At 71.1% G+C, this 57,671-nt stretch carries 41 protein-coding genes and 3 pseudogenes (1 of these 44 only partly in view); 17 read left to right on the top strand and 27 right to left on the bottom strand.

What is annotated here, in order from left to right:
• Positions 1-683: the final stretch of a GAF domain-containing sensor histidine kinase gene (locus ABZV94_RS01810; protein WP_356336111.1), read on the top strand. 1,012 nt of this gene lie to the left of the window's left edge; the window shows 683 of its 1,695 coding nt (coding positions 1,013-1,695); its start codon lies off the left edge, out of view; its stop codon occupies positions 681-683.
• Positions 684-807: 124 nt separating this feature from the next.
• Here the strand turns inward: ABZV94_RS01810 and ABZV94_RS01805 are convergent, their stop codons facing one another.
• The 6 genes and pseudogenes from ABZV94_RS01805 to ABZV94_RS01780 all read right to left on the bottom strand — a co-directional run bounded on the left by ABZV94_RS01805 (position 808) and on the right by ABZV94_RS01780 (position 11,801).
• Positions 808-3,192 (bottom strand): phosphoketolase family protein, encoded by a 2,385-nt coding sequence (locus tag ABZV94_RS01805; protein WP_356336109.1) that lies wholly within the window; start codon positions 3,190-3,192, stop codon positions 808-810.
• Positions 3,193-3,622: 430 nt separating this feature from the next.
• Positions 3,623-4,603 (bottom strand): nitroreductase family protein, encoded by a 981-nt coding sequence (locus tag ABZV94_RS01800; RefSeq protein WP_356336107.1) that lies wholly within the window; start codon positions 4,601-4,603, stop codon positions 3,623-3,625.
• 432 nt (positions 4,604-5,035) lie between these two features.
• A complete protein-coding gene (locus ABZV94_RS01795) occupies positions 5,036-6,241 on the bottom strand; it encodes a globin domain-containing protein (protein WP_356336106.1) in 1,206 nt (401 codons plus the stop codon).
• Between the two features lie 294 nt (positions 6,242-6,535).
• A pseudogene (locus ABZV94_RS01790) lies at positions 6,536-7,531 on the bottom strand (nitroreductase).
• A 672-nt stretch (positions 7,532-8,203) separates the two neighbouring features.
• Positions 8,204-10,888, bottom strand: coding sequence for a pyruvate, phosphate dikinase (ppdK, locus tag ABZV94_RS01785; RefSeq protein WP_356336105.1), 2,685 nt, complete (start codon positions 10,886-10,888; stop codon positions 8,204-8,206).
• Positions 10,889-10,904: 16 nt separating this feature from the next.
• Entirely contained in the window at positions 10,905-11,801 is an 897-nt protein-coding gene (locus tag ABZV94_RS01780; RefSeq protein ID WP_356336103.1) for a universal stress protein, read from the bottom strand.
• A gap of 574 nt (positions 11,802-12,375) precedes the next feature.
• On the opposite strand from ABZV94_RS01780, the gene ABZV94_RS01775 reads away from it, so the two are divergent.
• Together ABZV94_RS01775 and ABZV94_RS01770 are read left to right on the top strand one after the other, a co-directional pair.
• Positions 12,376-12,831 (top strand): cyclic nucleotide-binding domain-containing protein, encoded by a 456-nt coding sequence (locus tag ABZV94_RS01775; RefSeq protein ID WP_356336101.1) that lies wholly within the window; start codon positions 12,376-12,378, stop codon positions 12,829-12,831.
• 32 nt (positions 12,832-12,863) lie between these two features.
• Positions 12,864-13,529, top strand: a complete 666-nt coding sequence (locus ABZV94_RS01770; RefSeq protein ID WP_356336099.1) for a CBS domain-containing protein — start codon at positions 12,864-12,866, stop codon at positions 13,527-13,529.
• Here the strand turns inward: ABZV94_RS01770 and ABZV94_RS01765 are convergent.
• On the bottom strand, positions 13,523-14,215 hold the full coding sequence (locus ABZV94_RS01765) for a response regulator transcription factor (protein WP_356336097.1): 693 nt from the start codon (positions 14,213-14,215) through the stop codon (positions 13,523-13,525). The genes ABZV94_RS01770 and ABZV94_RS01765 overlap by 7 nt on opposite strands.
• 285 nt (positions 14,216-14,500) lie before the next feature.
• Here ABZV94_RS01765 and ABZV94_RS01760 point away from each other — a divergent pair, with 285 nt between their 5' ends.
• The 3 genes from ABZV94_RS01760 to ABZV94_RS01750 all read left to right on the top strand — a co-directional run bounded on the left by ABZV94_RS01760 (position 14,501) and on the right by ABZV94_RS01750 (position 18,341).
• Positions 14,501-14,896: a hypothetical protein gene (locus tag ABZV94_RS01760; protein WP_356336095.1), complete on the top strand. Its 396-nt coding sequence runs from the start codon at positions 14,501-14,503 to the stop codon at positions 14,894-14,896.
• 156 nt (positions 14,897-15,052) lie between these two features.
• The gene (adhE, locus tag ABZV94_RS01755; RefSeq protein ID WP_356336093.1) at positions 15,053-17,740 is read left to right on the top strand and encodes a bifunctional acetaldehyde-CoA/alcohol dehydrogenase; all 2,688 of its coding nucleotides are present in this window, start codon (positions 15,053-15,055) and stop codon (positions 17,738-17,740) included.
• Positions 17,741-17,837: 97 nt separating this feature from the next.
• A complete protein-coding gene (locus ABZV94_RS01750; protein ID WP_356336091.1) occupies positions 17,838-18,341 on the top strand; it encodes a pyridoxamine 5'-phosphate oxidase family protein in 504 nt (167 codons plus the stop codon).
• Positions 18,342-18,388: 47 nt separating this feature from the next.
• Here the strand turns inward: ABZV94_RS01750 and ABZV94_RS01745 are convergent, their stop codons facing one another.
• The 4 genes from ABZV94_RS01745 to ABZV94_RS01730 all read right to left on the bottom strand — a co-directional run bounded on the left by ABZV94_RS01745 (position 18,389) and on the right by ABZV94_RS01730 (position 23,046).
• Complete coding sequence (locus ABZV94_RS01745) at positions 18,389-19,306, bottom strand: universal stress protein (protein WP_356336253.1); 918 nt, start codon at positions 19,304-19,306, stop codon at positions 18,389-18,391.
• Between the two features lie 115 nt (positions 19,307-19,421).
• Complete coding sequence (gene pflA, locus ABZV94_RS01740; protein ID WP_356336090.1) at positions 19,422-20,171, bottom strand: pyruvate formate-lyase-activating protein; 750 nt, start codon at positions 20,169-20,171, stop codon at positions 19,422-19,424.
• The gene (pflB, locus tag ABZV94_RS01735; RefSeq protein WP_356336088.1) at positions 20,168-22,429 is read right to left on the bottom strand and encodes a formate C-acetyltransferase; all 2,262 of its coding nucleotides are present in this window, start codon (positions 22,427-22,429) and stop codon (positions 20,168-20,170) included. The genes pflA and pflB overlap by 4 nt, the downstream gene beginning before the upstream one ends.
• A 176-nt stretch (positions 22,430-22,605) precedes the next feature.
• On the bottom strand, positions 22,606-23,046 hold the full coding sequence (locus tag ABZV94_RS01730) for a pyridoxamine 5'-phosphate oxidase family protein (protein WP_356336086.1): 441 nt from the start codon (positions 23,044-23,046) through the stop codon (positions 22,606-22,608).
• 176 nt (positions 23,047-23,222) lie between these two features.
• Here ABZV94_RS01730 and ABZV94_RS01725 point away from each other — a divergent pair, with 176 nt between their 5' ends.
• On the top strand, positions 23,223-23,636 hold the full coding sequence (locus ABZV94_RS01725; protein WP_356336084.1) for an STAS domain-containing protein: 414 nt from the start codon (positions 23,223-23,225) through the stop codon (positions 23,634-23,636).
• 876 nt (positions 23,637-24,512) lie between these two features.
• Here the strand turns inward: ABZV94_RS01725 and ABZV94_RS01720 are convergent.
• From ABZV94_RS01720 to ABZV94_RS01710, 3 genes are all read right to left on the bottom strand, one after another.
• Positions 24,513-25,043 carry a TerD family protein gene (locus ABZV94_RS01720; protein WP_356336083.1) on the bottom strand — a complete coding sequence of 177 codons (531 nt, stop codon included), beginning with the start codon at positions 25,041-25,043 and terminating at the stop codon, positions 24,513-24,515.
• A 193-nt stretch (positions 25,044-25,236) separates the two neighbouring features.
• On the bottom strand, positions 25,237-25,443 hold the full coding sequence (locus ABZV94_RS01715; protein WP_356336081.1) for a hypothetical protein: 207 nt from the start codon (positions 25,441-25,443) through the stop codon (positions 25,237-25,239).
• A 498-nt stretch (positions 25,444-25,941) separates the two neighbouring features.
• Positions 25,942-26,598, bottom strand: a complete 657-nt coding sequence (locus tag ABZV94_RS01710; RefSeq protein WP_356336079.1) for a hypothetical protein — start codon at positions 26,596-26,598, stop codon at positions 25,942-25,944.
• A gap of 896 nt (positions 26,599-27,494) precedes the next feature.
• Here ABZV94_RS01710 and ABZV94_RS01705 point away from each other — a divergent pair.
• Entirely contained in the window at positions 27,495-28,817 is a 1,323-nt protein-coding gene (locus ABZV94_RS01705) for an amino acid permease (protein ID WP_356336077.1), read from the top strand.
• Between the two features lie 322 nt (positions 28,818-29,139).
• Here ABZV94_RS01705 and ABZV94_RS01700 read toward each other — a convergent pair.
• From ABZV94_RS01700 to ABZV94_RS01675, 6 genes and pseudogenes are all read right to left on the bottom strand, one after another.
• Positions 29,140-29,818 (bottom strand): annotated as a pseudogene (locus ABZV94_RS01700) (potassium-transporting ATPase subunit KdpA); the annotation flags it as partial.
• A 9-nt stretch (positions 29,819-29,827) separates the two neighbouring features.
• On the bottom strand, positions 29,828-29,917 hold the full coding sequence (gene kdpF / locus ABZV94_RS01695; protein ID WP_037802756.1) for a K(+)-transporting ATPase subunit F: 90 nt from the start codon (positions 29,915-29,917) through the stop codon (positions 29,828-29,830).
• Positions 29,918-30,244: 327 nt separating this feature from the next.
• Positions 30,245-30,334, bottom strand: coding sequence for a potassium-transporting ATPase subunit F (locus tag ABZV94_RS01690; protein WP_356336075.1), 90 nt, complete (start codon positions 30,332-30,334; stop codon positions 30,245-30,247).
• Positions 30,335-30,609: 275 nt separating this feature from the next.
• The gene (locus tag ABZV94_RS01685; protein ID WP_356336073.1) at positions 30,610-31,908 is read right to left on the bottom strand and encodes an ArsB/NhaD family transporter; all 1,299 of its coding nucleotides are present in this window, start codon (positions 31,906-31,908) and stop codon (positions 30,610-30,612) included.
• A gap of 18 nt (positions 31,909-31,926) precedes the next feature.
• Complete coding sequence (locus ABZV94_RS01680) at positions 31,927-33,165, bottom strand: cation:proton antiporter (RefSeq protein WP_356336071.1); 1,239 nt, start codon at positions 33,163-33,165, stop codon at positions 31,927-31,929.
• 164 nt (positions 33,166-33,329) lie between these two features.
• Complete coding sequence (locus ABZV94_RS01675) at positions 33,330-33,794, bottom strand: CBS domain-containing protein (protein ID WP_356336069.1); 465 nt, start codon at positions 33,792-33,794, stop codon at positions 33,330-33,332.
• A gap of 413 nt (positions 33,795-34,207) precedes the next feature.
• Here ABZV94_RS01675 and nhaA point away from each other — a divergent pair, with 413 nt between their 5' ends.
• Positions 34,208-35,593, top strand: coding sequence for a Na+/H+ antiporter NhaA (gene nhaA, locus ABZV94_RS01670; RefSeq protein ID WP_356336067.1), 1,386 nt, complete (start codon positions 34,208-34,210; stop codon positions 35,591-35,593).
• Positions 35,594-35,674: 81 nt separating this feature from the next.
• The gene (locus tag ABZV94_RS01665) at positions 35,675-35,971 is read left to right on the top strand and encodes a hypothetical protein (RefSeq protein ID WP_356336065.1); all 297 of its coding nucleotides are present in this window, start codon (positions 35,675-35,677) and stop codon (positions 35,969-35,971) included.
• 217 nt (positions 35,972-36,188) lie between these two features.
• On the opposite strand, the gene ABZV94_RS01660 is transcribed toward ABZV94_RS01665, so the two are convergent.
• A complete protein-coding gene (locus tag ABZV94_RS01660; RefSeq protein ID WP_356336063.1) occupies positions 36,189-41,132 on the bottom strand; it encodes a DNA repair ATPase in 4,944 nt (1,647 codons plus the stop codon).
• Positions 41,133-41,208: 76 nt separating this feature from the next.
• Positions 41,209-43,242: an SPFH domain-containing protein gene (locus ABZV94_RS01655; RefSeq protein WP_356336061.1), complete on the bottom strand. Its 2,034-nt coding sequence runs from the start codon at positions 43,240-43,242 to the stop codon at positions 41,209-41,211.
• A gap of 258 nt (positions 43,243-43,500) precedes the next feature.
• Between ABZV94_RS01655 and ABZV94_RS01650 the strand changes: the two genes are divergently transcribed.
• Positions 43,501-44,559, top strand: coding sequence for a helix-turn-helix domain-containing protein (locus ABZV94_RS01650; RefSeq protein WP_356336059.1), 1,059 nt, complete (start codon positions 43,501-43,503; stop codon positions 44,557-44,559).
• Between the two features lie 211 nt (positions 44,560-44,770).
• Positions 44,771-45,178, top strand: a complete 408-nt coding sequence (locus tag ABZV94_RS01645) for a hypothetical protein (protein WP_356336058.1) — start codon at positions 44,771-44,773, stop codon at positions 45,176-45,178.
• On the opposite strand, the gene ABZV94_RS01640 is transcribed toward ABZV94_RS01645, so the two are convergent.
• The 3 genes from ABZV94_RS01640 to ABZV94_RS01630 form a co-directional block, all read right to left on the bottom strand.
• A complete protein-coding gene (locus ABZV94_RS01640; protein WP_356336056.1) occupies positions 45,150-45,845 on the bottom strand; it encodes an IS5 family transposase in 696 nt (231 codons plus the stop codon). The genes ABZV94_RS01645 and ABZV94_RS01640 overlap by 29 nt on opposite strands.
• A gap of 341 nt (positions 45,846-46,186) precedes the next feature.
• Entirely contained in the window at positions 46,187-47,614 is a 1,428-nt protein-coding gene (locus ABZV94_RS01635; RefSeq protein ID WP_356336054.1) for an RIP homotypic interaction motif-containing protein, read from the bottom strand.
• Entirely contained in the window at positions 47,614-48,003 is a 390-nt protein-coding gene (locus ABZV94_RS01630; protein WP_356336052.1) for a hypothetical protein, read from the bottom strand. The genes ABZV94_RS01635 and ABZV94_RS01630 overlap by 1 nt, the downstream gene beginning before the upstream one ends.
• A gap of 599 nt (positions 48,004-48,602) precedes the next feature.
• Here ABZV94_RS01630 and ABZV94_RS01625 point away from each other — a divergent pair.
• The 4 genes from ABZV94_RS01625 (at position 48,603) to ABZV94_RS01610 (ending at position 54,618) form a co-directional block, all read left to right on the top strand.
• On the top strand, positions 48,603-50,120 hold the full coding sequence (locus tag ABZV94_RS01625; RefSeq protein ID WP_356336050.1) for an ATP-binding protein: 1,518 nt from the start codon (positions 48,603-48,605) through the stop codon (positions 50,118-50,120).
• The gene (locus ABZV94_RS01620; protein ID WP_356336048.1) at positions 50,117-52,414 is read left to right on the top strand and encodes a hypothetical protein; all 2,298 of its coding nucleotides are present in this window, start codon (positions 50,117-50,119) and stop codon (positions 52,412-52,414) included. The genes ABZV94_RS01625 and ABZV94_RS01620 overlap by 4 nt, the downstream gene beginning before the upstream one ends.
• Before the next feature lie 174 nt (positions 52,415-52,588).
• A complete protein-coding gene (locus tag ABZV94_RS01615) occupies positions 52,589-53,473 on the top strand; it encodes a hypothetical protein (RefSeq protein ID WP_356336046.1) in 885 nt (294 codons plus the stop codon).
• A 221-nt stretch (positions 53,474-53,694) separates the two neighbouring features.
• Entirely contained in the window at positions 53,695-54,618 is a 924-nt protein-coding gene (locus ABZV94_RS01610; protein ID WP_356336045.1) for a hypothetical protein, read from the top strand.
• A gap of 14 nt (positions 54,619-54,632) precedes the next feature.
• Here the strand turns inward: ABZV94_RS01610 and ABZV94_RS01605 are convergent.
• A pseudogene (locus ABZV94_RS01605) lies at positions 54,633-54,867 on the bottom strand (hypothetical protein); the annotation flags it as partial.
• Positions 54,868-55,481: 614 nt separating this feature from the next.
• Positions 55,482-55,910, bottom strand: a complete 429-nt coding sequence (locus tag ABZV94_RS01600) for a hypothetical protein (protein ID WP_356336043.1) — start codon at positions 55,908-55,910, stop codon at positions 55,482-55,484.
• A gap of 813 nt (positions 55,911-56,723) precedes the next feature.
• On the opposite strand from ABZV94_RS01600, the gene ABZV94_RS01595 reads away from it, so the two are divergent.
• Positions 56,724-57,524, top strand: a complete 801-nt coding sequence (locus tag ABZV94_RS01595) for a universal stress protein (protein ID WP_356336251.1) — start codon at positions 56,724-56,726, stop codon at positions 57,522-57,524.
• Positions 57,525-57,671 lie beyond the last annotated feature (147 nt).

Here is a 57,671-nt window from a genome sequence, read left to right as displayed (position 1 = left end):
GGTTCGGCAACCAGGCCGCGCTGGCCCTGGACGTCGCCGAGCACCGCCGGGACAGCGAACGCATGGTCGTGCTCAACGACCGTGACCGGATCGCCCGGGACCTGCACGACCTGGTCATCCAGCGCCTGTTCGCCGGCGCTCTGTCGCTGCAGTCCACGCTGGGCCGGGTCTCCGACCGCCCGCAGGTGAGCGAACGGATCCAGCGGGTCGTGGACGACCTGGACGACACCATCAAAATCATCCGTTCGACCATCTACGCCTTGCGTGAGCGTGATCAATCCGGTCGCCGGGGCGGACTGCGCGCACAGTTGGTCACGGCCACCGAACGGGCCACGGAGTCACTGGGATTCGCCCCGGCGCTGCGCATGACCGGGCTGCTGGACACGGCTGTGTCCGCCGAGCAGACGGAGCAATTGCTGGCCGTGCTGGGCGAGGCGCTGTCCAACGCCGCCCGGCACGCGTACGCCAGTTCCGTCGACATCGGCGTCGAGGTCACGGATACCGCCCTGAGGCTGCGCGTGGCCGACAACGGCCGCGGGATCGATCCGGCGGTCACCCGGCGCAGCGGCCTGGCCAACCTGCGCAGGCGTGCGGAAGAGATGGGCGGTGCGTTCAGCCTGTCCTCGAACCAGCCGAGCGGCACCATCGTCGAGTGGGTCGTTCCGCTCTCCTCGAACGCCTGACACTCGGCGTACGGAGCCGGTGGCCGGACTCCCCCGTCGGCTGGAAGATCGCTTCCAGGCCACGGCACGAGTCAGTCCGCACGCCCCGGCGACCTGTCGGGCCGCCGGGGCGGGACACGGCCATTCAGCCGTTCCAGGTCCAGTCGGCGACCTCGGGCAGGTCCGTGCCGTGCTCCCTGATCCAGACGTGATGGCGCTGCCGTGCGTCCTCCATGCGCTGGCGTACGTTCGCCGCGCGAACCGCGAGGCCGGGGACCCGGTCGATGACGTCCATCACCAGGCGATAGCGGTCGAGGTCGTTGCGGACCACCATGTCGAACGGTGTGGTCGTGGTGCCGATCTCCTTGTAGCCCCGCACATGCAGGTTCTGGTGACCCGTGCGGCGGTAGGCGAGGCGGTGGATCAGCCACGGGTAGCCGTGGTAGGCGAAGATGACGGGCTTGTCGGCGGTGAACAGGCCGTCGTACTCGAAGTCGCTCATGCCGTGCGGGTGTTCCTCGCTCGGCAGCATCCGGGCGATGTCGACGACGTTCACCACGCGCACCGCCAGTTCGGGCAGCTCCCGGCGCAGCAACTGGGCTGCTGCCAGGATCTCCTGGGTGGGCACGTCGCCGGCGCAGGCCAGCACCACGTCCGGTTCACGGGTGCCGTCCTCGGTACCGGCCCACTCCCAGACGCCGGCGCCGCGTGCGCAGTGGACCTTCGCCTGCTCCATGGAGAGCCAGTCGAAGCAGGGCTGCTTGCCGGCCACGATCACGTTGACGTAGTCCTTGCTGCGCAGCACGTGGTCGGCCACCGAGAGCAGGGTGTTGGCGTCCGGCGGGAAATAGACCCGCACGGCCTCTGGGCTCTTGTTGAGGATGTGGTCGACGAAGCCCGGGTCCTGGTGCGAGAAACCGTTGTGGTCCTGGCGCCACACGTGGGAGGTGAGAAGGTAGTTGAGCGAGGCGATGGGGGCGCGCCAGGGCAGTCGGCGGGTGGTGCGCAGCCACTTGATGTGCTGGTTGACCATGGAGTCGACGATGTGCACGAACGCCTCGTAGCAGGAGAACAGCCCGTGCCGGCCGGTCAGGAGGTAGCCCTCCAGCCAGCCCTGGCAGGTGTGTTCGGACAGGATCTCCATCACCCGGCCGTGCCGCTCAAGATGCTCGTCCACCTGGAGTACCTGCGCCTGCCAGGCCTTGCCGCTGGCCCCGTACACCGCCTGGAGCCGGTTGGAGGCGGTCTCGTCGGGGCCGACGAGACGGAAGTCGCACCGTCCGCTCGTGGCGTGCATGACGTCCTGGAGCATGTCGCCGAGGACCCGGGTGGGTTCGTGCTGAGTGGCGCCGGGTTTGTCGACCTCGACGGCGTGCTTCTCCAGGGGAGGCAGGGGCAGCTCGCGCAGCAGCAGGCCTCCGTTGGCGTGCGGGTTGGCGCCCGGCCGGCGCGCGCCTTCCGGGACGCAGGCGAGTACGTCGGGGCGCGGGGCGCCGTGCTCGTCGAACAGTTCTTCCGGCCGGTAGGAGCGCATCCACTGCTCCAGCTGCCGCAGATGCTCTGGGTTGTCCCGTACGGCGGCCAGGGGGACCTGGTGGGACCGCCAGGTGCCCTCCACGGGCAGACCGTCGACTTCGGCGGGGCCGGTCCAGCCCTTGGGGGTGCGCAGCACGATCAGCGGCCAGCGGGGCCGCTCCTCCACGCCGTCCTCGCGGGCGCTCCTCTGGATGGCCGCGATGCGCTCCAGCGCGTCGTCCATCGCGGCAGCCATCGCCCGGTGGACAGCGAGCGGGTCGTCGCCGGTGACGTGGAGGGGGGCGTGTCCGTAGCCGCGCAGGAGTTCGTCGAGTTCGTGCTCGGGCAGGCGGGACAGCACGGTCGGGTTGGCGATCTTGTAGCCGTTGAGGTGCAGGATCGGCAGGACGGCGCCGTCGTGGACCGGGTCGAGGAACTTGTTGGAGTGCCAGGACGCTGCCAACGGCCCGGTCTCCGCCTCGCCGTCACCGATCACACAGGCCACCAGCAGGTTCGGATTGTCGAGGGCGGCTCCGTAGGCGTGGGAGAGCGAGTAGCCGAGTTCTCCGCCCTCGTGGAGGGAGCCGGGGGTCTCCGGCGCGACATGGCTCGGCACCCCACCGGGGAACGAGAACTGCTTGAAGAGCCGTGCCATGCCTGCCGCGTCCCGGGTGACGTCCGGGTACGTCTCGGTGTACGAGCCCTCCAGCCAGGAGTTGGCCAGCACGGCCGGGCCGCCGTGACCGGGACCCCAGATGCACACGGCGTCCAGGTTCCGGGCCTTGATGACGCGATTGAGGTGGGTGTGCACCAGGTTCAGGCCGGGCGAGGTGCCCCAGTGGCCCAGCAGCCGGGGCTTGACGTGCTCCGGGCGCAGCGGTTCGGTCAGCAAGGGGTTGGCCATGAGGTAGATCTGGCCGACGGCGAGATAGTTCGCGGCGCGCCAGTGGGCGTCCAGCGACCTGAGCTCGTCCTCCTCCAGCCGGGCGGGCGCCTGCCGCGTGTCGACGGACATCGGGATTCCTTTCCGAGTCGGGGCAGTGGCCGGGTACCGTACGTGCCGGTCTCTGCATGTCTCACCCTCCGGTGCCGCGTGGGGTCCCCGACAGGGCCGTTCGGGCCACACCTGCTGCCGCGGGACCGAACGGGCGTTCGCCGGACGGAGGGATCCGCCGGTGCGCGGACCAGTGGCGCGTGCCCGTTGCCCGTGTCGCGGCAGCCGACGCACACCTGCGTTTCTCGGCGGTCCGCGCACACCCGCTTGTTGCCGGCGGCGGAGTTCCTGGTCCTTCGCGGTGGAGTACTGGATCGCGCGCCGGTGCCCGGCGCATCGTTTCGGCGATGCTTCCTTGTCCGCGGCCCGCCCGTCCGCCCGGACGCCGAGATGATCACCGGGCGCCACCTCGCCGGCGCGCCCGTCACGGACTGACCCGGCTCAGCGCAGGTCAGTCCATACGGTGCCGGACCGTGCGGGCGGAGGCACGCGGTGTGCGGCCACCGTCCGGACCGTAGCCGTACCGGACCAGCAGCTGGGGGCGGCAACGCGGTTGCGGCAGGCGGGCCGCGGCCCGGAGATCCGGCCATTCCATCGCCTGGTGCAGCATAGAGGTGCGCACTCCGTGCGCGGTGGCAGTCAGCAGTACGTGCTCCAGGGCCTGTCCCGCCCGCAGCCAGTCCTCTCGCCGGTCGCGGGTCGTCCACAGCAGGGCCACCTGAGTGTGGCGCTCGAAACGCCGGTCCGGCAGGTGCGGTGCGGGCAGTCGGCCGGTGAAGTCACGCACCGGTGTCCGTCCGTCCGCGTCCTGCGGGCCGAGCGCGGTGAGCGGGATGCCGTAGGGCACGTTCGCACCGGGAGCGGTGATCCAGGCCCGGGATTCGGCGGTCCGTGCCGGGTCGGCCCGGTTGCGGGCTTCGGCCGCCGCGGTCAGGCCCAGCAGCAGCCGTGTGCCCGCGAAGTCCGGCACGTACAGGCGCGCACCCTCGGCCCGCGCGGCCTCGGCCATCTCCGCCACGACTGCCTCGGGCACCGGACGCCCGGTGAACGGCATCCGGCTGGTGTGGCGCAGCTCGACGACCGGGTACAGCCATCGGCAGCCCGGCAACTGTCCGGCCGGCGCGCCCAGTCGTACGGTGGCCAGCAGGTCCGGCTCGCGGGGATCAGGCAGCAGCCGGACCACTGGCTGCCAGCCCAGGTGGGCGACCGCGACCCGCAGGTTGAAAAGCGCAGCGCCCACGGACAGATGCTGGGTCCGCCGGCCGGGGTCGGCCGGCGGCAGTGTTCGCCTGTTGTCGGCGCGGACTTCGATGGACCGGGTGGCCGCCTGCAGTCCGAGGCGCCACGGTTGCGTGGTGTGGATGGACGGTGCCGCCACGGCCGCGGCCACCAGCGTCTCCAGCGCCCTGGCATCGATGTCCCGGGTCTGCATGGGCGGCTCCTCACCTCCTTCGAGGAGCGCGGTGGTGTGTGGGGCTCCCCGTTCGTCCTCCACCTTCGGTCACCGCAGGACGCGCGACGAGGGCCGTCGGTCCCGGCCGGGCGGCCGGGCCGGACGCGGTGTCTCTCGGGTCGGCCGGCCGACCTACGCGGCCGGCGAGTCGCGGTGTACGCCGGTCTCGTGACCGGCACGGCTGCCGCACGGCTCACTACCGGCTGGGCCCGCGTGGCACAGGGTGTTGGCGAGTGGGACGACGTACGAAGATGCTTTCACGGCCGTGCCGACGAGCCATGGCCGTTCGTCCGGGCCGAGGGATCCCGGCCCGTTGGCGCGGCGCGCGTTGCCGCCAAGGCGCCCTCGGGGAGGCAAGGCACGGTCGGGGAGGCCGACCATGCCCACCGCGTCCGACACTGGCGTATGCCCTCAGCCCTCCGCGTGGGCGAGCCACAGGTCGGGGCCGAAGACCTCGTAGCGGATGCTGCGCGCCGGGACGCCGGCCTGGAGGAGCTGGGTGCGGACGGCACGCATGAAGGGGAGCGAGCCGCACAGGTAGACATCGGCGCCGCAGGGCACGTCCAGGCCGTCGAGGTCCATCAGGCCGACGTGGGAGCCGGGTTGCTCGGTCGCGTTCTCTTCGTACCAGAACTCCGCCTTGGCGTCGTGCAGGTGGCCGACCAGACGCAGGATGTCGGCGCGCAGCGCGTGACCGGCTGGAGTGCGGTCGGCGTGCAGGACCCGTACCGGCCGGGTCGAGCCGGTGGCGGCGAGATGTTCCAGCATGCCGACCATCGGAGTGCAGCCGATGCCGGCGGAGACCAGCAGCAGCGGGGTGTCGGCGTCGTCGAGGACCACGTCACCGAACGGAGCGGACAGGGTGAGCTCGTCGCCGGCCCGGACGGTGCGGTGCAACTGGCTGGAGACCTCGCCCTCCGGGGCATCCGCGACGCTCGCCACCCGCTTGACGGTGATGCGCCGCAGGCGGTCGCCGGGAGCGTTGGACAGGCTGTACTGACGGGTCTGGTGGATGCCGTCGGGCATGAGCGCCCGCACGCTGACGTACTGGCCGGCACGCGCCTCGGGCACGACACCGCCGTCGGCCGGGCGCAGCAGGAAGGAGACCACGTCCGGGGTCTCCTCGCGCCGCTCGATCACGGTCCACTGCCGCCACGGCTTGCGCGGGTCCACCCGTGCTTTCTGGTAGAGGCGGGCCTCCCGGGCGATGAGCGCGCCGGCCATCAGCCAGTAGACCTCGTCCCAGGCGGCGGCCACCTCCGGCGTCACCGCCTCCCCGAGTACGTCGCCGATGGCGCGGAAGAGGTACTTGTGGACGATCGTGTACTGGTCCTCCGTGACGCCGAGCGCGGCGTGTTTGTGGGCGATCCGGGCAAGCAGGGCATCGGGGCGGGCGTCCGGGTGGGCCAGCAGGGCCTGGGCGAAGCTCGCGATCGATCCGGCCAGGGCCTGACGCTGCTCGCCTCTGGCCTGGTTCCCGCGGTTGAACAGGCCGTCCATGAGTTCGGGCTGTTCGGAGAACATGGTGCCGTAGAAGCGGGCGGTGATCTCGTCCAGGGCGCCGCCGACGGCGGGCAGGGTGGCACGGACGACAGCGGCCGACTCGGGCGAAAGCATGGAACTCCCCTTGGATGCGAGTGGGTGGAGGGGCGGCGTGCACCGCCACAGCCGGGAGCCGTCGTGCGGTCCGGCCGGCGGATCGATCATCCGGTCCGGCCGTCACCGGCACCAGGGCCGAACCGCCCCGGGTGACCGGGACCGTCGGCCCGGCACCAAGTGAGTGGATGCCCGCATGAAAACGCCCGCCTGCCCTCCCACGAGCCGGGGACATGGCGGTCGCGGGTGAACCGTGCGTGGACGGGGTGCATCGCGGCCCCGGCACTCAGGCGCGCAGCTTTCCCGTCTCGACGCCTAGACCACGTCGAGGACGTCACGAACGGGGCGGCGGGGCGTGGCGGGGCCCTGGGGCCCATAGCCCAGGCGCAACACCATCTGTACATGTCCCCGGCCGGCCACCGGTTCCCGGGCCAGCAGGCGCAGATCCGGGTTCTCCAGAGCGTGGGAGGTCAGGGAGGTGGCGAGCCCGGTCAGCGTCGCCTTCAGCAGGACGCGTTCCAGTGCCTGACCCGCGCGCAGCCAGTCGACAGGGCCGTCTCCGGGTGTGCTGAGCAGCGCCAGGTGCGGGTTCTTCTCGAACGCGGTGGAGCCTCGGTCGGCCACCGGGCGACGACCGGCGAAGTCGCGTAGCGGAGCCTTGCCGTCCCGCATCCGGGGTCCGAACGCGTACTCCGGGACACCGTCGGTGGCGACGTCCGCTTCCGGGCCGAGCCGAGTCCAGTGCTGGAGATCCTCCATGCCCTCGGGGTTCAGTGCGTCGCGACTCTCGGCGTCGTGAACCAGGTCCAGGACGGTTTCCATGTGTCAGGGCCCGGGGAACAGCAGGTCGGCGCCCTCCAGATCGGCTGCTCTGCGCAATGCGGTCCTGACATCCTCTGGAATGTCCTTGTCGGCGAAGGGGTACCGGCTGGTGTGCCGCTCGCGGATCGCCGGGTGCAGACGTGCGACGTCGTCCTGGTCCGGCGTGGGGCGTCGGACCTCGGCCAGTTGCACAGCTGCGAGCAGCAAGGGCTGCGCGGGATCCGGCAGCAGCCGCACCACCGGGGTGAGTCCGGTATGGGCCGCGCCGACACGGAGATTGAACAACGCCGCTCCACAGCCGATGTGCAAAGCCCGGTTCCCTGGGTTGGAGCGGGGCATGGCCCGGTCGGGATCGGCCAGCAGCATCAGGGCACCCTCACTTCTGAGGAAGCGGAAGCGCCATGGCTGCGCATTGTGCATGGAAGGGGCGAACACGGCCTCGGCGACCAGCGCGGCGGCGGTCTTCGCGTCCACGTGCCCAGCGTCCATCGCGTCCTCCTGACACAGCACGCGCCCTCGGTTCAGGTGGCGGGTACCCAGGCGCCACGGGCACACGTCCGACGCCGGCGGAGGAACGCCGTGCGCCGCATCGTCCCGGTGGGCAGGAGGCGGTCGGGGCATGGCCCCACTCCCGCGCCTCGTCACGGTCGTCGACCACTTGAGGCAAGGCTGTGGCGTCGGAGTGCCCGCCCGTACCCTGCCGCGAGGGTGAGAAACAGCCCCAGCACCGCGAAGGGCACGGCGGCAACCGCCCACCAGTCCAGGCCGCGCTCACTCTGCGCAACCGCCCCGAGGACGGTCACGGACGCGGCGGCCACCAGGGCGACACCGATGAGCACAGCGACGACGTACCGGGCACCTCCGCTGTCCGGTGGTTGCCGGACATGGCCGAGCGCCACCCACTCGCGCGCGGTCTGTTGCCTCTCGCGGCGGCACTGTACGGCCGCGCGTGCCCGAAGACACACGGTGAGGGTGGTACCGGCCACCGCCGTGCCGGAAGGTGTCCACCGCTCTTCGCGGGCGAGCAGGAGTACCGCGACGGTCCGGCTCTTCCCGGCCGCCGCCTCATGATCGTCCGGGGGGCCCGGGCCGGATAGGGGTCCAACGGCCCCTCTTCGCACCGGCACCGGGCGGCCCCGGCCACCGCTTCGGAGGTGACCGTCACCGGCTGTCGCTGGTTTCGGTGTCCGTGAGCGCTGCTCGTCCGGCCTCCAGCCGGGCGGCCGGTATGCGGAAGGGTGAGCAGGAGACGTAGTCGAGACCGGCCCGGTGGAAGAAGTGGATGGACTCCGGGTCGCCCCCGTGCTCTCCGCACACCCCGGTCTGCAAGCCGGGACTGGCCAGGCGGCCCTCTTCTGCGGCGAGTTGTACGAGCCTGCCGACGCCGTCCTGGTCGATCGTCTCGAAGGGGGACACCTGGAGGACGCTCTTCTCCAGGTACAGGGGGAGGAAGGACGCTTCGGCGTCGTCGCGGGACAGACCCCAGGTCGTCTGGGTCAGGTCGTTGGTGCCGAAGGAGAAGAAGTCGGCGGCTTCGGCGATGCGGCCGGCGGTGAGGGCCGCACGGGGCAGCTCGATCATCGTGCCGATCGGGAGGTTGAGGAACTCACCCGTCTCCGCCGCGACTTCGGCGAGCACGCGTTCCGCTTCCGTCCGGGCCAGCCGAAGTTCCTCGACCGCTCCGACGAGCGGAATCATGATCTCGGCGCACGGCCGGCCACCCTCGCGCAGCCGGTGGACGACGGCCTCGGCGATCGCGCGGACCTGCATGGCCATGAGTCCGGGAACGGCCAGTCCGAGCCGCACCCCGCGCAGGCCCAGCATGGGGTTCTGCTCGTGCAGGCGCTCGACCGCGTCGAGCAGTTCGCGGTCGTGGTCGTCCGGGTGGGGGGCGCTCGCCAGGCGAACGGTCAGCGCGGTGCGATCGGGCAGGAACTCGTGCAGCGGCGGGTCGATGAGCCGGATGGTCACCGGCAGCCCGTCCATGGCTGCGAGGATGCCGGTGAAGTCCTCGCGTTGCGGCGGGAGCAGAGCGGCGAGAGCCTCCTCGCGGGTCGTGACGTCACGGGCGAGGATCATCGTCTCGACCAGTGTCCTGCGGTCGCCGAGGAACATGTGCTCGGTCCGGCACAGGCCGATGCCCTGGGCTCCCAGCCTGCGAGCGCGTGCCGCGTCCTCGGGCGTGTCGGCGTTGGCCCGGACCTCCAGGCGGCGGACGCCGTCCGCGTGGGCGAGGGCTGCCAGGACCGCCTCGGTCAGCGGGCCGGTGCTCTCACCGTTCTCCAGCGTGCGACCGACGTCGGAGGCGGTGAGCGGCAGGGAGCCGAGGTGCACGGTCCCGGCCGTTCCGTCGACGGAGAGGGTGTCGCCCTCGCGCACGACGACTCCCGTGTCCGTGGTCAGGCGGCGGGCGACCGGGTCGACGGTCAGCGACTCCGTCCCGCACACGCACACCTTGCCCATGCCGCGTGCGACGACGGCGGCGTGGCTGGTCTTGCCGCCCCGGCTGGTGAGGACGGCCTGAGCCGCGATCATTCCGGGCAGGTCGTCGGGGGTCGTCTCACGTCGTACGAGGATCGTCTTCTCTCCGGCAGCAGCGCGCCGCTGGGCCTCGGCGGAGTCGAAGACGGCGACCCCTACCGCCGCGCCCGGTGAGGCCGGCACGCCGCGCGCGAGGGGCACATCGGCGGGGGTGGTGTCGAAACGGGGGAACAGCAGCCGGGTCAGCTCGGCGCCGTCCACGCGGGCCAGCGCCTCGTCGGCCGTGATGCGCGCTTCCTCCCGCAGATCGTGGGCGATACGGAAGGCGGCCTCGGCGGTACGCTTGCCGACCCGTGTCTGCAGGATCCACAACCGGCCCCGCTCCACGGTGAACTCCACGTCGCACAGATCCCGGTAGTGGTTCTCCAGCGTACGCAGGTGGTCCGCGAGCTCGGTGTACGAGCGGGGATCGAGGACCTTCAGCTCGCTCAGGGGCACGGCGTCGCGGACTCCGGAGACGACATCCTCGCCCTGTGCGTCGGGCAGGTAGTCGCCGTACATGCCGCGCGCGCCGGTGGCGGGGTCGCGGGTGAAGGCGACGCCGGTACCGGAGTCGGGGCCGAGGTTGCCGAACACCATGGCCTGGACGTTGACGGCGGTGCCGAGATCGTCGGGGATGTGCTCGCGACGGCGGTAGACACGGGCGCGTTCGCCGTTCCAGGAGTGGAAGACGGCACGGATGGCGCGCCGGAGCTGTTCGGCGGGTTCCTGAGGGAAGTCCGCACCCGTCTCCCGGCGGATGATCGCTTTGAACTCCTCGGTGAGGAGGGCGAGTTCTCCCACGTCGAGGTCACGGTCGTGGCGCGTCCCGCGCTGTGCCTCGTGCGCGGCGATGGCCTGTTCGAACAGATCACCGTCCACACCCATCACCGTGTGGCCGAACATCTGGATGAGGCGCCGGTAGGAGTCCCAGGCGAACCGCTCCTGTCCGGACGCCTTGGCGAGACCGGCCACGGACTCGTCGTTGAGGCCGATGTCGAGGATGGTCTCCATCATGCCGGGCATGGAGAAGCGGGCGCCGGAGCGTACGGAGACCAGGAGCGGGTCGTCGGGCGCCCCGAGCGTGCGGCCCATGGTCCGTTCCAGGTCGGCGAGGGCGCGGGCCTCCTCGATGCCGAGTTCGGGCGGCTCCTGGCCCGTGGCGAGATAGGCCTTGCAGGCTTCGGTGGTGACGGTGAAGCCCGGCGGCACGGGCAGTCCGAGTCGGGTCATCTCGGCCAGGCCGGCTCCCTTGCCGCCGAGCAGGCCGGCCATCTCCCGGCTGCCCTCGGCGAAGGCGTACACGTACGTCGTGGGTGTGCTCATCGCGCTCTCCGGTCTCTCATTCGTGGGGCACGACGGCCAGCGGGCAGCCGACGTGGTGGATGGCGGCGTGGGTGACGGGGCCGATGCGCGGAAGCGTCGGCCGATCGGACAGGCGCCGGCCGACGACGAGGAGGCTCGCCGCGGATGCGGCCCGGACCAGTGCGGTGGAGGCCCTGCCTTCTACGACGGTCTCCAGGACCTCGGTGCCGGGGTACTTGTCCCGCCACACCGCCAGCACCGCGTGCAGGAATCCCTGCCATTCCTCGGCCCGCTGCGGATCGTTGACCAGAGCGATGTCCCCGGGGCCGAGGCTGATCGCGGAGGGCGGCTGCCAGGCATACAGAACGCGCAGCCGAGCCCGCCGCAACTTGGCTTCCTCGAACGCGAACTCGATCACCTCGTCGCAGGCATCGGCGAGGTCGATGCCGAGCACTACGTCGCGGTGACCGGTCCGGATGGACGGGCCGCCGTTGCCGGCGGGAACGTGCTCGTCCTCCTCCCCTGTCCGTACGAGGACCACGGGGCGGGTGGCCTTGGCGACCACCCCTTGGGCGACGAAGCCGGCGAGAACTCCGGTGAAGCCGCTCAGCCCGCGCGAGCCCAGGACCAGCAGTTCGGCCTGCGCGGCGGCCTTCACCAAGGCCGCGGTCGCCGGGCCCTCGACCTGCTCGTCGGTGAGGTGCACGCCGGGTACGGCGCCGCCGACGCGCTCCTCCGCGTGCCGCAGGGCCCGGCGCGCCAGATGCCGCTGCGCGGCGTTCGCCGGCTCGCCCTCCGTCTGGCGGGGATGCCAGTTCCAGGCGTGCACCAGTCGCAGCGGTCGGTCACGGCGCACGGCCTCACGGGCGGCCCACTCGGCGGCGGCGAGGCTCTCGGCTGATCCGTCCACTGCGGCGATGACGGGCGACAGCATGGTGCGCACCTCCTGTGCTTGTTCTGCCGGGTAGTGCCAGCGTCTTCGGAGGTGACCCTGCCGGGTAGGGGCCGCACGGGCTCCGGCAGGTCCGTTCGGCCCCTGCGCCGCTGCTGGGGTGGCCGGCACGGTAGGTGGCGTGGGAACGGGTCACCCGTGTGCCAGGGAGGCGATCGTCGTGAGCCGAGTCATCGTGGCCTGCCCCGACCGAGCAGGCCGTAGTGTCTCCCGCGGACTCGGCCGCTGGACATGGGACGTTCGGTCCACGGCGTGGCCCGACCCGCCTCGCCCCCTCCGTACCGGGTCCGACCAGGGTCCGCCACCGTGTCGCCAGCCCGGCCGTTCGTTCCTGCCCTCGACGGCGCCGAGGACCTCCGCGGGGATCTCGTGTGGGGGAGGCACGATCCTCGCGCCACGGCCGCCGCCCTCGCCGACACGGGGGCGGCGGCCGTTGTCGGTGCCACGGGTTGTTGGGCCGGACGGCCCTGCGCCGGCCCTTGTGGCCCCTCGTCCCGTCCGAGCCGGCGCCGCACGCTGGTGGTGTCAGTCCGCGACCCTTACCGGGAGGCCGGCCATGAACACCCCCAGCATGCTGCGCGCGCTGCCCACCGAGTACCAGCGACGGCTCATGAGTCTCGCCCGGGAGGTGGCCTTCGCGCAGGGGACGCGCATCTTCAACGAAGGCGCACGCGCGGACCGGTTCTGGATCATCCGCACCGGCTCCATCGAGCTCGACACCCACGTACCCGGCCGCCGCCGCGCGGTCGTCGAGGTCCTCGGCCACAACGAACTCGTCGGTGTCTCCTGGCTGTTCGCCCCGAATGTCTGGCACCTGGGCGCAACTGCGTCGACACCGGTACGGGCTTACGAGTTCGACGCCCCGGCCGTCCGCTTCCTCTGCCAGGACGACCCGGCGTTCGGCCAGGCCATCACCCGGTGGGCCGGCGACGTACTGGCCCACCGCCTGCGCACCACCAGGGTCCGGCTCCTGGACCTCTACGCCCCCTACGGTGCCGGGAGCGCCGTGTGAGCGGGCCGGCCGCGGACGAGAAAGGAGTCACCGTGCCCGGCACCCCGTACATCGTCAGTGACGTGATGTCCCACACGGTCGCCGCCGTCGGCCGACGGGCCGCCTTCAAGGAGATCGTGCGGCTCATGCAGGACTGGCAGGTCAGCGCCCTGCCCGTCCTCGAGGGTGAGGGCCGCGTGGTCGGCGTCGTCTCCGAGGCGGACCTTCTGCCCAAGGAGGAGTTCCGCGACAGCGACCTCGACCGGGCCGCACAGCTGCGGCACCTCACCGACCTGGCCAAGGCCGGCGGTCTCACCGCCGAGGACCTCATGACCTGCCCCGCCCTCACCGTCCACGCGAACGCGACACTCTCCCAGGCCGCACGGACCATGGCTCACGCGAGGGTCAAGCGCCTGCCCGTCGTGGACGACACGGGCATGCTGCAGGGCATCGTCAGCCGTGCGGACCTGTTGAAGATCTTCCTCCGGCCGGACGAGGAGATCGCCGTCGAGGTCCGGAAGCAGGTCGTGGCGGACCTCTTCCCGGCGCCGGTGTCAGACGTACGGATCGAGGTGCGCAACGGTGTCGTCAAAGTCATCGGCCACGCCCGGGACACAGCCCTGGTCCCCGTGGCCGCGCGCCTGGTCCGGGGTGTCGAGGGTGTCGTGGACGTGGAGTTCGAGCTGACGGGCTCCGGCAGGCCTGCCGCGCCTCAGTGACCTTCCTGCCGCTGCCGGTCCTGCACCTGCGTGGCGATGACGGCCGCCTGGATACGGCGCTCCACTCCGAGCTTCGCCAGCAGACGGGAGATGTGGTTCTTCACCGTCTTCTCGGCCAGGTACAACCGCTCTCCGATCTGGCGGTTAGTCAGACCCTCGCCGATCAGGGCCAGGATCTCCCGCTCCCGCTCGGTCAGGCCCTGCAGTCCGTCCGGTCGCTCCTCCTCTTGGGGGCCACCGCGCAGCCGGGCCATCAGCTTGGTGGTGGCACTGGCATCGAGCAGGGACTGTCCGCCGGCCACGGTGCGCACGGCGGACACGAGGTCCGAGCCCTGGATCTGCTTCAGGACGTATCCGGAGGCGCCCGCCATGATGGAGTCGAGCAGTGCCTCCTCGTCGTCGAAGGAGGTCAGCATGAGGCAGGCCAGCTCCGGCATGCGAGAGCGCAGTTCGCGGCACACGGTCACCCCGTCCCCGTCGGGCAGGCGCACGTCGAGCACCGCCACCTGCGGGCGCAGGGCGGGGACCCGCACCAGTGCCTGCTCCACCGTGCCGGCCTCACCGATCACCTCGATGTCCGGCTCGTCGTTCAGCAGGTCGCCCACCCCGCGCCGCACGACCTCGTGGTCGTCCAGTAGGAAGACCCGGATCGGCTTCTCGCTGCCGGGCTGCTCGCTGTCCGCCATCAAACTGCTCCCTGGTTCCACGGTGCGTACCGATGTCCGCTCGTGAACGGACCGGTCCTACGTACCGAGATCCTTCCCGTGTCCGGGCCGAACGGACAGGGCCGATCGGCCCTGTCTTCCCCCCATGATGTCCCGCGGTCATCGGATACCGCTGCCGCCCGGAACGAAACGCTCGCCGTCGCGAAGGTCCTTCGGCCCTGCCGCAGGGGCCTGAGAGCCCTGGGCCGGGACCCGTGCTCCCAGAAGTCTGGAGCCGCTGTGAAACGATCAGAAGGAGTGAAGCGCATGACTGCCGAGAACACCGGCGCCCCGGCGGCCGGCACCGTCGTCGAGGTGCGTGTGGAAGGCGATGTGCCGGAGGAAGCCGCCGCATACCTCCGGGAGAAGGTCGAAGCCGTCCTCAGCCGGCCCGGGCTCCCGCCCGTGAGCGGTACGGTGAGGCTCTGCAGGGCGGTGGCGCACCACGCCGGGCGGCCCTGGTCCGCCGGTGCCGAGCTCGTCGTAGGGAACGCCCTCCTGATCCTGCACGCCCAGGAGGCCACGGCACACGAACTGGCGGACCGGCTGCAGGACCGGCTGCGCGGCAAGATGAACGGTGCCCTGCACCGCAGGGAGGAACCCCGCAGGACCGCCACCCCGCCTCCGTGGCGCGGTGGCGGCGCCGACAGCGGCCGAGGGTAGTGCCGGTCAGTCCCGGGGAGGGACCATCGGCACCTGGGAACGGGGATCGGGCGCGACCAGAGTGAAGACGTGAGCGGCACCGATCCCCCGCGGTGCCGCTCACATCCGCACTCCGCCGGCCACCGCCGGCGGCTCTCTCAACGAAGGCGCTCCCCCATGACCCGTCATGAGTCCGCAACGCAGGCGACAGCAGTTGCCGAGGCACCGAGCGACCTCACCCTCGGCGTGGACCGGCTGGTCACGAAGGGCCTCAAGGCGCTCGCCGACTACGACGCCCTCACCCAGGAACAGGTCGACCACATCGTCAAGAAGGCGTCGGTCGCCGCCCTGGACCAGCACACGGAGCTGGCCCGGCTCGCCGTGGAGGAGACCGGACGCGGGGTCCTCGAGGACAAGGCGGCCAAGAACATGTTCGCGTGCGAGCACGTCACGCACAGCATGGGCCCGATGAAGACCGTCGGTGTCGTCGCCCGCGACGACACCGAGGACATGATCGAGGTGGCCGAGCCGGTCGGCGTGGTCTGCGCGATCACACCGGTCACCAACCCGACCTCCACCACCGTCTTCAAGGCACTCATGGCGCTGAAGACGCGCAACCCGATCGTGTTCGCCTTCCACCCCTCGGCCCAGCGGTGCAGCGCGGAGGCGGCCCGGATCGTACGGGACGCGGCCGTCGCCGCCGGCGCGCCGGAGCACTGCGTGCAGTGGATCGAGAGCCCGTCGATGGAGGCGACCGGCCTCCTGATGCGCCACCCCGGCGTCTCGCTGATCCTCGCCACGGGCGGCAACGCCATGGTCAGGGCCGCCTACTCGGCGGGCAAGCCCGCGCTGGGGGTCGGTGCGGGGAACGTGCCGGCTTACGTGCACAAGAGCGCGAAGCTGCGCCGGGCCGTCAACGACCTGGTGCTGTCGAAGTCCTTCGACAACGGCATGATCTGCGCCTCCGAACAGGCCGTCATCCTGGACGACGACGTCTACGACACGGCACTGGCCGAGTTCCGCACCCTGCACGCTCACGTGGCGACCGTCGAGGAGAAGGCGAAGCTGGAGGCCTTCCTGTTCCCGGCCGGCCGGGCCGGCGCGGGCTGCGAGCCCAGGGTCAACGCGGAGGCCGTCGGTCAGAGTCCGGCATGGATCGCCGGCCAGGCGGGCTTCACCGTCCCGGACGACACCTCGCTGATCCTCGTCGAGGCCGACCGGGTGGGCCCGGACGAGCCGCTGACCCGGGAGAAGCTCTGCCCGGTGCTCGCCGTGCTGCGCGCCGGCTCCGCGCAGCACGGGTTCGGCCTCGCCGCCGACATGGTCGCCTTCCATGGCCAGGGCCACACCGCGGTCATCCACACCGAGGACCCGGCGCTCGCGGAGGCATACGGCCGGCGCATGAAGACCGTACGGGTCATCGTCAACGCCCCGTCGTCCCAGGGAGCCATCGGCGGCCTCTACAACAACCTGCTGCCGTCGCTCACCCTGGGCTGCGGCTCCTGGGGGCACACCTCCGTGTCGGACAACGTCTCCGCCGTCCAGTTGCTGAACATCAAGCGGGTCAGCGCCCGCCGCAACAACCTGCAATGGTTCAAGATCCCGCCGAAGATCTACTTCGAGCCGCAGTCCCTGCGCTACCTGTCGTCCATGCCGGACGTCCACCGCGTCACGGTCGTCACCGACGCCACCATGACCCGGCTCGGCTTCGTCGACCGCGTCAGCCACGTCCTGCGGCGGCGCCACGAACCGGTCACCCTCCAGGTCATCGACAACGTCGAGCCGGAGCCGAGCATCGACTCCGTCCAACGCGGCGCCCAGCTCATGCGGGACTTCCGGCCGGACACCATCATCGCGCTCGGGGGCGGCTCACCGATGGACGCCGCCAAGGTGATGTGGCTGCTGTACGAGCACCCGGACATCGACTTCGCCGACATGCGGCAGAAGTTCTCCGACATCCGCAAGCGCGCGTTCCGTTTCCCGGTCCTCGGTACCCGGGCCCGCCTGGTGTGCGTGCCCACCACCTCCGGCACCGGCGCGGAGGTCACCCCCTTCGCGGTGATCTCCGACCCCGCCAGCGGCAAGAAGTACCCGCTCGCCGACTACGCGCTCACCCCGAGCGTGGCCATCGTGGACCCGCTGCTGACCGCGGACCTGCCCGGGGCGCTGGCGGCCGACAGCGGTTTCGACGCCCTCACCCACGCCGTCGAGGCGTATGTGTCCGTCTATGCCAACGACTTCACCGACGGCCTGGCCCTGCACGCGATCCGGCTGATCTTCGCCAACATCGAGGCGGCGGTGAACGACCGCAGGGACCGGCCCGACGCGCGGGAGAAGATGCACAACGCCGGCACGATCGCCGGCATGGCCTTCGGGAACGCGTTCCTCGGCATAGTCCACGCCATGTCGCACACCCTCGGCGCCACCTTCCACGTCGCCCACGGCCGCACCAACGCGGTCCTGCTGCCGCACGTGATCCGCTACAACGGCACCGTCCCCACGAAGCTCACGGGCTGGCCCAAGTACGAGGACTATCGCGCTCCCGAACGCTTCCAGGACATCGCCCGCGCCCTCGGCCTGCCCGCCTCCACCCCGCGGGAGGGCGTGGAGTCGCTGGCCCGTGCGGTGGAGCGGCTGCGCGACGCGGTGGGCATCGAGCCGTCGTTCCAGGCCCTCGGCATCGATGAGCGCATGTTCCTGGACGCCCTGCCGCAGCAGGCGCTGAACGCCTTCGAGGACCAGTGCGCGCCGGCGAACCCGCGCATGCCGATGCTCGCGGACATGCAGGAGATCATGCGCACGGCCTACTACGGGCCTGCGCAGGGCCGACCCGATGCGGACCAGGGCCGAACGGCCCTGGCGTGAAGCGCTCCGGTGCCGTTCCAATGGCCTGACCGGCTGTCCGCGGTTCCGAGCCCGGTGCCGCGGACAGGCACCACCAGGACGTGGAGGGACGACGCAGATGCCGTACCGGCACACCGGCCGTGACCACGGCCACAGGCCGCGCGGTCGCCTCGCTCGGCAGGGCCCGGCCGGGCCGCGCCGGAGCGTCGAGCTGGACAGCGACGAAGCCCTGCGGCTGCTGGGCGGTGTGTCCTTCGGACGGATCGTCTTCACCCGTCACGCGCTGCCGACCGTCCGCCCGGTCAACCACGTCCTGGACAACGGCGACATCGTCATCCGCACCCACGAGGGCGCGGCCCTGACCGCACGCGTCGGGCAGGCCGGCGGTCAGGGCGTCGTGGTCGCCTACGAGGCCGACGCCATCGATCCCGACACGCACCTCGGATGGAGCGTGGTGGTCACCGGTTACGCGCACCTGGTGACCGACGCGGAGGAACTGGCCCGCTACCAGGCACTGCTCAGCCCCTGGGTACACCACACCATGGACTACGCGGTGCGCATCCGTCCGGAGCTGGTGACCGGCGTGCGGCTCACCGCGGAGGGCGGGTCCGACGACGCCTGAGGGCGGTCCGACCGCAACCGAAGCCGGCCCTGCCACCGGGTCGTCTGTCAGTCGTGCGGGACCACCGCGACCGGTGCGGTGGCGTGGTGCAGCACCGCGTGGGTGACCGGGCCGGTCGACGCGCCGATGGGTGTCCGGCGCCGACGGTGACCGATCACGACCAGGGAAGCGTCGCGCGACGCTTCCACCAGGTGGGAGCCTGGCCTGCCGATCACGGCCTGCTCCGTGACCTCGACACCGGGGAACTCCTGCCGCCAGGGCTCCAGTGCCTCCGTCAGCCCACGCCGCATCTCGCCGGTGAGTTCGTCGTGCAGTTCGGCGTTGAGGTCGCCGCCGCTGTCGTAGTAGGGCAGTTCCGGGCTCCGGCCGAGCACGACGCGCAGCCCCGTGGCACGCTGCGAGGCCGCTTCGCAGGCGAACCCGACCACGGTGTCGTCCAAAGCGGCGGAGTTGAGACCCAGGACGACGTCGCGGAACGGTGCGGCCCCGGGTCCGGCCGCGCCCGGCCGGTGTTCGTCCTCCGGGCGCAGGCCGCCCCGCACGAGGACGACAGGACGTCGGCTGCCGGCGACGACCGCCCGGACGACGGATCCGCCCAGGAACCCGCCCACACCGCCCAGGCCGGGGGAACCCAGCACCAGCAGGTCGGATTCCCCCGCCGCCCCGAGCAGGGCGGGCACGGGTTCCTCGGTGACACGGTGGGTGGTGATCCGCAGGCCCGGGTGGCGCCGCGCGATCGTCGCCTCGGCCTCGCGAAGCATGTGGTCCGCCCAGCGCGCCCCCTCGTCCGGGCCGAGGGGCGGCTGGGGCACCCCGCCCGGGTCCGCGTACGTGTACGGTTCCGGGCCGACGGCGTGGACCAGGCGCAGTGGGGCGTCACGGAGCAGGGCTTCCCCGGCCGCCCATTCGGCGGCGCTCAGGCTCTCCGGCGACCCGTTCAGGCCTGCGGTGACGGTGCGGGACATCTCGGCCTCCTTGGAATGCACGACATCAGTGTCGAGGCCGCGCGCGTGGGGCAGGAGTGGCCGCAGGTCCCTGTGCGGGGACCGGGCGGCCCACGTACGACGGAGGCCGGCCCCTTCACCACGCCCGCAGCCCGTGCTCCCGGAACTGCTCGCGCACGCGTTCGGTCAGCTCCCGGCCGGGGACGGGCGTGTCGCGCAGCGGGAAGTCGAGTCCGAGGGCGTCGTACTTGTGGGCGCCGAGTTTGTGGAACGGCAGGACGTCCACCCGGTCGACGTTGCTCAGCCGGCCCAGGAAGGCGCCGAGACCGTCCACCGCGGGCGGGTCGTCGGTCCAGCCGGGGACGAGGACGTAGCGGATGTGGACGGGGACGCCCAGCCGGTCCAGGCGGGTGGCGAAGCTGAGCGTGGGAGCCAGCCGGCCGCCGGTGAGCTTTCGGTAGGTGGTGACGTCGAACGACTTGATGTCCAACAGCACCAGGTCCGTGTCGGCGAGGAGTCGGCCGGAGGCACGCTCGCCCAGGAAGCCGGAGGTGTCCAGCGCCGTGTGCAGTCCGGTCTCCTTGCAGCGGTGCAGCAGGGAGCCGGTGAACGCCGGCTGGAGCAGCGGCTCCCCTCCGGTGACGGTCACCCCTCCCCCCGCGGTGGTCAGGAAATCCCGGTACTTCTCGATCTCTCCCATGACCTCGTCCACCGAGGTCTCCCGCCCGTCACGCAGGTGCCAGGTGTCCGGATTGGCGCAGTACAGGCAGCGCAACGGGCAGCCGCTGACGAACAGGACGAACCGGGTCCCGGGACCGTCCACGCCGGTGGACAGGTCCCAGGAGTGCACCCGGCCGGTGACCGCCGACGCCGCCGTGGAGTTCACAGCGACCCGTGGAAAGTGCGGCTGATCACGTCGAGTTGCTGTTCACGCGTGAGTCGGACGAAGTTGACCGCGTAGCCGGAGACCCGGATGGCCAGTTCGGGGTACTTCTCCGGGTGTTCCATGGCGTCCTCGAGCGTCGCGCGGTTCAGTACGTTGACGTTCATGTGGAAACCACCGGAGGTCATGTACCCGTCGAGGATGCCGACGAGGTTCCCGGCGCGCTCCGCGGGGTCGTGGCCGAGTCCCTCGGGGGTGACGGTCGTGGTCAGGGAGATGCCGTCGCGGGCCTCCTCGTAGGGCAGCTTCGCCACGGAGAGGGCGGACGCGACGACTCCGTGCCGGTCCCGGCCGTTCATCGGGTTGGCCCCGGGGGCGAACGGCTGCCCCGCGCGCCGTCCGTCGGGGGTGTTGCCGGTGTGCTTGCCGTACACCACGTTCGAGGTGATCGTCAGCACCGACTGGGTGTGCTCGGCGTCGCGGTAGGTGGGGTGCCTGCGCACCTTGGCCATGAAGGCCGCCACCAGGTCGGCCGCGAGGCCGTCGACGCGGTCGTCGTTGTTGCCGTACGCCGGGTACTCGCCCTCGACCTGGTAGTCCACGGCGAGCCCGGTCTCGTCCCGGATCACCTTCACCCGGGCGTACCTGACCGCCGACAGGCTGTCCACGGCCACCGACAGACCGGCGATACCGCACGCCATGTAGCGGTGCACGGGATGGTTGTGCAGAGCCATCTCGATGCGCTCGTAGGCGTACTTGTCGTGCATGTAATGGATGACATTGAGCGTGTCGACGTACGTCCTCGCCAGCCAGTCCAGCGTCCGGTCGTACGCGGCCGACAGTTCCTCGTAGTCCAGGTACTCGCCCTGGAGCCGGGGTGTCTCCGGTGCGACCTGCTCACCGGTCATCTCGTCCCGGCCGCCGTTGATCGCGTACAGCAGCGCCTTGGCGAGGTTGACCCGCGCTCCGAAGAACTGCATCTGCCTGCCCACCGCCATCGCCGACACGCAGCAGGCGATCGCGGTGTCGTCACCGGTGCGCGGGCGCATCAGGTCGTCGGACTCGTACTGGATGGAGCTCGTGTCGATCGAGACCTGCGCGCAGAACCGCTTGAAGCCTTCGGGCAGCCGCGACGACCACAGCACCGTGAGGTTCGGCTCGGGTGCGGGTCCCAGGTTGTAGAGCGTCTGCAGGAAGCGGAAGGAGGTGCGGGTGACCAGTGTGCGGTCGTCGGTGCCGATGCCGCCGATCGACTCGGTCACCCACGTCGGGTCGCCGGAGAAGAGCTGGTCGTATTCGGGGGTGCGCAGGAAGCGTACGATCCGCAGCTTGATGACGAAGTCGTCGATCAGCTCCTGTGCCTGGGCCTCGTCGATGCGGCCGCCGTCCAGGTCGCGTTGGAGGTAGACGTCCAGGAAGGTCGAGGTGCGCCCCAGTGACATCGCGGCGCCGTTCTGCTCCTTCACGGCGGCCAGGAAACCGAGGTAGAGCCACTGCACGGCCTCATGGGCGGTGGACGCGGGACGGGTGACGTCACAGCCGTAGGAGGCGGCCATGCGGGCGAGCTCGCCCAACGCCCTTATCTGTTCGGCGAGTTCCTCGCGGTCACGGATGACCTCAGGGGAGGAAGGGCGGCTGTCCAGCAGGACCCGCTCGGCCCGCTTGGCCCCGATCAGCCGGTCGGTTCCGTACAGGGCGACGCGCCGGTAGTCGCCGATGATCCGGCCCCGGCCGTAGGCGTCCGGAAGCCCGGTGATGACGCCGGCCTTGCGGGCGGCCCGCATCTCAGGGGTGTACGCGTCGAAGACGCCGTCGTTGTGGGTCTTGCGGTACGTGCCGAAGACCTTGGTCACGAACGGGTCGGGCTCGTAGCCGTACGCCTTCAGACCGTTCTCGACCATGCGCAGCCCGCCGTTCGGCATGATCGCGCGCTTCAGCGGGGCGTCGGTCTGCAGCCCGACGATCAGCTCACGCTCCCTGTCGATGTAGCCGGGGGCGTGCGAGGTGATCGTCGACGGGATGGCGGTGTCCACGTCGAGGATGCCCTTGCGGCGCTCCTCGGCGAGCAGGGCGCTGACCTTGTGCCAGACGGCGAGCGTGCGCTCGGTCGGACCGGTCAGGAACTCCGGGCCGCCGTCGTACGGCGTGTAGTTGGCCTGGATGAAGTCGCGTACATCCATCCTCTCTCGCCAGCGCCGGCCGGTGAATCCACGCCAGGGCTCGGCGGGCGCGTCCACGTCTGGACGGGTTGCCACGGTCATCACTGCCTCCGCATCGTTCGCGACACCGCACACGGACGGTTCCGTGAGCGGCTCCGCTGACGATGCTCCTCGCGTGCCCCGGCGCTGGGCAGGGCCTGCGAGAACCCGTCACCGCGCCGTCCGGCCCCCACCGTTGGGCCGTTCGGTCCGGGTCGCGGACGCGGGATGCCCGGCGGTCAGACGAGGCGGTGCAGGCCGTACATCGTGCGGCCCCCGACGAGGTGGCGTCCGGTGACCAGTTCCGGCTCGATGCGCACGAAGACCTCGTCGGGCGAGGGAGCCCAGGGGCGGGGGCCGATCCGCTCCAGGCGTGCCGCATCGGCCGGATCCGTCACGACCTCGGCACGGCCGGTCACGACAACGCTCCAGCCGGAGTGCGTGTCCGCGTCGGCCGCGTCCGCCTCGAAGGCGACGACCGCTCCGTCGACCGCCCGGGCCAGCTCGGAGGCCGCCGACGTACGCAGCAGCACCGCTCCGCCGGCGTCCAGGCCGAAGGTGACCGGAACGACCGCGGGCAGCGCCTGGCGCGTGTAGACGACGCGGCCGATGGGAGCCGTCGCCAGCAGGCGCAGGCACTCCTGACGACCGAGTTCACGGAAACCATCGTTCGGATTCATGAGTCAGCCCGTCTTTCACCCGGTGGGGAATCACGCTCCATGCTGAGCCCGCCGACGGCCTCTGATGAGGGCCACGCGTCCCGACCCTGACCGGAAAACGGCCCGGGGAAACGTGGCGGCGAAGGGGGGCCGGACGGCCCTTCCGGCGCGCCCATGAGCCCGGATTTGCTGTGACCATGGCCAAAACGCTCATCACATCCGCGCCCCGCCACACCGAGCGTGCCGTCGGCGGGACAACCGTCGTGGAGCTGCGCGGTGAGATCGACATCCTCACGGCACCGTCTCTCGGGACGCGCCTGGACGATCTGACGGCCGTCGGTCTTCCCGACCTCGTGGTGGACCTGCGCGGCGTGTCCTTCATCGACTGCGCCGGTCTGGGGGTGCTGTGCCGGGCGCGGAACAGGGTCACGGAACGGCACGGTCGACTGCGCCTGGTCACGGAAAGCAACCGAAGTAAGCAGATTCTCCGCATTCTCCGTGGTGCGGGGCTGGATGGCGTGTTCGAGATGCACGACCACCTGCCCGGAGCCCTGGCTGCTGTACCGGACAGGCCCCCACTGCCGCAACGACTGGGAGACGCCCGGCCATGACCGGCCTCCTTCCACCGGCGGGCGGGCAGCGCCACCGCAGAAGCCGGGCGCTTGCCGGAGACCGCTGCGCTGAAGGTGGTGCTCGGCGGGGAGCGGCACGCGCAAGTGGCCGTGCCGATGGCCTGACCGACGAGGAGAGACGGCCATGACGGAACGGACGAGCGCGCGTGCGGCGCCGCCGCTGGACGACCTGGGTCGTCGTCTGGCCACCTCATCCGGTTGCCGAGCAACAGCACCGCGGCGATCGTCGGCTCGACCGAGACGGGCAGGGGGGCGCGACGCGGGTGCCGGCCACCGCACCGGCGCGGTTGATGCCCGTCGGCCGCGCCCCGGCCGACCTGCTCGAGTGGGTGAGGTGAGTACATGGGGGTGACCAGTTGCGCGGTTGGCAGCCGGCCGGCGGCGGCCATCCGCAGCAGGGTGGGGGTGGAGTAGGTGTCCATCAGCCCGGAACGAAGCCATGGGCCAGTCCGGTATCCCCCGTCGGCGGCCGAGACCATGCTCCGACGACGCCCGGGGGTAACGGCCGTGAGCCGCCCCGGCGCAGGCCACGACCTACATCTGTAGCGCCCCGACGTTCCCACGGCGGACTGCGCGCCGCCGGGACCAAGCGCGATGAGGTCCTGTATGCCGTGGCCGCGGCTACGGCGCTTGGCTGGTTCGTGAGGAACTGAGGCTCTCCGGCACCGGGGCTACTGTGACCAGGCTCGGCACGGTGACCGGATGGGGCATGGCGGTCTGGCTGGGCGCCACCTGTGTCCGTCGCTCAGAGCCATGGCCGAGGAGCGTGCACAGGGATGGCCGTTTCCCGGTCAACGGCTGTCCCGGAGAAGCCTTGAGCATCCAGCTCGGCACTCGAGAAGCGCCGCACAGTGTTCAGCGCTGCGGATCGCCCATCTCCGCGGTGAAGAGGACCGGGTCGCTGTCGAAGCCCCGGATCGTCTCGCGTATCCCCCACGCTCCTGTGGAGTCCCGGGTGAACTCGGCCACCGTCGCGGCCGTGGCATCGGCGACGCGGGCGAAGTCGTCGACGATCAACTGTCGGTACCCGTGGACAACGACCACACCCGCGTTTGAGATATCCCTGAAGGTGCGGGTCCGGCCGTTCTGGTGGATGGCCACACCGACCACCACGCGCCCGTACGCCGACGCCAGCCGGTCGAGTTCCAGGACCATCACCTCGACGAAACCGAAGCCCATACCCGTCTGACTGTGCCGGGCCATGTTGATGGTTCCGTCCGGCGAGCGGCTGTCGTAGTGCACGAGGTACACCGGTCGCCCGTAGGGATCGTCCACCGAGTAGGTCCCGGCGATGATGTCGAGATGCCGGGGCGCTTCCCCCAGCGGGCTCGGATCCCATTTGAGGCGCACCTCGACCTTGTCAAGCGCCTCGCTCGCACCGCTCACTCGCCGCTCCCCCTCGGATCCGCAGCAGGACTTCCCCTGCGATCAAGTATGCGCTCCTGACGGCACCTTGACGCACGCCCGGTTCTGGCCCACGGATGCCTGGCACTCACACAGCGGCAGGATCGTCCCCGGCGCGGTCCGTACCGATTCCTCGCTCAGAGCGTCGGGCTCCGGGGTGCCGTTCCACAGCAGGCTACGAACCCAGCTCGCGGCACGCCTCGCGCAGGTCGTCCGCGATCTCAGCCGGCTCCCTCGGTTGCGACTCTTGCGCACAGGAGTGCTCGCGCGAGGCTTCCACGGTGTACGGCAGCGGGATGGCGCCGCGCTCGACCGCTCGTCCGTAGGTGGTCAGTTGATCACTGCACTCCTGGAGTCCTTTGTCCGGTGGCAGCTCTGACACGTCCCCGCTCCTCTTGCGCCGGGCAGCCCTGGGGCCCGCATCCGTCTCCCCCGGCCAGGCGGTGCCTACGGCGTGCCGGAGATGTTCATAGCACCGAACCCGCATGACGAGGCCGGCTTCACGCTCCCGCGCCAGCATGTGTGTTTCCCATCACTCACGGAAACCCTGGGGACTTGGGCAACTCTTTACGGTTGTGGTGGATCAAGTCTGCGACGCATCCGTCATTCCTGCCCTGAGGTTCGCATGAAGCTTCGCCGTTCCCCGGCCCTCGCCGCTGCGACGGCCGCCATAGCGCCCGCCGTCCTGCTGACGGCTCCGTACGCGTACGCGTCGGATGACGAGCCCGGTTCCGGGTGCCGTTCGCGTACACCTCATAGGCGTTGCCCTGCTGCACCAGCACCCGGTTCCCGACTGCCGCCAGTGTCCGGTGGACGGTGCCGCCGGAGTAGGCCAGGACCCGCGACGGCCCGGTCGCCGAGGCCCCGGAGGCACTGACCGTCAGACGGGAGGAGAGCAACACGCCCGTACGGCGGGAGGAGTCGTCGGCCGTGTAGAGCGTGCCGCGGGACAGGGCAAGGGCGTCCAACCGGGCCGGACCGGCGGGGATCGTGACGGCGTCCCCGGCGGTGGCGGACACTCGCCCCCCGGTAGGGTCCGGACCGCCGCGTCGACGTCCGGACGGTACAGCGCGGCACGCATCCGGCCGTCGTCGCCCACCGAGATGTCACCGAACGTGCCGTTCAGGTCGGCGGCCGGGGCGGAGCCGTCGCGGGCCATGGCGTACAGCTCGTTGCCGTCTGCGCTCCACTCACACCAGGCCAGCGTGTCATCGCTGATCCACCGGGCCCGGTCGGTGGGCAGGGTGACGGTCACCGGGCCGTCCGAGGGGTCCGCCCTCCGCCACTCCGTCAGCTTCGCCCCGTCGACCACACCGACGCGGGTGGGCGTGAACTCCAGCCCCTGCGGTAGGGCGTCGCTGTCGGGCTCCGCCACGGTGACGGCCATCTTGTCGGCGAAGTCGACGTAGACGATCCGGTGCTCCCAGGACGGTGCGATCCGGCGGAGCACCAGCGCCCCGTGCGCGTCCGACGCCAGCACCGTGTACTGGGCGTCACCGGACAGCAGGGTGCGGTCGGCGGCGGAGGTGCGCAGCACCTGGCGGACCCGGTACTGGGAGTCGTCGTCGTAGTACGCCTGCTGGACGAGTACTCCGTCTCCCGCCTGGCCGCGGTACCGCTCGTCGCCCGCCGCGCCGGAGCTGTCGTAGGCGATGGCCAGCTCCTCCTGCCACCGCTGCCGAGGTGGCGCAGGGTGACGTGGTCGGCGAGGCCGCCGTTGGGGTTCGCGGAGGTGGCGACGGCCACGACGGAGTCCTGGACGGAGACGGCGTCGACCGGGACGCTTTCGTCGGTGTCGGCCAGCACACCGAGGTCCTGCGGGGTGCCACCGGACTGCGACAGCCAGCCGTGGGCGCGGGTTCCGGCGGCCGGCTGCTGGCTCCAGACGACCGCCTGCCCGGAGCCGGACACCTGGCCGACGGCCAGCACACTCGTGGTGCGGGCGGGCAGCTCGGTGGTCACCCCGGCGGTGGCCGCGGCAACGGGCGACAGGGTCACAGTGCCTACGACGGTCAGCGCCGCGGTCAAGGTCAGACAAGGGAGGAGGAGACGTCAGTACGACGGCATGAATCGGTTCCTCTCACAGATGAGGGCCGCAGTATCACATGATCGTCGAACGCCTGTTCAAGCCGTGTCGGCCCGCACGCGGATGCTCATCACGTCGTTCACATCCATTCGGGGGAGATTCACCCAGCGGCCGTGTTGGCACCGGTTGCCGCGCGGTCGCCGCCCGCTTTGACGTTTCCTTGACGGCCAGCTGATGCGCCCCTGCTGACTTCCTGACGTAGTGTTGACGCCGGTGTGCCGGGAAGTCTGGTCGGCGAGGTCCCTCCTGTTTCTCCGATGAGAGGTCTTCGCGTGCCGGCCATCACTGGATCCGCCGTTACATCGGCGACCGATGTCTCCCCGCACGGACGCACACCGCGCCGTTCCGTGCTCTTCTTCGCGTTCGCCTTCGCCGTGATCGCCGATCCGGTGTCCTCCGTCGCCTACGCGATCGAGGCGGCGCTGCGGGCGCTGCACGGGGACCTGGCGCTGTTGCTGCCGACGATGAGCCTGGTGATCGGGCTGGTCGTCGTGGTCACGGCCAACTACTGGCAGCTCGTGCGCCGCTTCCCCAAGGGCGGCGGTGCCGCCGCGGCGGCGGCACGGGCGTTCGGGCCACGCTGGACGTTCCTGCCGATAGGCGCGCTGGTGGTCGACTTCGTCCTCACGATCGGCATCTCGATCGCGGCGGCGTCGAGTGCGGTGATCGCCCTGTTCCCGGGCCTGGCGGCCTTCCGCGTCCCGCTGGCCCTCGTTCTGCTGCTCGTGGTGGCCGGCCTGACCTGGTTCGGCCACGGTGGGCGACTGCTGTTCGCCGTCATGACGGTGGCTTTCGTAGCCGTTTCCGTGGCGGTCCTCGTGCTCGGTTTCGCCGCGCCCCACACCACGGGCCACGCGGTTGCCTCGCACGATCCTGGTCGTCCGGCGATGCTCGCCGTGGTGCTGGCCTTCCCGGTCGCCATGGCCCTGGCCACCGGTGTCGAGGCGCCGTCCACCGCGATCGCCCAGCTCGGCCAGCTCGACGACACGCACCGCCGACGCTTCGGCCGCGGCACGCTGGCCCTGCTCGTGGTGATCGTCGGCGGCCTCACGTTCGCGCTGACCGCGCTCGCCGTCCAGCTGCACATCGGCATCCCGGGCGCCGACTCCACGCAGATCGCCGACATCGCCCACGCCGCAGCCGGACCGGGCTGGCTCTACGGCGCCTTCCAGCTCACCAGCTCGCTGCTGCTGCTCGCCGCCGCCAGCTCCTCATTCCAGGCCGACCCCGGACTGCTGAAGGCCCTGGCCGGCAGTCCCGAGCAGCCGGGCGTGCTGCCGCCGGTGCTCGGCCGGACCAACCGCCACCACACCCCGTACTGGTCCGTGGTGGTCTACCTGGCGGCCGCCGCGGTCATCATCGTCGCGGCAGCAGGACAGGAGCAGGAGCTCGTCCTCTTCTACGCGGTCGCCGTCTTCGTCAGCTTCCTGGTGGGCCTGCTCGCCATGACCCGCTTCGCCCGCGGCGAGGGCAAGACCTCGCTGGCCTGGGTCAACGGCATCGCCGCTGCGGCTGTGGCGTTCACCCTCGTGGTGAACCTGCTGCGCGGCTGGCCGGTGCTGTCGATGGTGGCCACGCTCCTCATCGCCGCCGGCCTGTACGTCCGCTGGAACCGGGCCGCACGGCCCACGGGCATCGAGGACGTCGAGGCGCAGGCAGAAGCGGGCTGATCAGGAGACGGTCTCCGAGGAAGTGGCGGGTGGGGCCGCCGCGCCACCGCACGGGGCGTCCATGCGCTCCCGCGCATATGTCACCCCCCCCCCGCAGGCGTACCGGGGCCGGGTTTCGGCACCAGGCGGAGCGTCGGCGTCGGCCCTGCCGGTGCGCCTACGGAACCACGGCCCTGGAGAGATCGCGGGCCTGCGGCGAACGGCCCGCCACGGGGACCGCGAGAACCATGGTGAGGCCCCCGCCTGGAGTGTCTTCAGCGGCGAGGGTGCCGTCCATGGCCTCGGCGAAGCCTCGTGCGACGGCGAGGCCGAGCCCCACTGGGCTGATGGCCTGCTTGTCGCCAGTCAGCGTGGTGATGGTGTGGATGTCGCCGCAGTTCTGGATCGCGCCGCACGCGATCAGGACGACGGCCGCGACAACGGAGAGGGGTACCAGGATCCGGACGGTGCCGCGCACCAGGTCGGCCCAGAAGTTCCCCAGGTCGCCGGGGCGCGTGGGGGTCCTCCGCGCGAGCGAAGCCGAGCGTGGGGGGAGGGCGAAACCACGCACCAGCGCCACCGCGACCGCGATACCGACGGCCGCGGAGACGAAGTTCTGCACCGCCAGGCCCATCGTCTGGGCGACATGGCTCATCGCCGTCTCGCCCGAGTACGACTGCCAGTTCATGTTGGACACGAAGGAGGCGGCCGTGTTGAACGCCTGGTCGGCGCTGATCGGCTTGAAGCCGAGCGAGAGCGGCAGCTTGTCCTGCACCCGCTGGAGCAAGTAGAGGAACAGCACGCTCACCGCGGAGAAGAACAGCACTCCGCGCAGGTAGGCGGGCCAGCGCATCTCGGCGTCCGGGCTCGCGCCCACGCACCGGTATATCCACTTCTCGACGCGCAGGTGCTTCTTCGACTGGAAGACGCCGGCCATGTAATCGACGAGCGGGCGGCGCACCAGGTCGAGCGCGCCGATCAGGGCGAACCACCAGGAGCACGTCAGCAGTTGCTGAACTCATGTCGGCGGCTCAGAACCTCTCCGGGAAGACGAGGGCGAGGACGAGATAGCCCAGCAGGGCGACGGCCACGACAAGTCCCACGACGTTTTCAGCGGTCACAGCCTGCCCACCCCCCTGGCGACGAGAGCAGCTCCTGGATGAGGTTCGAAGACAATCGGCCCCCTCCAGCGAACACGCCGCTCGGCTGGTTCTCGCTGCTCTTAACGCCCCCCGTACGCCGGCACCGGCGGCTTTGACGGATCTCTTACGACCGCTGCGGGCTCTGGACCGGCCGGCCGTACGGGCACCCGGCGGGACCCGACGGGTGCGGGTCGCCTGCCCGCTTCATGGCTCGGCATGGGACGCGCGCTCGCGGAGCGCGCCGAGCGTGACACGGTCCGGGCGGTCGTTCCGGGCTCGGACTCGGAGACGGTCCGTCCGAGGCCGTCAGAACTTTCCGGGGAACTTGATCGCCAGGATGAGGTATCCGACCAGGCAGACCGCGACGATCAACCCCACGATGTGTGCGGCGTTCACCGATACTCAGCTCCTCGCGCTCCCCGGCCACCTTCTGTGATGTGCCGCGCCGGGACCATTCCCTCAGGGAAGCGGTTCGGCGGTCACCGTGCAAACGTTTTGGCAGGACTCTGACGCGCGCGACCGTCCCGGCCGGTGGCCCCGGCCCGGCAGCCGCCCCGCAGCTGCACGACGGTGGGCGCGGCAAACACGAGGCGTAGGGACGGCGGCGGAATGGGCACGCGGTGGCGGGCGTGTTCCGCATGGCGCGGACCCGCCGGAGTACGTCCGGGCCGTCAGGCGAGGGCGAAGTAGCGGAGCCACACGTAGGCCAGGGCGATGGTCACCGTGGCGGCCGTGACGACGAGGCCGTACTTGGTGAACTGCCAGAAGGAGATGGGCTGCCTGTTGCGCTCGGCGATGCCGAGAACGACGACGTTGGCGCTGGCGCCGATGGCGGTGGCGTTGCCGCCGAGGTCGGCCCCCAGGGCGAGCGCCCACCACAGGACGTGGCCGGAGGAGCCGCCCATGTCGCGGACCAGGTCGCTGGTGATGGGTGCCATGGTGGCGACGTAGGGGATGTTGTCGACGATCCCGGACAGCACCGCGGAGCCGCCGAGCAGGGTCATCGAGCCGCCCAGTTGGTTGTTGCCGATGGCCTTGGCGAGCTGCTTCGAGATCTCGCCGACGACGCCCGTGTCGATGAGGCCGCCGATCATGACGAACAGGCCGGCGAAGAAGGCCAGCGTGGGCCACTCCACCTCGGCGAGCACGTCGGGGGTCTCCACCGACGACAGGGCGACCAGGAGCCCGGCGCCCAGGAGGGCCACGATGCTGGGCTCGTAGTGCAGGACCGGGTGCAGGACGAAGCCGGCCACCACCAGGGTCAGCACGATCAAGCCCTGGACCAGCAGGCGGGGATCACTGATGGCTTCGCGCTCCTCCAGCGCCATGATCTCCGTCGCGCGGTCCTCGTCGTAGACGAACGTCTTGCGGAACATCACCCGGCACAGCAGCAGGAGGACGACGACCAGGACGGCAGCCAGCGGGGCGAGGTGCACGAGGAAGTCGTTGAAGGTCAGGCCGGCCCGGCTGGCGATGATGATGTTCGGCGGGTCGCCGACCAGGGTCGCCGTGCCGCCGATGTTCGACGCGAACACCTCGGCGATCAGGAACGGGGCGGCGGGCAGGGCCAGTCGCTCGCACACCAGCAGGGTCACCGGGGCGATCAGCAGTACCGTCGTCACGTTGTCCAGCAGGGCCGAGGCCAGTGCGGTGATGACGACGAGCATGGCCATGACCCGGAAGGGCTTGGCACGGGCGCGCTTGACCGCCCAGATGGCCAGGTACTCGAACATGCCGGTCTTCTTCAGCACCCCGACGATCATCATCATGCCCATGAGCAGGAAGATGACGTTCCAGTCGATGCCGGAGTCCTCGGAGTAGAACGCCGAGACGTCGTCGGTCGCGCCGATCGCCAGCATGAGTCCCGCGCCGCCGAGGGCCACGGCAACGCGGTGGATCTTCTCGCTGATGATGAGGGCGTAGGCGCCGACGAACACGACGATCGCCGCCCAGCTGTGCCAGTCGTTCACGGTCCTCCGGTCGGTCGCTCAGTCGGTCCGGGTGCCCTGCGGGGTGGCCGGGGCACGGTTGTGGTCGTCGTCCGGGATGCCGACGAGGTCCTCCACGTCGAACATGCGGGCGATCGGTACGTCGGTGGAGCTGTGGGCGATAATCGAGAAGGCGATGCACACCGCGATCAGCGTGTACGCCTCGTGCGCCTGCGGGATGCCGGACTGGAGCACCAGCAGGCCGTAGACCACGGACGCGAAGCCCTTCGGGCCGAACCAGGCCGCGGTGAGCTTCTCCCGCCGGGTGAAGCGGGTGCCGACCAGGGAGATCAGCAGCGACGCGGGACGGATCAGCACGATGGCCAGCACCACCGCCGCGTATCCGCCCAGCGACAGGTCGCCGAAGAGGCCGGGCGTGAGCAGCGCGCCGAACACCAGGAGTGCCGCGAACTTCGCCAGCTCCGCCAGCGCCTCGCCGAGCGGTTCGAACGCCTCCTTGGCCTCCGGGGAGACGGCGGCCAGCACCGCTCCGGCGGAGAACGCCGCGAGGTAGGGGTTGGCGTGGGTGAGGTGGCAGGTGGCGTACAGGATGATGCCGGTGGCCAGGGGCAGCAGGGGCTGGAGCTTGGGCTCGGCGCCCAGCAGCCGGAACCGCACCAGCCAGTTGACGAGCAGCGGCAGCACCACGCCGAACACGAGGCCGAGCAGCAGCTCCAGGGCGATCTTCCCGAACGACGCCTCGTCCGCGTGTCCGGCGGCGGGTCCCGCGGCTGCGATCAGCAGCAGCACCACCGGCAGGGCGAGACCGTCGTTGACCCCGCTCTCCACGTTCAGCAGCTCACGCAGCTTGACCGGCACCTCCTTGCGGCCCACGATCGCCGAGGCGAACACCGGGTCCGTCGGCGCCAGCACCGCACCGACCAGGAACGACGTCGTCCAGTCGAGGCCCGCCAGGAAATGGGTGAGCGGCGCCATGAACACGAACGCCAGCGGCATGCCGAGGCCCAGCACGCGGGCCGGGTTGCGCCAGTTCGCCCGCAGTTTGGCGAACGAGACGTGCATGCCGTCGGTGAACAGCACGGCGAAGAGGGCCAGGTCGGCCGTGACGGAGACGATCTCGCTGTCCGGCGTGATGTGGATCAGCCCGAGGAAGCCGTCGCTGACCAGGGCCCCGCCGATGAGGAAGAGAAAGGACGTGGAGAGCACGGTACGGGCCGCCAGGCCCGACAACAGCACCGCCACCAGCAGCGCGACACCGAACACCACCACCAGCACCATGACGGGTCCCCGATCGGAAAGAGAGTTCTCCTCGTTTCGCCGACCAGACTTCCCGGCACACCGCAGGGAACTTTACATGTCCTTGACGCGTCTCTCACAGGCTTCCTGCGGGCACGTCGGAACACCCTTCGCTGCCGGTCTCCGGCAACGAACCCACTCCGGTCTCAGCCGGCGGTCACCGCGAGCAGGCGCTCCAGCAGGTGTGAGGCGGTGATCACGCCGAGCAGGCGGGTACCCGAGGCGTCCTTCTCCACCACGGCCACCAGCGGGCTGCGCAGCTGTGCCATCTGCGCGGCGATCTCCAACGCGGTGTCGTCGGGCGCGGCGACAACCGGGGCCGGAGTCCTCTTCGACAGGCAGTCGCGTACCTTGCGGCCGGCCAGTGCCTCGCAGAGCCGGTCGGCATGGCGCTCGTCGACGACTGCGGCCAGTGCCGGGTCGTCGATGACGTACTCCGGGACCAGGACCTTGACCATCTGGGAGGCGGGCAGGATCGCCTTCGGCGCGGCGCTGCCGTCCACGACCAGCAGCGCGGGCAACCGGTGCTCGACCATCAGCCGCGCGGCGTCCAGGGCATCGCTGTCGAGGCCGACCGTCTCGTACTCCACCGCCAAGTCACGCGCTCGCACAACCGGCTCCTCTTCCCCGTCGTCGCGCCCCTCGGGCGGCCGTCCTCCGAGACACTGCACCCGTACGGGCACGATACCGCCGGGCCGCTCACAGAGCGCCGCCCACCGAGGGTCGTCTGGCCCCCCGCCCGCGAAGAGACGTGTCGCGGTAGGCGCAGGTCTCACGCGCGCCGCGCGTGGCGCAGCCTTGATCAGCAGGCTCGTCGTCCACGCGGTGGCCCGGCACGTCGCCGGGCACGATCCTGCGGCCCGCGGCCGAGACCGAACGGTGCCCCCAGGGGTGCTCCTCTGTCCTGGCATGGCTGGGACCGATAGTGTGCAAAGAGCGCGTCAAGAGATGCGGGGTGTGCCGGGAAGTCTGGTCGGCGAACAAGGGGCCGTACGCCCACACGTCGATGCCCCGGAGGTCTCACATGCCTGCTGCCCCGCGTGAGCGTTCCGTCTTCCTCGCGCTGCTGCCCTGGCCGGAGCGCATGCAGCTGGCCCGGGCTCTGCGCACGGAAACGGTCGGCGGGCTGGTGCTGCTGGTGGCTGCCGTGGTGGCGCTGGCATGGGCGAACACCCCGTTCAGTGGTGCGTACGAGCAGATACGCGACTTCCGCTTCGGCATACCGGCGCTCGGTCTGAACCTGTCGGTGGGGCACTGGACCGCGGACGGACTGTTGACCGTCTTCTTCCTGGTCGCCGGGATCGAGCTGAAGCGTGAACTCGTGGTCGGCGAGCTGCGGACCCCCGCCACCGCCGCGCTGCCCGTGGTCGCCGCCGGGTGCGGTATGGCGGTGCCGGCCGCCCTCTACATCGCCACCAGCGGCATCGGCGGCGGTTCCCGGGCAGGCTGGGCGGTGCCGATGGCCACCGACATCGCCTTCGCGCTCGCCGTCCTCGCGGTGCTCTCCACCCACCTGCCCTCCGCCCTCAGGGCCTTCCTGTTGACCATGGCCGTAGTCGATGATCTCGGCGCCATCCTGGTGATCGCCGTGTTCTTCACCGCCGGCCTGGACCCGCCGGCGCTCTGCGGGGCGCTGGCCGGGCTGGTGGTTTTCCACCTGCTCCAACGGTTCAGGGTGACCGGCTGGTGGTGGTACGTGCCGCTGGGAGTGGCGATCTGGGCCCTGATGTACAACGGCGGGGTGCACGCCACGGTGGTCGGCGTGGCGATGGGCATGATCCTGCGCACCATCCGCGACCACGAGGAGGAGGCATCGCCCGGGGAACGTACGGAGCATCTGCTGCGGCCTGTCTCAGCCGGTGTGGCCGTTCCCCTGTTCGCCCTGTTCGCCGCCGGTATGAGCATCTCGGCCGCCTCGCTCGGCGAGGTGTTCACCCGTCCCGAGCCGCTGGGCGTGGTGCTCGGCCTGGTCCTGGGCAAGACGGTGGGAATCTTCGGCGGCACCTGTCTGGCGGCCCGGTTCACGCGCGCCCGGCTGAACCCTGACCTGGCCTGGGCGGACGTGCTGGCCGTGGCGGTCCTGGCCGGGATCGGCTTCACCGTCGCCCTCCTGATCGGCGAGCTCGCCTTCCCCGACCCGGCCCACGCCGAGCACATCAAGGCCGCCGTCCTGCTTGGCTCACTCATCGCCGCCGCGGCGGCCGCGCTGCTGATCAGGCGTCGCAACGGTGTCTACCGCCGCCTGTGGGAGACGGAGACCCGAGACGACGACGCAGACGGGATCCCCGACGTCTACCAGCAGGCCGGCCGCGGGCGCGACGGTGCCGGCAGCGGAGACTCAGGGGAGGCACGTCGTACGTCCTGCCGTGCCCCGGCTTCCCCGTCCTGGTCACCGGCCTTGCCACCGTGACGACCGGCCCGGTCGTGGCCGCCGCCGGCCGCCACAGCCGACCCCACCCGCCCCGCCCCCACGACAGGAGCGCCTGCACCCGTGATCTGGCACTCGACCGGCCTCGCCGTCTTCTCCCTCACCCTGCTCCCGGCCGGTCTGGCCCTGCTGACCGGCCGGACACCGCACCGCCTGCACGCCCGCCCGGTGCCTGCACGCCCGCTTGGCTGGGCTCTGCTGTGCCTGTGGGCCGCAGCCCCGCTCAACACGATCCCGCGCCTTGCCGACGCCCCACCCGCGATCACCCTGGCAGCGACGGCTGTCGCCGGCGCGGGAGCCTTCGCCGGATGCGCTCTGGCGGTTGGCGCGACCCTCCGGGCCTCGAAGGCGGCGTCGTGACGTACACGCGCCGCCGTTGGCGCTCCGTCTGGTCGGTCACCGCCTGGTGGGTGGTACTGGCCGTCGTCCTGTGCCTCTTGGGCAAGGCCCTGGACCAGCCCGCTTCCCTCACGGCGTGCGCGGCCTCCGCCGCTGTGCTGGTCGCCGTCGGCGAGGTCGGCGAAGGACTGCGCCGGCGCTTGAGAGCCGCCGTCGCGCGCCGTGACCCCGAGCGCCGTCACGGCTGTTCCGGGTGTCCGGCGGCGTGCCGTCCCCGCGGAGTGGCGAGCAGTGTGCGGGGGTCGGCTGCGCGGGTGATGGCGGTCTCGACCGCGGAGACGCGGTCGGCGAGGAGGCCGAGGGCGGCGACCGCGCGGACGAGCGCAGCGAGATGGGGATCCCCCGGGCCGAAGGCTGGGGAAAGGCCATCCTGCTCGGGGCCGCCGAGGGTCTGCGTCCGGACGTACGCCGCCTTCAGCTCCGCCCAGCGCCTTTCCTGGGCCGGGGTGAGGGTCCCGCGCAGTTCGCCCAGTTTGAGCAGGTTGGCCTCGGCGCCCCCGGTCAGCGTCTGGGCCTCGGCGGTGAAGTGGTCGTCGATGACGGCCGAGACCTCGGTGTCGTTCATGACCGGCCGGATGCGCTGGGCGATCCTGTTCATGGTGCGGTACGAGCCCTGGAGCCGGAACGGCGGCTCGGTGCGGGTGGCGCCGGACTGTGCCGCGGAGGCGATGTAGGCGGTGTTCACCGCGAGGACCGTCTCGCGCACCCGCAGCAGGTGGCGCAGCACCGCCAGGATCTGTTCCAGCTCGGGGGCCCCGTAGGGTTGGGCCAGCCGGTCCGCGCGGGCCGTGGGGTCCCCCTCGGCGAGGCGGACGAACAGCTCCAGGTCGGCGCGGTCTCGCCCGGCGAGCGGGGCGACCACCGGGTTGGAGGTGAGCGCGTTCTCCAGGAAGCTTTCCGCGAAGGCCGCCTCCTTGCCGGTGAGGACGTCGCCGAGGTTCCACACGTCGGCGCGGTTGGCGAGCATGTCGGGCACCTGGAAGCGGGCCCCGGACCCGGTGTAGGGGTTGCCGGCCATGCAGACGGCGAAGCGCTTGCCGCGCAGGTCGTAGGTGCGTGGTTCGCCGTTCCACACGCCGTCGACGCGACGGGTGGCGTCGCACAGCGGGATGAACTTCTGGAGCAGTTCCGGGGACGTGTGCTGGATGTCGTCCAGGTAGAGGAGGGTGTTGTTGCCGGCCGCGAGCGCGAAGTTGATCTTCTCGATCTCCTGGCGGGAGGTGGCGTTCGGGGCTCCGGCCGGATCGAGCGAGGTGACGGAGTGGCCGAGGGCCGGGCCGCTGACCTTCACCAGCATCAGGCCCAGCCGGTCGGCGACGTACTCGATCAGCGTCGTCTTGCCGTATCCGGGCGGCGAGACGAGCAGCAGCAGTCCGCCTGTGTCAGTGCGCTTGGTCTCGCCCGCGGTGCCGAGCTGCTTGGCGAGGCTGTCGCCGACCAGGGGCAGGTACACCTCGTCGACGAGGCGGCCCCGCACGAACGAGGCCAGAGGGCGCGGGCGGTGGTCGTCCAGCCGCAGCCGAGCGCGCTCGGCCGCCACCAGGGCGGTGCGCCGGCGCTGGTGGGCGCGGAAGGCCGGAACGTCCCGGTCGGCGAACCGCCGGGTACGGGCGAGGAACTCGTCGACGCGCAGGACGAGGCGCCGGTCCATGACACGCGGGTGCGTGCCGAGCAGTCCCTCGACGACCGTGGCCGGTGCGGCGTCCGACACGTGGCGGGGCAGGCCGGGGCACAGCTCGGCGGCAACCGCCTCGGCCAGGTCGCCGGGTGTGACGTCCAGTCCGGTGGCGGTGACGTACGCCGAGAGCCACGCCTCGGCGAGCTGGCGGCGGGCGGCCAGGTCGTCCACCGCCGCAAGGTCCTCGTCGAAGGCCGAGCCGTCCACCGCTCGCCGGAACGTGTCCAGCAGGGCTCGGGTGGTGGAGGCGAGGACGAAGCCGTCGGGGCCGGTCGTCAGTTCCTCGACGAGGTACGCGGCCGCGGCGTGGTCGTGCTCGCCGCCGATGGCGCCGGCCAGCTCCCGCCGGAGGTCGGCGATGGCGGGCGCGAAGCCGAAGGTGTCCCGGGCGCGGGCCAGGGACACCGCGCGCCGGGTCCACGCGCCCCGCTGGTCCGCGGTGGTGCCGTGGACCCAGAACAGCTGCGCGGCGGCCCGCGCCGCGGGTTCGTACCGCAGCAGGCCCGCCCGCTCGTACAGGGGCAGCAGGGCGGTGAGGATCAGCGTCGCGTCGTGGTCGTGGACGCCCCGCTCATACCCCTCGTCGTACGACTCCTGCGCCGCCGCGCTCACGAGCGCGGGCAGGTCGCCGGCCTCCGCGAGGGCGGCCGCGCCGTGCTCGCGCAGGAGGCGGGCGGCGAGGTGTTCGGCGCGGTACACCTGCGGCGACTCGGACGGCAGGTGCCGGTCGGCGTACGCGCGGGCGTCGGCGAGGCCCGGCTCGGCGACCGGGGAGCGGTAGTCGGTGCCGGTCAGGGCGAAGGCGAGGCCGTCGCCGTGCGGCACGAGGGTGAGGTCGAGGGGCTGGGTGGTGACGGCGAAACGGTGGGCGCCCAGGCGGATCGTGCGGCCGTCGTCGCCGTACAGCTCGGCTCGGTCGCGCAGCGCGCGGGCCACCTCCTGGCGGGCGGCCTTCAGTCGGCCGTCCAGTTCCTCCGCGCGGACGCTCTCGCCGAGTGCGCGCAGTTCGCCGGTGGTTCGGCGGACCCTGGCGACCATGGGGTCGGAGGCGAAGTAGGTGCTGACCGCGTCGGCGTCCGCGAGCGTGGCGGCGCGCCGGGTGATCGCCGCCATGACGCGGCCGGCCGCGTCCGCGAGCTGCTCGGCGCGGCGTGCCCGGGTGTCGAGGAGGTTCTGCTTGCGCGCGGAGAACGCCTCGTACACCTCCGCGCGCCGGTCGGCGAGCTCCCCCAGGAAGTCGTCGAACTCGGCGAAGCGTGACTCCAGGCCCTCCAGCCGGGTCAGTACGAAGCCCAGTTGCTCGTCGCACTCCTCGGGCGTGCCGGCGGCCGCGAGTGCGCCGGTGATGTTCTGGCCGAGCAGGGCGAACTCGGCGGCGAACTCGGCGCGCCCCTCGCTGTCGCGCAGGGTGCGGCGCCGGGCGTCGAGGACCGCGCGGGCCCGGTTGACGCCGCCGAGCACCTCGGCGGTGCGTGAGAGGACCGACGTACGCACGGTCGCGTCGGCGATGTCGAGGCCGGAGACGACCTCGGTGACCGTGCGCAGCTGGTCGGCGAGGTCGTCGAGCCGGGCCTCCAGGGGTGCCGCCTGGACCAGCGCGGTGATCGACTCGGTCTCGGTGACGAGTTGTTCGAGGTCCTGGTGGTGCCGGGCGAAGGCGTCCTCGCGGTCCAGGAAGGCGACGGCCCGCTGCCCGAAGGCGGCGAGATCGGCGTCCGCCCGGTCGGCGAGGCCGGCGATGCGGGTCGAGTCGGCGTACCGCATGTCCTTCAGGGTGAGCAGATGCCCTTGGGCACGCCGGAGTTCGGTGAGCCCGCTCACCCAGGCGGACGCGTCGCGCGGGCTCTCACCGTGCAGCCGCCGTACCACCGCCGCCAGCCCTTCGGCGGCCTCGTCGACCGCGTCGGTCGCCTGCCGTGTCAGGGCGCGGACGGTCTCGAACTCGGCCAGCACCTGTTCGGCCGTCTCCCGGACCGCGTCCAGCGGGGTGCGCAGGTCACCGAGGTCGGCTTCGCCCAGCCAGTGGTGGGTGTCCGCCGCACGGACGCAGGCCGTGGCCAGATTCGCGTACATCGCGCTCGTCGGGGTCGTCTCCGTGACCGCGCGGGCCAGGGACAGGCAGTCGGCGATACCGCGGACGAGGTCGGCGTTGCCCACGCGGGCCAGCGCGCCCTCGCCCAAGGGCCGGGCGGCGGCGTGGGTGTCGGAGACGTAGGGGGAGGCCCACATCTGGAGCGGGTGCACACGGGCCGGCTCGCCGCCGTCCGCGGTCAGCACCACCAGGGTGCCGTCGTCGAACCGCGCCCAGCCCGCGCACGACAGCGGTGTCGCCACCTCCTTGCGGATGGTGTTGTACGACAGCAGCAGGCTGCGCGCCCGGGTCCGGGAGCGGAATGCGTACAGCACGTCCTCGCCGTACGGCGAGCGCAGCTCGGTCTCGAACTCCAGCCCCGTGGTGTCGAGATCGAACGTCTTGCTCGTCCCCGTGGCGAGGCAGTAGCCGCCGGGGAAGACGATGCCCTGGTCGTCGGGCAGCCGGCGGCACGCCTGCCCGATGCCGTCCAGACGGACGACCGTCCTGGTGAGGGTGTTGAAGACCAGGTACCGCTCCGTGTCCTCCTTGTAGGGCAGGATCCGCAGCACGATCAGGGCGCCCACGCGCGCGTGGGCGATCCCGGCGTCGGCGAGGGACTGAAGGGGCTCGTCCACGGGCTCGCCGTACAGCTCGGCGTACGGCTGGTCGTCGCCGTCGTCCGCGCACACCGTCAGGGTGCCGCCGACGGTCGACACGAGGACCCCTCCCCGGACCCGCACGTACGGGCGCGGCCCGAGGACGTGGTCCTCCCGGGTGGCCTCGGTCCAGTCGAAGTCGTGGGAGGGCGGGAACACGTCGTCGCGTTCGCCACGCGCGTCGAGGAACGTGGCCCGTCCGTCCGCGGTGAGCGCCCAGCGCAGCACCCGGACGTCGTCGGCCTTCTCTCCGGTCTGGAAGACGGCCAGCAGCCGGTCGCCGGCATGGCGGAGCCTGAGCAGCCGGGCGTGCCGGTAGTAGCGGTGCAGAGCGGTGAACTCCCGGACGAACTCCGGGTCGTCGAGCAGGCCGGGGACGGTGTCCTCCGGCAGCGGGTTCAGCTCGCGGTCGTGGAGGGCGAGGACGTCGCCGACGGACCGCTCCGCGCGCAGGCCGACGGCATCGCTGCTGCCGAAGAACAGACGGTCACCGACGGACACCAGGTCACGGAGCACCGCCGCATGCTCCGTGCGCCGGCGCTCGGTGCCGCTCAGCTCCAGTCGGACCGAGCCGAACTCCTCGGTGCGGCGGGCGTCCAGTGTCTCGGCGCGGCGGGCGAGTTCGGCTGCCTGTGCGCTGAGCCGGTCGCGCAGCACCTCGTACGTGCCGGCGTCGACGGCGTCGTACGAATCCGTCTCCAGGACGGTTGCCATGGCTCGTGCGTTCCTTCCCTCGGGCGTGGTGCCGGAGCTGCCGTCCCCTGTGCGGCAGCTCCGGCACCACGGGTCATCAGGCTCGGACCGTGCCGTTGAGCGCGGTGAGCGGGGTGTCGGCGAGGCCCAGCTCGCCCGCCCTGTCGAGCAGTTGCTTCAGCTGCCCGGCGTTCGGGCCGCCACTGTTCATGAGCTTCATCAACACGGCGGACACGGTGAGGTTCTGCACGTCGGCCGTGGAGACCGAGCCGAGGATGCGGCCGAGGTCGTCGGTGAAGCTCGACGTGCCGTCCAGCCAGGGCCTGGCCAGCGTCTGCGCGGTCTCGGAGTGCTGCACGAAGGCGTCGACGCCCTTGCCGAGCGCAATCGAGCCAACCAGCTTGTCGAAGAAGACGGACTCCCCGCCGACGATGTCGATGTCGGCGTTCTCCAGGCCAGTGGCGAGCACCGTGGCCTGCGCCTCGGCGACCTGGCGCTGCACGTCCAGTCCGGCCAGCCGGATGTCCTTCTCCGCCTCCAGCCGCAGCCGGTACTCCTCGTGCGCGCGGGAGGCGTCGTCCAGGGCGGCCATCGCGGCGGCCTTCTCGGTGAGGCCGGCGGCCTCCGCCTTGAGCTTCTCGCCGATGGCCGTGGCCTCGGCGAGGGCCTCCGCCCGCACGCCTTCCGCCTCCGCCCGCAGCCGGGCCTGGGTCGCCTCCGCCTCGGCGCGGCCGGCCTTCTCGATGACCTCCGCCTCCTTGTCGCGGACCTGGACGGCGGCCAGTCCCTCGGCCGCGGCCTCGGCCTGGACGCCCTCGGCGAGCCGCAGCTTGGCCTGCGCGTCGAGGTCGGCGGTCTTCAAGCGAGCCTCGGCGAGCGTCAGTTCCTCAGCGGCCCGGTGGGTGGCCGCCTGCTCGGCGGCCTCCGCGGCCTTGATGTCCTTGACGAGCTTCTCCTGCGCCTCGGCCTCCGCGGCGATGACCACGGCCTGCCGCTGCCGCTCGGCCTCTTCGACCGCGCGCAGCTTCTTGATGGCCTCCTCCTGTTCGGCGACCGTGCGGTCCACGGCGACCCGCTCGCGAATGACCTCGGCGATCTCCCGCTTCTCCGCCTCGACCTCCTTCTCGGCGGCGATCTGGGTCAGCCGGGTCTCCCGCTCCCGGGCGACGACCTCCAGCAGGCGGTCCTTCTCGATCCGCTCGTTCTCGACGGCGATGGCCCACTCGCGGTTCTTCTGCGCGACGGCGACCTCGCGGGCCTGGTTCTCCCGCTGCACGCCGAGCTGCTCCTCGGTCCGCAGGAAGGCGGACTGCGCCCGCAGCCGCTCCTCCTCCACCACCCGCGCGGTCTCGGCCTCCTCACGGGCCCGGGAGGTCTCGATCTCCCGACGCTGCTTGATCTCGGCGTCGGCCTGCCGGCGCTCCAGCTCCAGGATGGTCTCGCGGGCGTCGACGTTCTGCCGGGTGATCTCCTTCTCCTCGGTGCGCTGGTACTCGTTGGTGCGCACGTGCTCGATCGCCGTCAGCTCGGTGATCTTCCGGATGCCCTGGGCGTCCAGGACGTTGGCCGGATCCAGCTGGGTGAGCGGGGTCTGCTCCAGGTAGTCGATCGCCGCGTCCTCCAGGTGGTAGCCGTTGAGGTCGACGCCGATCAACTCGATGATCTTGTAGCGAAGTTCCTCACGCTGGGTGTAGAGGTCGGTGAAGTCCATCTGCTTACCGACGGTCTTCAGCGCCTCGGAGAACTTCGCGTGGAACAGCTCCTGAAGCGTCCGCTGATCGCTCGCCCGCTGGGTGCCGACGGCCTGGGCGACCTTGATGACGTCCTCCACGGTCTTGTTGACCTTGACGAAGAACGAGATCCGGATGTCCGCGCGGATGTTGTCCCTGCAGATCAGCCCTTCCTTGCCGGCCCGGGTGATCTCGATCGTCTTCACCGAGATGTCCATCACCTCGGCCTTGTGCAGCACCGGCAGCACGACCTGCCCGGTGAACGTCACATCGACCTTGCGCATCTTGGAGACGATCAGCGCCTTGCCCTGCTCCACCTTGCGGAACAGCCGGGAAACGACCAGCAGTACGACGGCGATGAGCAACAGGAAGGCGACGGCGAGCACGCCGATAACAGACATGGCATACGTCCTTGAGACAGAGGGCGGTCGAAGAGACAGGCGCGCGTCAGTGAACGGTGCACTGCTTCGGTACGGGTTTCGGTGCCGGGCACCTGCCGGTGCCCGGCACCGAAACCCTCCGCAGTGCTCCCCGCAGGACATGATGAGCGACCGGCGCACGCCCGCGCATTGCCGATGTCCGGCAATGTTCACTAGGGTCTGCATGCCGGTGACCCGCTAAGAAAGCGTCATCGGCGCGTCAGGATCCTGGGGGGCGACGTGACGGAGCGGGACATTCCCGAGCAGTATCTGGACGGCTACGCCCACATCCTGGCCGATGTCTCGGCCACGGGCCGCCGCCTCACCCGGGAGGAGATCGAGTCCCGGCGGGCACTTGGCGAACAGGCGGCGGAGGCGGGCTACGGGCTGCGGTTCCTCGTCAGCGCCCACCTGGCCGCCGCACGCGCCGCCCGGTCGCACAGCCCCGGCTCGGCCGACAGCACCCTGGCCGCCGTACAGCAGGCGATAGACGCCTTCGCCGAGGGCTACGAACGCGCCCAGCGCCTCGCCGTACGCCAGGAGGAGGCCGCCCGGCGGGAGTTCATCGACGACCTGCTCTACGGTCGCAGCGATCTGGGCCGCCTCGCCGAGCGCGCCGAACGCTTCGGACTGCGCCTGTCCCACGCTCACGCCGTCGCCGTCGCGGAGGGCCCGGTGGCCTACGAGGAGGGCACCCCGGTCGCCCGCCGGGTGGAGCAGGCGCTGCTGGCCCGCTTCGGCAACCGCAGCGTCCTGCTCACCACGAAGGACGGCCGGCTGTTGTGCATCGCCCCCGGCCACGAGGACGAGGTCCTCCCCTACTTCGCCAAGCAGGCCCACGCCGCCACCGACGGCGGCACGGTGGCCATCGGCCGCGCCCAACCCGGCCCCGGTGGGGTCGTCCAGTCCTACGAGGAAGCCCTGAACGCCCTCGAACTGGCGGAACGTCTCGGTCTGGACGATCCGGTACTGCGCGCCGCCGACCTGCTCGTCTACCCCGTCCTGACCCGCGACCGGCAGGCCATGGCCGACCTCGTCCTCGGCACCCTCGGCCCGCTCACCGCGGCCCGCGGCGGCGCCGAGCCGCTCCTCGACACGCTCACGGCCTACTTCGACTCGGGCTGCGTCGCCGCCGAGGCCGCGCGCCGCCTCTCCCTCAGCGTGCGGGCCATGACCTACCGCCTGGAACGCATCCACAAACTCACCGGCGCCAACCCGGCCGACCCGGCCCACCGCTACATGCTGCAGACCGCGGTCATCGGCGCCCGGCTGCTCGACTGGCCGGCCAAGGACCTCTGAGCGGGGCCGGAGGCGCGGATGCCTGCCGACGGCCCTCGTTTCCAGGCCCCTCACAGTCGAGGCCCGGGTCGGGTTGTCGATCATCCCCCCTGAGAAGCCGTCCGCTTTCCGAACGTGATCGTTTGGTTCGGGCTGGGTGGGCATGAACTCAGGCTGGCGGCGGGAGAGATGGGCGTGGTTCGTCTGCTCGTCTCGCTTGTGGAGGTGGCTGGTGCCGTCGGTGCTCGGTCTGCTGGAGGCCCGGGAGACCAAGGTCCGGGAAGAGGTGGCACGGTTGCGGGAGGAGGCCGAGCGGGTGGAGGCTGCCCTCGGCGAGGCGGAACGGGCACTTCAGCGTCTGGCGGATGCCCGTGTGACGGTGGCCGAGGTGCTGGCCGAGCCGCCCGTCGCGGTCGCGGAGCCGGTGGATCCTCGGAACGCGACGGGTCGACGACGTGGCCGGTCAGCCGGGGACGGTGACCGGTACGCGGCCGTGCCGGCCCGCGTCCACCCAGGTCTTCAGGCGGTTCCAGCGAAGGTCGAGGGGCTGCGGTCGAAGGCGAGACGCCTGGTGGAGCGGGGGTGGGTGCTCCAGGTGCAGCCGGGAGTGTTCACCCCGCTCGGGGCGTCGGGCGGCTGAAGGCGCCTGGCCGGTGCCCGGCCAGGCGGCTGCTCATGAGCATGGTCATGGACCACAGCACCATGGCCTCGTGCATGGCGGGCAGTGTCTCGTAGTCACGCACCTGGCGGCGCGAGCGCATCAGCCAGCTCAGGGTGCGCTCCACCACCCACCTGCGCGGCAGCACCATGAACCCACTGGTGTCGTCGGTGCGTTTGACGATCTCAAGGGTGAGCCGGAGTTTCTCGGCCGCCCAGTCGACGAGCCGACCCGCATAACCGCCGTCCGCCCAGACGAGGCGGATGGAGAAGTACATGGTGCGCAGCCGCTCGAGCAGCGGGACGGCGGCGTCGCGGTCCTGCACGCTCGCCGCACTCACCGCGACGGCCAGGACCAGGCCGAGACGGTCCACGACCAGGTGCCGCTTGCGGCCTCCCACCTTCTTCCCGCCGTCCCACCCGGACGTCGAGCGCGGGATGTTCGTCGCCGCCCGCAGTGACTGCGAGTCCACGCTGGCGGCCGTCGGGTCCACCTCACGGCCCTCCTTCCGGCGCACCGTGTCGCGCAGCCGGTCGTGGAGCTCTGTGAGCAGGCCCGTCACCTGCCGGCGTCGGGCAAACGCGTGCACGCGCCGGTACGGCGGGAAGTCACAGGGCAGGTTGCCACTTGACGCCGTTGTCGACGACATTGCGGACCACATCCAGCATGACCCGGTGACAATAGCCCTCCGGTCGTCCGCCCCGCCCCTGAAGCCACGCGGGGACTGGCAGCAGCGGCCGGACGACCTGCCATTCGGCCTCCGTCAGGCCGGAGCCGTAACACGGCACGCGGTCCGGCCCGTCCGCTGCGTTGCCGAACCTGTGCGCGAGACAGTCACATGCCGGAGAAGGCCCGTTGGACTCCACGGACGCAAGCGCGACAGACTGCGACACAGGGCCTCCTGGTGCTGCTCGGTCGGGATCGCAGCCCCGAGCTACCAGGAGGCCCTGCAACCCGCACACAGGGTTGCCAGCAGTGACGGGACGGCGTTCACAGGGACAGGCCGTCACGGATGGACAGGTCCGCATCCAAGGTGTCGGCGGGAAGTCTGTCCGCATCGTCGATCGCATCGGGCGGCGTGCCGGGTTCTCGGGGGGCCGGCGGCTGATACCGCCTCGCCAGCTCGGTCAGGTGCCGGTACTCGTCCGCCACGCTGTCGTCCAGGATCTCCGGCTTGCGCAGGTCGACCATGAGGGCCTTGAACTCGTGGGTCTCACCATGACTGCCGATGCTGACTCCGTCCAGGTCACGTACAACGTTGGTCCCGCACGGGAGCCCGCGAGAGCGGTCGGGGATCGCCGCGACCGTGTCGCGTGACATGAGCGCGGACTTCACGGCGAAGTTCAGGCTCTCGGCCGTCTCTCTGGCCGGTGGGTTGACCACTGCGTCCACAAGTGAGTGTGCGACCTTGTCGGACCCTTTGAGCAAGGCATGGACGTTCACTGCCGGTCGTCGGCACACATAGGTGAAGTCGTTCTGCTGGACGCAGCCATCGCCGATCTGAACGCCCTGGCTGTCGCGTACGGCGATGAAGCCCTCCATGTCCGGGAGTTCGGCCGCAGCGGCTGCCGACAGAGGGTTCGGTTCGAGGGGACCGAGGTCCAGCGTGTCCTTCTTCACCAGGTGCCACGGCCCGGCGCGCAGCTTGGCCACCGCCTCCTGGCGGAGGGTGTCGTTGTCCGGGTCCAGGATGAGCCGGCGCAATACGGCGCGGACGGCGGGGGTTCGCAGGACGTCCGAGAAGTCCAGTGGGGGATCCTGCAACCGGTACGTGTAGGTGTTGAACTGCGTGTTGCTGTCGCCGATCTGGACTCCGCGGCAACCGATAACGAGAAGCGGCTGCCGTCGCGTGGGTGTCAGTACCTCGGCGTGCTCTTCGTACGCCCAGTCACCGACCCCGCGCCTGTTCTGCCCGACGGGCGTGTTCGCGGCGTCGAGGGTGGAGGTGAAGCGGTGGTCGAGGGCCGCAATCTGACGGGAGGGTTCCGTCCCGTCGCCGAGGGGGTCGAGTTCGAGCCCGCCGAAGCGGATCGGTACCCCCGGTCCCCGCGACGCGCATCTCGCGGGAGTGGTCCGCGTGACAGGCGGGCTGCCGCGGCCGGGCAGCGCGTCCGGGACCGGTGGACGGGCCGGCCGGGGCGGAGAGGACGCGGCGCTCGGCTGAGGCCTGGTCGGCGTGACCGCGGTCGGCAGGGAACCGGTCGAGGGGCGAGCCGGCTGAGCCGGCACCCGCGTGCGGCCTGCGGGCCGTGATGGAGCACCGGCGACCCGCCGGACGAGCAGGACCCCGACCACTACGGCGGCCCCCGCCACCAGGGTCCACCCGATGAACTCGGTGATGTCCAGCAGACTGGTCCAGAGCCAGGCGCGCAGCCGGATGATGACGACAGCGGCGACGAAGCACCCGAACAGGCGCATCAGCGTGGGCCGTTGAACGCGTTGTGTTGGTGGTTGCCCCTCCCGACCTGAACGCCCTGGCAATTGATGGACACGGTAGTCGGCTGCCCTGCGTCCGCGAGCACCGCCACCCGGTCAGCCAGCTTGCGGAGGTCGTCCTCGTCCTCGGCCGCTTTGGCGTCCTTCACCAGGTCCAGCAGGCCGGGGAGCAGGACAAGACTGCCGGACTCGCGGACCACGACCTGATCCGCCAGCGCGCTGTCGAGTTCGCGCGATCGCCCGTCCAGCCCTGCACGCACGCACCGGTACAAGCTGTCATAGGCGTCTCGCACCGTCTTCGACACGCTGTCGTGCATCCCCGCGGCCGCCCCCGCAGCCAAAGCCGACGCGATCACCGTGACAGGTTCCATGATTCCCCCCAGATCGCACCATGTCCGATAACCGAGTCATATCCACGATGCCGACCCTCTAATCCGAACGCGATGGAGAGGCCCCTCGCATGCGTCCGCACTCTCCGTCAGTGCGCCCGGGCCGAGGCGTGATCGCCCCGGACAGCCCCTACATGGTGTCCTGCTTGTCCGCCCCCGGGTCGGCGGTGAGCATCTGTGCCGTGGACAGCTGATGGGGTGCAAGGCCGTGTGGGCTGGGCCCCGGGCGGGTCTGCAACGCGGGCGCATCACGCGTTCGATCCTGGCTGAGCGGGGTGTTGCCGCGGGTCAGGGCTGCAACGCGGCCCTGTTGCACCCGTGTGTCGCAGGGTGCGTCGTCGACCTTGTGGGCTCCAGCCCGGACGGCGGCGCGGTAGTGCAAGGGGGCAAGACCGGTGAGCCGCGTCGGCCTGGACGGGCAGCCAGGGCCGCCAAGGGCGTCGTGCCGGGCGGGAACGTGCACCTTATCAGCGGCCGAGGGGGGAACGGAGGGAAATGACTGGTTCATGCTTGTGGTGGCGTGCGTGGCAGTAGCGTGATGCGCCTTCTGCACAGGGGACGCAGTCACTGGGGGGCGTGGGGTGTCGATCGCATGGTCGGGGAGCAGGGCGAAGTGGTGGGCGTCGGTGGACCGGCGGGGTGAGTACATCCACACCGTCGTCATCGGGGCCCGCAAGGTCGGCAAGACCACGTGGTTTCGCCGGCTGGCCGAGGAGAGGCCGGCGGAAGTGACGCTCTGGGACGTCCGCCGCGTCGCCCGGGCCGGGTCCGTGGACGAGGTGTGGACCGACCTGTTCCACGAGATGGGCATCGCGGCCGCCCCGGAGGGCAATCCCCTGGAAGACCTGGAGGACCACCTCGACACGCTGGACCGCGGGCCCGTGGTCGTGATCGACGACTGGGACGCGGCCGTCGACGGCCGGGGCGTGACGGTCCCCGACGCTTGTTACGAGGTTCTCGACCAGCTCATCAGGTTCTGTCTGGGACAGGCGACCACACGCAGCGGGCTGGCATGCATGGGGCTCGTTCTGCTGACATCACTGCCCGACGCGGCGGACCTGGAGTACTTCACGCGAACGGTGCAACGCCCCACCTTCGAGCGGTTGTCCAAGTTGGTGACCCGGTCCCTGACCCAGGACCGCTTCCCCATGCTGGATCACGCGGAGAGCATGGCACTGCTGACTCACCTGGGCGTTCCCGCAGCCGAGGCGGACGAGGCGGCGCGGGCGTGCGGCGGCTGGCCCTGGCTGCTGGAGAAGGCCGCGGAGGCGGTGCACGACCATGGCGGGTGGACTCCAAAGGCGGTGGAGGAGGTCCGGGAGCGGCAGCTGCCCGGGTTGCTCGATGCGGGGCTGATGCCCTGCCTCGCCGCGCGCCCCGAGGTCAGGGTCCGCCAGACCCAGCCGATCGACTACCTCAGGCAGGAGCTGGCCCGGGGCAGGGCGCCGGAAGCGTTCGGCCTGCCCTCCTCGTTCGACGATCCGCAGCGTCCCGCGCCCCTCGTGCACCAACTGCTGAACCGCGCGTTCCTGGTCGTCGACACGGAGAACCTGCGGATGCCGTTCCAGCGCCATGCCGAGGTCCACCCCGACCGCTACCCGGACGGTTTGGACGCCTTCCTCCAGCCCCACGTCCAGGCCCGGCTGCGCGAGCTGTGCGAAAAGCACGACGTGTCCGAAACGGATGTGTGGCTGGTCGGCCGCTCGCACCACCGTATCGACGCGACGGTCGGCGCGCGGACCGGCGGCGAACGGCTCTACCTGCCCAAAGAGCTCCGGGAGAAGGCACGGCGCACCGGGGACGGCAGCGATGACGCCCTGATGACCGCGCAGGTCGCCCGGCGCGCCGAGCGCAACCCGCTGGCCAGGTTCGTGCTCGCCTCCGGCGACGCGGACGCTCCGCTGATCCTTGAGCTGGTGGGTGCCCTCGATCAGGTCACGGTCTGCACCCCGTGGCAGGCCTCCGGCAAGCTGCGCCGGCGGCTGCCCGAGGCGGAGCGCCTGCTGGAGCACACGTTTCCCGTCCCCCGGCCACCGGAGGTTTCGGCGGTAGAACTGGCAGCGGCACGCCGTGCACAGGCACGTGGTGAACGGCGGTGACGGGCGGCAGCGGACCCGAGCAGGACTCCCACCAGCTGGCGGTGGTCCGGCAGGGAAGGTACTCGTGCCAGCCCGGCCCGGCTGAACTGGAGCCGGAACGCGTCTCGGTGGTGGCCTGCTGGAGCCCCGCCCGGACGTGGCTCGTGCTGGTCGACTCGGACCATCCGTACCTCAGCGAGGTGTTTTCGGGTCCCGACCCGGTACCCCGGGAGGAGGTCATGGCCCGGCTGCGCGCTCTGCCGCCCGCCGTGACGGACGGGGCCGGCGACGGCTGGACGGCCCGGCTGGAGGCGGACACGATCACCGCGCCCCTCCGGCGCGCGCGCCGCCCGCCGACGCCGGCACCGGTGTCGGCGCAATGGTCCAGCCCGGGCGTTCCCCGGTCGGTGACGGTTCAGGCCACGGACGACAGCGGTGCCTCCTGGACCGTCGAGTACCACTGCTCGGCCGGGAAAGAAGAGGGAAAGGCGCCCTGGACACCCGCCGACACCGCCGCAGAACTGCTCCAGCTGCTGACCGTCGTCGCCAGGACCTCGCCGGCACCATCGGTCGTCCTGGACCAACTGCTCGCGGGCCAGCCGCTGGGCGCGGTCACCGTACGGGGTGAGTCCGGGAACGTCGTCCGTCAACTCGGGACAGGGATGCCCAGGAGCGCGCCGACCTTCGTGCGCACCGACGACTCGGCGGCCTTCGTCTGGGACCGGCGGGCAGTCGGCGGTGCGATACACGTCGTCGACGCGGGGGCGCCGGTACTCGGCCAGGTTCACAGACGGCTCGATGACGGCACGCCGGTGCTCACCGTCGGTGCACTGCTGGCTGCGGGACAGCGCCTGCCGGCACCGTCCGGTCTCTCCGGCGACGACAGCGCGGTGGTCGCCGTCACCGACGACGAGCACGGAAGGTCACCTGTTCCGGGTGCCTCCGTCACCCGCACCGGCTCCGGCTGGACCGTGGTCATGCGGGCCGAGCGTGAGAACGAACCGAGCCGGGGCGACGTGCGGCGCCTGGCGCTGCGCCACCGCGGTCAGACGCTGGTCTACGAAGCCGCCCCCCGCGTCGACGTGCTGGACGCCGTCGTCAGGCTGTCCCATGTCACCGCGAGCCTGCACGGTCAGGCCGTCACTCTGCTGGACGGGCGAGCGTCCGGGATGGCGGCCGCAGTGGCCGCCGCGCGGCAACGGAAGCCCGGCTCGGCCGCCGCCGCGGCCGTGACCCGGATGCGGGCCGTGGCCTGGCTCGGACCCGGCCGGAAGCCTGTCGACCGCGACAGTGTCGACCGGGTCATGGACTCGGTACTGCGGATCCGTTCGGACGCGGCACTCCTGACCTCCCTCGAACCGGCCCTCTCACGCGTGGGTGTCGCAGACATCGAGGAGCGCCGGTACGGGCACCAAGTGGTGGCGCTGCTGGTCCTGGAAAGGGAGTTGGAGAAGCGGTTCAGCAAACCCCGCACCGCTGATGCGGGCGTGTTCGCGGACGCGTTGACCACCTATCTGCTGGCGCTCAACCAGGCGTCCGCCGAGACGGGACCCAGGACCTGGCAGCGCATCGTCCGGTACGTGCGGGAATACCTCATGGGGCGCCGGCTGCGGCAGACGCGATCGCCCTCGATCACGTCCGTTCCGGGCTCGGCACGGACGCTGTGGGAGGAGCTGGCGCAGCGGATGCCCTGGATCCGGTGGCTCGCCGACCCGTCCCTCGACCCGAAAGGGGCTATCGCCCTCTCACCGGCCGGTCTCGTGGACCTGCTCGTCCTGCTCCGGCCCCGGCAGATCCCCGTGGTGACGGAACAACGGCGGCACAGCCCGGACACGGGCGTGCGGATCCAGGCCCTGCCAGGCCGGTTCACCCGGCTGTACCAGATCGAGCCGGCGCTCACGCCCCCGCTGCTCGACGCCCTGGCCAAGGCGCTCAGCCCGCTGCTCCACGACCCCGCGCTCTGCGGCCGCATGGTGCAGGCGCTGAGGTTGCCGCCGAAGGTGCGGGCGGCGGTGGAAGAACGCGTGGCAGCCGAGATCAAGGACGAGACGGCGGCCGAACACCTGCTGGCCGTACGTGTCGACGACCACGAGTCGCCCAAGGCCCTGCTGGTGAACCTCTCGCCGCACACCGGCCTCTACTTCCACCTCGACGGCGAGCCGACACGACTTGCCACCTGCGCCATCGAGCAGGAGGGAGCGTTCAACTACTGCACCAACCCGGTGCCGATCTCCGGTGACAGCCAGGCCGTGCTCGGCTCCTGCACGGTGCCCCTGGAGCAGCCCCCGTGCCACTGGCGAAGAGCACCAACGTGACCCTGCCGGCCCTTCCCGCCGACCTCTTCCGGGGCATGGAGCAACAACTGGCCCGTCTCGGCCGGGTCATCGGCGGCTCCGCCCCGGGCCGGCAGCCTGGTCTTCGGTACCCGCCGGGCCGGCAAGTCCTCCCTGGCCTACCAGGCCGGCCAGAACCCGCGCCTGCGCGGACAGTTGTGGATCGACCTGAGCAACACCCGGGAGAAGGTCCATGACTTCGCCGAGTGGAACCGGGCGATCTGCCGTGTGCTCGCCGCTCAGGCGCGCCGCCACCTCCGTCTCACACTCGATACCGACGACAAGGATCTCGTCGAACTCCTCGCGGACCTGGACGAGGCGTGCGACGGCGGTGCACCGGTGGCCGTAGTCCTCGACGAACTGGATGTGCTGTTGCTTCCGGAACAGGGCAGCGACGGCCGGCGCACAGCCGGGCGACTGGGCAGTCTCGTCTGCCGCAACCTCGTACTCATCGGCACGGTCCAGCGCTTCCACCGCTCGGTGCACGAGTTGAAGACCTGGCAGTCGGTCGAGTGCCCCGCCGACCTGTCCTGGGCCGACGGAGTCACGTACTTCCTCGGTCCACTCGCCGACCGCACGGTGGGACCACGGGTGGAGTGGCTGCGACGGGCCGGGGTCACACCGCGCCACTTCGCGACGGAGATCGTTCCCCGTATCGGCCTGCGGCCCTACTTCTGGGCTCGCCTCCGCAACGATCTCGAAGGGCACATCCACGACGACCGGGCAGGCTCCCGCCTGATCACCGAGGCCGATCTCCGTCACCATCTCGACCGGCTCGTGAGCGAGGACCCCCACCTGAACATGGTCATCGACGACGGCGCCGAACTCGATCCCGACGAACGACGGCGACGGGACATCTTCAGCGTCGAGGAACGCCGGATCCTTGCTCTGTTCGCCGTCATGCCGGCCTCCCGCAAGACGCTGCCCGTCGCCGAGGCGCTGCGCGTCGGAGGTGAGGCGGCGGTCAACGAGCTGATCGACCGTGCCTACCTCTCCTACGTCCACGGCAGAGCCCAGCTGTGCACCGCCGTGCCCATTTAACACACCTTCCTGCGAGCCCGCGCGACAGACCTGCTGGCCGTCACGCTGGGGCGGAGCCATGGCCGGAGCGGCAGGCGCCGCCGAGCACCAGGAGTACGGCAGGGACGCCGTCGGCCGGACGGTCGCAGACCGAGGCACCGACGACCGGACTGCCGGGCGTTCCCCCCGGCGCTGAGCCGGAGCCCGAGTCGGAGCCGGAGCGGGAGCCCGCGTCGGAGCCGGTGCCGCAGCCCGAGTCCCAACCGGTGCCGGGGGCGACGGCGAAGACGGATCCCGAGCGGCCGGCGGCAGCACCGCCGGCCATACGGCTGGACGAGGAGGTCCGGCGGGCCCGCACCGCAGTGGTGGAAGAACTGGCACGGCAGAACACGCTGTCCCTCGGAGCGGCGGGCTCACTCATCCTCGCGGCCGCGCCCGAGATCTTCGCCACCGGGTGGGCGAGGACCGGCAGCCTCGCCCGCTTTCTCACCCGGCACTTGCAGGAGTTCCTCCGCGTCTCCAGCACCGGCGACGTCTACCTCACCCGTCCAGGGACGACGGTCACTGCGGAGGCGGGGCCCCGGTCACCGGCTCCACTCCCATCGGCGCCGCCCAAGCCGGACGGCCGGGACGGCCCGACCCCCGCGGACATCGAGACGGCAAGAGCCGCCGTCCACGGTGCCCTTACCCTGCGGGGACCGATGCCGCTGCCCGCAGTCGGTGCCGTCATCAGAGGTGCGGTCCCGGTCATCGCCTCGTCCCGGTGGGCGGGCACGGGCAAACTGGCGAGGTTCCTCACCCGGTTCCTGCCCGACTTCCCCCAGGTCCGGAGCCGCAAGGGCGCCACCGTTCTCCGACTGCCCACGGCCGGCGGCGTGTCCGTCGCCCCGTCCGCGGTCGAAGCGGCGCGGGCCGCCGTCCACGATGCCCTGGCGCAGCGGGGGCGCATGCCGGTATCCAAGATCGGTTCCGTCATCCACAGGTCCGTCCCGATCATTCACGCCTCCAAGTGGGCGGGCACGGGAAAGCCGGCGCTCTTCCTCAGCCAGTACCTGCCGGAGTTCCCCCAGACGACCGGCCCCGACGGTGAGACCTGTCTCGAGCTGCCGACAGCGACGGGCACGGACTGTGCTGCCCCTTCCAGCGCGGACCCGGACGCCCCCTGAAGAACGGCCTGGTGGACCTCGATACAGGGGACGACCAAGACGGTACACAGCGCGGTGACGAAGTGCAGGATGCGCACCTGCTCGACGTCTTCGGTGTACTGGCGCCGTTGGGGGCCGGTGGTGTCGCCGGGGTCGGCTCGCCGATGTCGGGGTCGGCGGAGACGACGGCCAGGGCGCGGTCCGGAGCGTGGATTCCGCCTCGTTGGTGATGTTCTCCAGCTGCTTGGCGGCGGAGTCGGAGAAGGCGATCCTCGCGCGGCATGCACCCGCCTCGGACTCGACATCCCGCCCACCGGGCGCAGCCTCCTTCCCGAGAGGCAGGCCACCCGCACATGCAGGTAGCGCCGACGCATCGTACCGACGTCGTGAGCCATGTGCCCATGAAGACCTACGACCTGTTTGCGGCCGACACTGACATGGATGAGGCGGTCGGCGCGCCTCCTAGACGCCCCGATCATGCCGTGGCCAGCAGCTCGGTGGACCGCGCCACGGCGGCCGACGTCCCGGCCTGCCGGGCGGCGCATTCGGCTCGGGCCCGGCGCAGGGCCGCCGCCTCGGTGGCTGCAGCCTGGCGGCGCAGCTGGGCCCGTGCGATTTCGACCGGGCTGGGCTGGTCGCTGGGGCCCGGGTCAAGGAAGGCACGCTGGCTGAGTTTGCGCAGGGCGCGGGTCTGCCACTCGATCGAGCACCCCTCATGCCGTCACTAGGCCATTGATCTGGCGGGACCCTCTCCACACGCGGGGAGCACACTCGATGGCCTGCGAGTTGCATCGCCGACCTGCCGATCGGCACGAGCACCCCGACCGAGCGTCGGGCCAGATCCCCCACTGCATTGCATCTGACGCGCACCACCTCCGCTCGGTCTACTGGCCGCCGCTGGTTTCGATATGGAACCTAGTGAGGGCGAAAAGGATCAGGAGATCGAGCGTCATCATGGGAATGGCCCATGCCGGATAGTGCGGCACGAACATGAACTGGGTGATCAGGCTGATTGCTGTCGCCGCTGCACCGGCCCCACGCCCCCAGCTCTTGTGTGCCAGGACCGCCAGGCCAGTGATGACGAGCAGCACACCGACGACGAGGTGGAGTACGCCCCAGGTGGTCAGGTCGAACCAGTAGGTGTAGTTGGACGAGGTGGCGAACAGGCTGTCTTGTGCGATACCGGATACGCCCATGAGGATGCCGAACGACCCGCTGAGCCCCATCATGGCTCCAGCGGCCAAGGAGGCGCCGTTGAGCGTTGCGCCGCCACGTCCTCGTTGTGTCTTGGTGGGTACCGCTGTCATGGTCATCGCCTCCCTGTCGGCGCGGTCAGCGACACACGATGGAGTACGCGAAGCCAGCCGTGCCTCCCTGCCAGGATCGCCGTAGACGTTCCGTATCGCGACTGCGATCTTGTGCATGCGGAACGGACCCACGGGATGATGGAAGGTACCCCGCTTGGCAGCAGCACCATGACGTGAACCGGCGTCGGGTCAGGGCCGCAAGACGGGACTGCTGAGGTGTTCGCGTGGTGGGCGGCAGTGGTGAGAGCTGCGTGGGGAGTGCCCCCTTCCTTCGAATGGCCACGGTCGACTCGCCGGTCGGGATCGCGGCGCGGAAGATGAGCGTGCTTGACCGCGTAAGGCGCAAAGGATGGAACATGCCCCCAAGGTTCCCTGGCCGCTCCCGTCGCTTCGGTCACCGAGCCGTCCCGTTGACGCTTCGCTGTGCCGTCGGGGCGCTCGCCCTGACAGGCTGCGCCGGTAGCGGTCGGAACACCGGTTCGTCACGCCGCCCCACGCCGAGCAGCCCCCATCCGGGGTGGCTTCCGGCATGCCGCAGTCAGCGCCAGCCTCATCGACGGCTTCCGCGATCGCCTCTTCTCGCGCGTCCGCCTCGGCAGCGGCATCCACCGCGGCTGCTCGGGTCCCGGGTTCGAGGCATCTGTCAGACATCGAGGCCGCCCGGGTCGGCATCGCCGTATCCGAGAGCCCACCCGGAACCAGACCGGTGGACTGCTCGCCGCCCTGGTCGTGATCGCAGACAGCCGCAAGGAACCCACTGACGGCCCCCTCGTCCAGGGCCAGCGGTACTGACATGTGTGAGGAGGCGCTGTGAGCAGCATGGTCGTCGTAGGGGTGGACGGCTCGTCGTCGAGCCATGCCGCGGTGGTTCAGGCCGCCCGGGAGGCTGAGCGGCGCGGTGCGGAGCTGCGTGTGGTGCACGCCTTCAGCTGGCCGGTCGGACCCATGTACGCACCGCTGGACCCGTCCCCGCTCAACACGCTGGCGCACGACGCCGCACGGGACGCCCGGCGTGTGGCGCCCGGGGTGGAGGTCGACGACGCCGTGATGATCGGCGGTGCGGTGTCGGTGCTGGTGGCCGAGTCGCGTGCCGCGGACCTCGTGGTCGTCGGTCGCCGGGGCATCGGGGGCTTCGTCGGCATGCTGCTGGGCTCGACGGCGGTGTCGCTGGCCGCCCACAGCCACTGTCCGGTGCTGGTGGTCCGCGAGGAACCGGACGGCGCCGGGCCCATCGTGCTGGCCGTCGACGGCTCCCCCGAGGGCGAGAGGGCGGTCGAATTCGCCTTCGCCGAAGCAGAGTTGCGGGGAGTTGAGCTCGTCGCCGTGCACGCGTGGCTGCCGGATCACGCACCGGCCGGTACAGGCGTGGAGAGCCCGGAGCGCCTGCTGGCCCAAGCGGTCGCCGGACGCGCGGAGATACATCCGGACGTGACGGTACGACAGGAGGTGCTGAGCGGCGAGACCCGCGAGGTCCTGGTCCAGGCGAGCAGGAACGCCCAGTTGATGGTTGCCGGTGCCAGGGGGCGCGGCGGGTTTTCCGGGATGCTCCTGGGTTCGGTCAGCCAGGCGCTGTTGCACCATGCGCACTGCCCGGTCGCCGTCGTCCGCGGCAGGGCATGACCGGGGTCATGTGCGCGCAGGTGGCCGGCGACCGTGCCCCGGTTGCCGCTTCGCCGTCGCTGGGGCGCCCCGCTGGTCGAGGACCGCGTATCACGCCGCACCGCGGTCGGTGATGTCGAACAGAAGCGGGCCAAACTCGAGCCCGGC

Origin of the sequence: Streptomyces sp. NPDC004658 (assembly GCF_040609555.1) — a bacterium.
Taxonomy (GTDB): domain Bacteria; phylum Actinomycetota; class Actinomycetes; order Streptomycetales; family Streptomycetaceae; genus Streptomyces.
The sequence above is the reverse complement of the archived record's forward strand: the minus strand, read 5'-3'. Positions and strand labels throughout refer to the sequence as shown.

What these genes read in the sequence shown, in the direction of transcription:
- ABZV94_RS01805 (WP_356336109.1), bottom strand. Translation starts at nt 3,192, where the DNA reads ATGTCCGTCGACACGCGGCAGGCGCCCGCCCGGCTGGAGGAGGACGAG.
- ABZV94_RS01800 (WP_356336107.1), bottom strand. Translation starts at nt 4,603, where the DNA reads ATGCAGACCCGGGACATCGATGCCAGGGCGCTGGAGACGCTGGTGGCC.
- ABZV94_RS01795 (WP_356336106.1), bottom strand. Translation starts at nt 6,241, where the DNA reads ATGCTTTCGCCCGAGTCGGCCGCTGTCGTCCGTGCCACCCTGCCCGCC.
- ppdK (WP_356336105.1), bottom strand. Translation starts at nt 10,888, where the DNA reads ATGAGCACACCCACGACGTACGTGTACGCCTTCGCCGAGGGCAGCCGG.
- ABZV94_RS01780 (WP_356336103.1), bottom strand. Translation starts at nt 11,801, where the DNA reads ATGCTGTCGCCCGTCATCGCCGCAGTGGACGGATCAGCCGAGAGCCTC.
- ABZV94_RS01775 (WP_356336101.1), top strand. Translation starts at nt 12,376, where the DNA reads ATGAACACCCCCAGCATGCTGCGCGCGCTGCCCACCGAGTACCAGCGA.
- ABZV94_RS01765 (WP_356336097.1), bottom strand. Translation starts at nt 14,215, where the DNA reads ATGGCGGACAGCGAGCAGCCCGGCAGCGAGAAGCCGATCCGGGTCTTC.
- ABZV94_RS01760 (WP_356336095.1), top strand. Translation starts at nt 14,501, where the DNA reads ATGACTGCCGAGAACACCGGCGCCCCGGCGGCCGGCACCGTCGTCGAG.
- adhE (WP_356336093.1), top strand. Translation starts at nt 15,053, where the DNA reads ATGACCCGTCATGAGTCCGCAACGCAGGCGACAGCAGTTGCCGAGGCA.
- ABZV94_RS01750 (WP_356336091.1), top strand. Translation starts at nt 17,838, where the DNA reads ATGCCGTACCGGCACACCGGCCGTGACCACGGCCACAGGCCGCGCGGT.
- ABZV94_RS01745 (WP_356336253.1), bottom strand. Translation starts at nt 19,306, where the DNA reads ATGTCCCGCACCGTCACCGCAGGCCTGAACGGGTCGCCGGAGAGCCTG.
- pflB (WP_356336088.1), bottom strand. Translation starts at nt 22,429, where the DNA reads ATGACCGTGGCAACCCGTCCAGACGTGGACGCGCCCGCCGAGCCCTGG.
- ABZV94_RS01730 (WP_356336086.1), bottom strand. Translation starts at nt 23,046, where the DNA reads ATGAATCCGAACGATGGTTTCCGTGAACTCGGTCGTCAGGAGTGCCTG.
- ABZV94_RS01725 (WP_356336084.1), top strand. Translation starts at nt 23,223, where the DNA reads ATGGCCAAAACGCTCATCACATCCGCGCCCCGCCACACCGAGCGTGCC.
- ABZV94_RS01680 (WP_356336071.1), bottom strand. Translation starts at nt 33,165, where the DNA reads ATGGTGCTGGTGGTGGTGTTCGGTGTCGCGCTGCTGGTGGCGGTGCTG.
- nhaA (WP_356336067.1), top strand. Translation starts at nt 34,208, where the DNA reads ATGCCTGCTGCCCCGCGTGAGCGTTCCGTCTTCCTCGCGCTGCTGCCC.
- ABZV94_RS01660 (WP_356336063.1), bottom strand. Translation starts at nt 41,132, where the DNA reads ATGGCAACCGTCCTGGAGACGGATTCGTACGACGCCGTCGACGCCGGC.
- ABZV94_RS01655 (WP_356336061.1), bottom strand. Translation starts at nt 43,242, where the DNA reads ATGTCTGTTATCGGCGTGCTCGCCGTCGCCTTCCTGTTGCTCATCGCC.
- ABZV94_RS01640 (WP_356336056.1), bottom strand. Translation starts at nt 45,845, where the DNA reads ATGTCGTCGACAACGGCGTCAAGTGGCAACCTGCCCTGTGACTTCCCG.
- ABZV94_RS01635 (WP_356336054.1), bottom strand. Translation starts at nt 47,614, where the DNA reads ATGCGCCTGTTCGGGTGCTTCGTCGCCGCTGTCGTCATCATCCGGCTG.
- ABZV94_RS01630 (WP_356336052.1), bottom strand. Translation starts at nt 48,003, where the DNA reads ATGGAACCTGTCACGGTGATCGCGTCGGCTTTGGCTGCGGGGGCGGCC.
- ABZV94_RS01600 (WP_356336043.1), bottom strand. Translation starts at nt 55,910, where the DNA reads ATGACCATGACAGCGGTACCCACCAAGACACAACGAGGACGTGGCGGC.
- ABZV94_RS01595 (WP_356336251.1), top strand. Translation starts at nt 56,724, where the DNA reads ATGGTCGTCGTAGGGGTGGACGGCTCGTCGTCGAGCCATGCCGCGGTG.